Origin of the sequence: Aporhodopirellula aestuarii, from assembly GCF_023701485.1 — a bacterium.
Classification (GTDB): Bacteria; Planctomycetota; Planctomycetia; order Pirellulales; family Pirellulaceae; genus Rhodopirellula; species Rhodopirellula aestuarii.
On record NZ_JAMQBK010000007.1, the window covers coordinates 1 to 47,554 of the forward strand.

26 protein-coding genes are annotated in these 47,554 nt (G+C 56.7%); 20 read left to right on the forward strand and 6 right to left on the reverse strand.

All coding sequences use genetic code 11. From position 1 onward, the window contains the following. Positions 1 to 426 precede the first annotated feature (426 nt). Positions 427 to 924: a hypothetical protein gene (locus tag NB063_RS01425; RefSeq protein WP_250926948.1), complete on the forward strand. Its 498-nt coding sequence runs from the start codon at positions 427 to 429 to the stop codon at positions 922 to 924. 148 nt (positions 925 to 1,072) lie between these two features. Here NB063_RS01425 and NB063_RS01430 read toward each other — a convergent pair whose 3' ends face one another. Together NB063_RS01430 and NB063_RS01435 are read right to left on the reverse strand one after the other, a co-directional pair. Further along, positions 1,073 to 1,294: a hypothetical protein gene (locus tag NB063_RS01430; protein ID WP_250926949.1), complete on the reverse strand. Its 222-nt coding sequence runs from the start codon at positions 1,292 to 1,294 to the stop codon at positions 1,073 to 1,075. A gap of 246 nt (positions 1,295 to 1,540) precedes the next feature. Beyond that, positions 1,541 to 2,788 (reverse strand): DUF1559 domain-containing protein, encoded by a 1,248-nt coding sequence (locus tag NB063_RS01435; RefSeq protein ID WP_250926950.1) that lies wholly within the window; start codon positions 2,786 to 2,788, stop codon positions 1,541 to 1,543. A gap of 336 nt (positions 2,789 to 3,124) precedes the next feature. Here NB063_RS01435 and NB063_RS01440 point away from each other — a divergent pair, with 336 nt between their 5' ends. From NB063_RS01440 to NB063_RS01485, 10 genes are all read left to right on the forward strand, one after another. Continuing rightward, positions 3,125 to 3,661 (forward strand): sigma-70 family RNA polymerase sigma factor, encoded by a 537-nt coding sequence (locus tag NB063_RS01440; protein ID WP_250926951.1) that lies wholly within the window; start codon positions 3,125 to 3,127, stop codon positions 3,659 to 3,661. Beyond that, positions 3,661 to 5,400, forward strand: coding sequence for a FecR domain-containing protein (locus tag NB063_RS01445; protein ID WP_250926952.1), 1,740 nt, complete (start codon positions 3,661 to 3,663; stop codon positions 5,398 to 5,400). Before NB063_RS01440 ends, NB063_RS01445 begins: the two co-directional genes overlap by 1 nt. After that, on the forward strand, positions 5,397 to 8,606 hold the full coding sequence (locus NB063_RS01450; RefSeq protein WP_250926953.1) for a DUF1553 domain-containing protein: 3,210 nt from the start codon (positions 5,397 to 5,399) through the stop codon (positions 8,604 to 8,606). The genes NB063_RS01445 and NB063_RS01450 overlap by 4 nt, the downstream gene beginning before the upstream one ends. A 280-nt stretch (positions 8,607 to 8,886) precedes the next feature. Beyond that, complete coding sequence (locus NB063_RS01455) at positions 8,887 to 10,332, forward strand: DUF1501 domain-containing protein (RefSeq protein ID WP_250926954.1); 1,446 nt, start codon at positions 8,887 to 8,889, stop codon at positions 10,330 to 10,332. A gap of 2 nt (positions 10,333 to 10,334) precedes the next feature. Then, positions 10,335 to 14,030 (forward strand): DUF1553 domain-containing protein, encoded by a 3,696-nt coding sequence (locus NB063_RS01460; RefSeq protein WP_250926955.1) that lies wholly within the window; start codon positions 10,335 to 10,337, stop codon positions 14,028 to 14,030. Between the two features lie 89 nt (positions 14,031 to 14,119). Continuing rightward, on the forward strand, positions 14,120 to 15,394 hold the full coding sequence (locus NB063_RS01465) for a DUF1501 domain-containing protein (RefSeq protein ID WP_250926956.1): 1,275 nt from the start codon (positions 14,120 to 14,122) through the stop codon (positions 15,392 to 15,394). Between the two features lie 797 nt (positions 15,395 to 16,191). Further along, positions 16,192 to 17,472, forward strand: a complete 1,281-nt coding sequence (locus NB063_RS01470; protein WP_250926957.1) for a PQQ-binding-like beta-propeller repeat protein — start codon at positions 16,192 to 16,194, stop codon at positions 17,470 to 17,472. Between the two features lie 82 nt (positions 17,473 to 17,554). Beyond that, a complete protein-coding gene (locus NB063_RS01475) occupies positions 17,555 to 18,808 on the forward strand; it encodes a hypothetical protein (RefSeq protein WP_250926958.1) in 1,254 nt (417 codons plus the stop codon). Positions 18,809 to 19,109: 301 nt separating this feature from the next. Next, on the forward strand, positions 19,110 to 22,664 hold the full coding sequence (locus NB063_RS01480; RefSeq protein ID WP_250926959.1) for a PSD1 and planctomycete cytochrome C domain-containing protein: 3,555 nt from the start codon (positions 19,110 to 19,112) through the stop codon (positions 22,662 to 22,664). Positions 22,665 to 22,693: 29 nt separating this feature from the next. After that, positions 22,694 to 24,202, forward strand: coding sequence for a DUF1501 domain-containing protein (locus NB063_RS01485; RefSeq protein ID WP_407652522.1), 1,509 nt, complete (start codon positions 22,694 to 22,696; stop codon positions 24,200 to 24,202). A gap of 293 nt (positions 24,203 to 24,495) precedes the next feature. Here the strand turns inward: NB063_RS01485 and NB063_RS01490 are convergent, their stop codons facing one another. The 4 genes from NB063_RS01490 to NB063_RS01505 form a co-directional block, all read right to left on the reverse strand. Further along, complete coding sequence (locus NB063_RS01490; RefSeq protein WP_250926961.1) at positions 24,496 to 25,425, reverse strand: hypothetical protein; 930 nt, start codon at positions 25,423 to 25,425, stop codon at positions 24,496 to 24,498. A gap of 498 nt (positions 25,426 to 25,923) precedes the next feature. Continuing rightward, complete coding sequence (glgB, locus tag NB063_RS01495; RefSeq protein WP_250926962.1) at positions 25,924 to 28,128, reverse strand: 1,4-alpha-glucan branching protein GlgB; 2,205 nt, start codon at positions 28,126 to 28,128, stop codon at positions 25,924 to 25,926. Between the two features lie 79 nt (positions 28,129 to 28,207). Then, a complete protein-coding gene (locus NB063_RS01500) occupies positions 28,208 to 28,975 on the reverse strand; it encodes a ribonuclease H family protein (RefSeq protein WP_250926963.1) in 768 nt (255 codons plus the stop codon). Positions 28,976 to 29,258: 283 nt separating this feature from the next. Continuing rightward, positions 29,259 to 29,510: a hypothetical protein gene (locus tag NB063_RS01505; protein ID WP_250926964.1), complete on the reverse strand. Its 252-nt coding sequence runs from the start codon at positions 29,508 to 29,510 to the stop codon at positions 29,259 to 29,261. A gap of 21 nt (positions 29,511 to 29,531) precedes the next feature. On the opposite strand from NB063_RS01505, the gene NB063_RS01510 reads away from it, so the two are divergent. The 9 genes from NB063_RS01510 to NB063_RS01550 all read left to right on the forward strand — a co-directional run bounded on the left by NB063_RS01510 (position 29,532) and on the right by NB063_RS01550 (position 47,541). Next, complete coding sequence (locus tag NB063_RS01510) at positions 29,532 to 30,455, forward strand: AraC family transcriptional regulator (RefSeq protein ID WP_250926965.1); 924 nt, start codon at positions 29,532 to 29,534, stop codon at positions 30,453 to 30,455. A gap of 10 nt (positions 30,456 to 30,465) precedes the next feature. After that, the gene (locus NB063_RS01515; protein ID WP_250926966.1) at positions 30,466 to 30,888 is read left to right on the forward strand and encodes a hypothetical protein; all 423 of its coding nucleotides are present in this window, start codon (positions 30,466 to 30,468) and stop codon (positions 30,886 to 30,888) included. 48 nt (positions 30,889 to 30,936) lie between these two features. Continuing rightward, positions 30,937 to 34,125 carry a M20/M25/M40 family metallo-hydrolase gene (locus NB063_RS01520; RefSeq protein ID WP_250926967.1) on the forward strand — a complete coding sequence of 1,063 codons (3,189 nt, stop codon included), beginning with the start codon at positions 30,937 to 30,939 and terminating at the stop codon, positions 34,123 to 34,125. Between the two features lie 44 nt (positions 34,126 to 34,169). Beyond that, positions 34,170 to 34,970: a hypothetical protein gene (locus tag NB063_RS01525; RefSeq protein ID WP_250926968.1), complete on the forward strand. Its 801-nt coding sequence runs from the start codon at positions 34,170 to 34,172 to the stop codon at positions 34,968 to 34,970. A gap of 249 nt (positions 34,971 to 35,219) precedes the next feature. Then, a complete protein-coding gene (locus tag NB063_RS01530) occupies positions 35,220 to 38,264 on the forward strand; it encodes a secretin N-terminal domain-containing protein (protein ID WP_250926969.1) in 3,045 nt (1,014 codons plus the stop codon). After that, positions 38,261 to 39,952, forward strand: coding sequence for a GspE/PulE family protein (locus NB063_RS01535; protein ID WP_250926970.1), 1,692 nt, complete (start codon positions 38,261 to 38,263; stop codon positions 39,950 to 39,952). The genes NB063_RS01530 and NB063_RS01535 overlap by 4 nt, the downstream gene beginning before the upstream one ends. A gap of 93 nt (positions 39,953 to 40,045) precedes the next feature. Then, positions 40,046 to 41,257 carry a type II secretion system F family protein gene (locus tag NB063_RS01540; RefSeq protein WP_250926971.1) on the forward strand — a complete coding sequence of 404 codons (1,212 nt, stop codon included), beginning with the start codon at positions 40,046 to 40,048 and terminating at the stop codon, positions 41,255 to 41,257. A gap of 229 nt (positions 41,258 to 41,486) precedes the next feature. Further along, positions 41,487 to 45,269, forward strand: a complete 3,783-nt coding sequence (locus NB063_RS01545; RefSeq protein WP_407652521.1) for a DUF4347 domain-containing protein — start codon at positions 41,487 to 41,489, stop codon at positions 45,267 to 45,269. A 577-nt stretch (positions 45,270 to 45,846) separates the two neighbouring features. Beyond that, positions 45,847 to 47,541: a S41 family peptidase gene (locus tag NB063_RS01550; protein WP_250926972.1), complete on the forward strand. Its 1,695-nt coding sequence runs from the start codon at positions 45,847 to 45,849 to the stop codon at positions 47,539 to 47,541. Positions 47,542 to 47,554: the final 13 nt, after the last annotated feature.

A 47,554-nucleotide genomic window follows, 5' to 3' on the forward strand; every position in this document is an offset into this window, starting at 1 on the left:
CGCCATTCCTGTCGATGGTCGGCGATCTTGAATCACTTTGACGATGACCTCACCGCCGATCTCGAAGACTGTCGCTGCGACGTTTGCGAGCCAGATATTAATCGCAGCGTAGAAAAGGCGGTTGAGGCCGAAAAACGAGAAATCGCGGAAATCATTTCCTGATGTTGATTTAATTAACGCGGGACCGGACGGCTCGCGCCGTTCCGCTATGAAGAGCACTCAATCACTCAATGTCCCCGGAAGCCCCGGAAGTAGGTGACGCCCGCAATTCTCGGTCTCGGAGAGACGGAGCTACATGAAAAGGGACGCTGACCATGGGGGGGTGAATTGCAGTTGAGGGTTCGAGCGGAGACAATGAAACCCCGTTGTTTTGCGATTCAGCGGGAAGTCAACGCGTGGCAATGAATGTTCGAACAGGAGACCAATATGTTCCCGATCAAGCTGGCAGTTTTTTGGGTGTTGCTCGCGACTCTTGCGATCTCGCCGTCCTCCCTGCCGGCCGCAGACAACTTGAGCGAGATTTTGCGGAAGCACCAATGGGATGGAATCGTTGGGACATGGGTGGACGCTCAGACGAAAGGTGAGATTTCCAAAGTTACCTATGCGTGGAAAATTGAGGAGCGTGTCATCGAGGTCACAAGCGAGGGAAGCGGACTCGAGAGCGTTTCTTTGATGGGAGTCAACGCGAGGACTGGCGAGGTCTTCCATATGGGAGCCGACAGCGAAGGTGCGTCTTCACTCGGGAAATGGACCATCGATGAGAAGGGGGACGCCGTCTTGGGGCTGCTCTTCACCGCGGGTGACGGAGAACAGGGCGGATTGAGTATTCGCCATCACCGTGAGGATCAAGACACAATGATCGTTACCCTTGAACTTCCGGAACCCACTACCGTCAAAATGATTCGGGTCAAGCCAGCGCAATAAGACACCGCGGAGTCACCTGTTGGCGAAGGTGACTCCGTTTGACCGGCGTTCATGATTTTCCGTTTGCGAAGTGACGCTGTCCTGTTGCGCTGGTAGGCAGGAGATGGTGAATACACAATCAGCCCTGCGTACCCGCTGAGCCGCCAGTTCAGGGAGCCGCAACAAACTTTCGGGCGGTCGTCTCGTAGGCGACGATGGCCGCCTCGGAGTCGAGGTCCTTTTCGAGTTCGGGATGTGCGGCGAGGTATGCGGTCACCTCATCTTCACTGGCGACGGGGCCGCCACTGTCACCACAACCGCACATCAGCGATCCGAAGAGCACAAGGGCGGACAACTGCGTCAGCGAAGGAACGTTTGAGAAAGGTATCATGAGTTTATTTATTGGTGAGAGCGGATAGACAAAAGGACGTATCAGTAGAGAGCGAGGTCTCGCATTCGAATTGGTTGAACGTGTGTGGCGTTTCAAAGTCTTCGGAGGCGAGAGTGTTCAGTGGTCCTCTCGATTTTTGGGTTGGCAACGCCGGATAGGCTACCGGTCTTGAGCCTGTGCTCCTTGAAAGCGAATCGCATGCGGATTCGCTAAAAATCAAATCGAGAACCTGGATCTTGCGGACGTTTAGAATTGCGCTTCGATCGTTTCCTTCGATGCCGCAGTGCTTAGGGCACCCCAGAGACCGAACGGACTCTTTGAGCCAACGGCGAGCGGTCCGCCGTGGTAAACCTGGGCACTTGTTTCATCGCCAGCTTCAATCGAATCGGTGATAAATTTGACGGCTCCGTCGCCCATCAAGATGTGGCAGCCGCCTTGGTGTCGGCTTCCCGGAGGAGCAATCATTGCGTTGCCGTGGTAGTTGAGCCGCCCGCCGGTGCCTTTGGCGACGCAAATCTCTTTGTTGGGAGCGAGGATCGCGTTCATTTGGCCATACATCGGTCGTCCGGATGCCCACTTGTAGCCGCGTCGTTGTTCCGAGTCGCCCACGTTCGTGCCGCTCGCCCAGAACTGCGGGCGTTCCGGATCGATGAAAGTACGGCAGGACAAGGCTTCGCCAGCGTTTCGGATTCCTTGTCCGGTTCCGCGACCACTTGCGGCGCCGCCGATGTCTGCTTTGCCGTGAGTTCGTTTGTCTTGATCGCCCAAGTCGGTTGGGATTTCACCCATCGCGATTGTGTTGGAAAGACCATCCAAGACGTCACGGAAATAAGAGTCGGCACGTGCTTTGAACATGCCGCGGCACGACGCGCGAGCCAACTCCGCCAAATTCGAGGGATTCGAGCGGTCTCCGTTTTCGTCGGCGTACCCGTGATTGCAGATGTATGCCGAGTCTCCCGAACATGCGGCGTAGTTTGTGCGACCCGCCGAAGGGAGTCCTTTGCCTGGATCGCTTGGGCAGCGCAGGCTCGGGACTTCGGTTAGCCACGGTTCGTAGCGACTTATCTGATGGTGACTCAGGTTGGCCTGCGGATTACCGCCCATCGGTTGATGGATCTTTCCGTTCTGATCTTGGAGCGGGTTGGAGATTTGTTCCCACAATCCTTGCTGTTCCAGAAACGGCATCAAACCGACCAAGATGCTGAGTTCTTCACGGTTGTTGGATGACGGTGCGGTTGTGCCGCCATTGGGTGCACCAATGGCATTGGTGCCCCCTTGTAGTCGTGGCAACTGGTTGTACGCGGAATGGTAGTTATGAATCGCCAATCCGAGTTGCTTGAAATTATTACTGCAACTCATCCTGCGAGCTGCTTCCCGAGCCGCCTGCACCGCGGGTAACAGCAGGCCGACGAGTACGCCGATAATGGCGATAACGACCAAGAGTTCCACTAAGGTGAAACCTCGACGCGTGTGTGTCGTTGTGTGAAAACGCATCAAAAGCACTCCGTATAAGCGACGTGACGAAAAAACCGCAATGGGGCGCTTTGTCCCCGCATGAGTTGTTTCCGTGGTAGATTGTCGCAGTGCCACGAAAAGTTTCAAAATTCTCGGAAATCACGAATTGACTGAGAAATTGGTTCAAAAAGCCAGAATTCGTGGCACGGAGTTATGAAAGCGGCTAAGTAAGCATGACCACACGGCACTTCTATCCGTGCGCGTCGCATTCCTCCGCCCGCTTTGAACACCGCTTCGTCTCACGGAGATGAAGCCGGCGGCTCAATTGAGTTTCTCAATGACTCACCGAAACCAAAAGAAGCGAGAGAATTTGCTGTGACCCCTTTCGATTCCCCACATTCAAAAGCCGAAACGCTTGTTCAGTTGCTGTCGGAGCACCACGATCAGCTTTACCGGTATATCTATTCTCTCGTCGGAACATCGCACGATGCGCGAGACGTTCTGCAAGAGACCTCGTTCGCTCTCTACGAAAAATTTGAGCTTTTTGACTCGAGCAGACCGTTCCTGCCCTGGGCGTATAAGTTCGCCTATATCCACGTGCTCAAGTGGCGTGAAAGCCAATCGCGTCAGATGCCCCTGCTCAGTGGCGATGTCTTGGAGTTGTTGGCGCAAGAACGGCAAAGTCAAGAAGGTGCGTTGAGCGAACGGTTGACAATGCTCGGTGAGTGCATGAGCCAGTTGCCTGAGGATGACCTGGAGTTGGTCCGTTCACGTTATCTCGAAGGGCTTGCTCCCGATTTGATTGCCGAAAAGGTGAACGCGAGTCGTCGCACCCTATTTCGCGATCTCAAACGGATCCGGCATCTTTTGATGAACTGCATCGATAAAAAACTAGCGATGGATGAGTTTTGATGAACCAGAAAAACGATCCCCATGCGACCCGTCGACAATTGGAAGAGCTTGCATCCGCAATCATTGACGGAACGGTCGACCACGAGCAAATCGAAGAGCTGGATTTCCTGCTGCGTGATGCGCGAGAGAATCGAGTGTTCTTTTTGCAATACATGGATTTGCAGTCGGGAATGGTGAGCGTGCTTTCGAGCGACGCCGACGAGAAGCATGCTCTGACGGACTCCTCGTTCGATTGGGCGTCGACACTTGCGGAGTACGCTGCATCGCGACGATCGCCTGCCGCTACGCAAGGAAAGGTTTCTGCTCTGGGAAACGGGGCGGTTTCGCGGGTCCGCAGTAACGTGGCGCCGTGGATCGTTTCGGGCGTGTCGTTGGCCGCGTCGCTGATCTTTGCGATCGCGTTTTACACCACGCAAGCGGTGGATCAATCTCAACATCAGCCGACGATGGTGCAGCAGGTCGTCTCGCAAAATGCACAGCGTGATGTCGTTCGACTTGTCGACCTCGCTGGTGCAGAACTGTTCAACGAAGCGGTTCCCGCGAGAGGTAATTCACTCGAATATCAACGCGAATACGCACTCGTCAGCGGGATGATGTCGCTGAAGTTTCCCTGTGGAGCGGAGGTGATCTTGGAGGCGCCGAGCGTGATCGAGATCGCGGATCCGATGCAGCTATTGGTTAAAGCGGGAAAGTGCAGCGTGCACGCGCCGGATGGGGCGGAGGGTTTTCAAGTGATTACGCCGCAAACAGAGGTGACGGATTTGGGGACCCGGTTTTCAGTTTCAGTCGAAGAAGGCGGGAACACGGAAGTGCAGGTTATTGAAGGTGCCGCAGAAGTCCGTCAGCTCGATCAAGACGAATCGGAAAAAGTGCTTCTCAACGAAAAGCAAGCAACACGATTTGATGGCGGTGAGTCTTCGACGGTTGAGTTCACGCCGTCAATGTATCGCAGCCAGCTCCCTGATCGCGTGATCGGATTTGAGGTCAACAATGAAAGTGTTGCGACGGCAGGGAGGTTGGAAAGTGTGACGATTCAAAGCGCCGGTGTGCCGCACACGTATACCGTTGACCAGTTGATCGGGGTGGAGGTGATTCATTTTCGGGCAGGGTCGAACAGTAGCAATGTATCGATGCCTGTTGGCCAGAACCTAGGCGATGGGGACAGCCGACGGATTGTGATCGAGTCTGACGCGTATCTCCACACAGGCTTCCTTAACCCCGGCGGACGCATTGAGCCGTTGTCAAGTGATCCCATCATCAGCGGGGACGATGACGAGGGGCTCACGCAAGGGATTGCGGTTCGCTTTCGGGAACCGGTCGTTAATCGCCCCGGGCCCGACATGGTTTTTTTTGAATTGCAATCTGCGATGAATCCTGCTGCGGGCGATGCGTTCCATGTCAGCCCGCTCAAGTTCGAACCAGGTTTGCGAACACACACCGTGACGCGATACGACATCACGTTGAATTCGCCGGACGCCTGGCAGATTCCCGATTTTGAATTGATGCAGTTCACGTCGCGAGTGAAATCGGTCAATGATTTACTTTACGGAACATTCGAGGTGCGAAATCCAGGGATGGCGTTCTGGGCCATCGCAGTGAGCATCGACTTTAGCGATCTAGGTTACGCTGAGGATTCGGTCGTCGAAGGTGTCTTTTTTCAAGATGTGTTGGATGACGAACACTACGTCGATCCAGTCTTCATTGCTGGTCTTCCTCCCGTGAGCGAGGGAACCAAATGAAAGTGCTCAATCTGTTGACGCTGTCAATTGTGCTTTGCTCAGCAAGCGTTTCTCGCGGCCAAGAAGTATCACCGGAACATGCGAAGTTTTTCGAAAACGAAGTGCGTCCGTTGTTGGTCAAGCATTGCTATGAATGCCACAGCGATGGGGAATCCAGTGGTGAGCTGCGACTCGACACGTTCGCCGATTTGATGATCGGTGGCGAGTCGGGCGATCCGGCCATTGTCCCCGGCAAACCCGGTGAAAGTTTATTGATCGACGCGATCAATTATGAATCGGTGGAGATGCCACCTGACGGAAAACTCTCTGATCACGAAATCCAAACGTTGACCCGATGGGTTGCGATCGGGGCACCTTGGCCGGGAGCCGATCCGAACGCCCCGCTACGCAAACGCGAACAATTTGATGACGCGGATCGAGCGTGGTGGGCGATTCAGCCACTGCGGAAACCGCGAGTTCCGAACCCGCAAGGTAATCGATGGGCGTTCAATCCGATCGATCATTTTATTGCCGAACGAATGGTGTCGGAAGGTTTGTCGCCGGCCCCTGAAGCCACCAAAACGCAATTGGTTCGTCGGTTGTACCTCGATGTGACCGGATTGCCGCCAACGCCAGGGCAAGTCGACGCGTTCCTAAACGACAATTCGTCTGACGCGTACGAGTGTCTCGTTGACACGCTGTTGAATTCCAAGGAGTACGGGGAACATGCCGCGAGGCAGTGGCTCGACCTCGTCCGATATGCCGACAGCGACGGATACCGCGCCGACGGTTTTCGGCCGCAAGCGTGGCGTTACCGCGATTACGTCATCAAGTCGTTCAATAATGACAAACCGTATGACCGCTTTGTCCAGGAGCAGTTGGCGGGCGATGAGATGTTCCCCGATGACCTCGATGCTCAGATTGCACTGGGGTATCTGCGTCATTGGGTTTATGAATGGAACATCCGAGATGCTCCGACGCAGTGGAACACGATCATCGAGGATTTGACGGACACGACCGCCGACGTGTTCATGGCAATGGGATTGCAATGTGCCAAATGCCACAATCACAAGTTTGACCCGTTGCTGCAGAAGGACTATTTCCGCCTCCGTGCATTCTTTGCACCGATCATGCCTCGTGATATTCCGGTCGCGAGTGGGGAGGAGATCGCTCGCTATGATGCTGCGCTGGAACTTTGGGAAGTGAAAACGGCAACGATCCGCGATGAAATCGCCGAGATCGAACAGCCCTATCGCGACAAATACCGTGACGAAGCGATTGACCGTTTCCCGGGAGATATCCAAGCGATCGCGCGTACTCCGGAAGAACAGCGAACGGCGTATGAGGATCAAATGGCGTATCTCGTTCAGCGTCAGGTTCAAGCCGAATACAATCGACTCGACTCGGTGATCAAAGGTGAGAAGAAGGAACGATTGGTTGAGCTACGCCGGAAACTCAAGGCGTTTGATTCTCTCAAACCGAAATCCCTTCCGATCGCGATGGCGGTGACCGAGGTGCTTAAACCGGCACCACCGACGAGCATCCCGAAGTTTAAAGACAAGCTGATTGAACCGGGCGTGCCGACAATCATTGAAGCCTCGCCTCTGCCGATCGATCCGAATCCATCGTTGGCAACCAACGGTCGCCGTACGGCGTTGGCACGCTGGATCACGAATCCAGAAAATCCGCTGACCGCACGAGTCATTGCGAACCGAATTTGGCAAAGCCATTTCGGTCGAGGGCTGGCCGAAAACCCGAGCGACTTTGGCATTCTTGGTGGCCCGCCATCGCATCCCGAATTGCTCGACTGGCTGGCGACTCAGTTGATCGAAGAAGGTTGGAGCCTGAAGTCGCTTCACCGGACGATCCTGCTTTCGGCAACCTATCGGCAATCAACGCGGCATCCCGAGTTTGCCGCGTACCATCAAATCGATCCGACGAACGACTATTACTGGCGGCATGACACGTCGCGGCTGACTGCAGAACAAATTCGTGACTCACTGTTGGTCACCAGCGGCCGTATGAAGAGCCGCACCGGCGGACCCAGTGCTCATGGCGATTCACCTTACCGTTCGATTTACACACGGCAGATGCGGAACTCGCCCGATCAGTTGCTAAACAGTTTTGATCTTCCGCAGTTTTTTTCGAGTAACTCGTCGCGGAACACCACGACGACTCCGATTCAGTCGTTGTTGATGTTCAACAGCGATCAGATGCTGTCGTACGCGAGGTCATTGGCGGAGGTTGTGTCGCGTCAGTCGGGTGATTTGGAAACGCGGGTCGCGATTGCGTGGAAGCGGGCGTTCGGACGCGACGCCACGCCAAGTGAAGTTAAATCTTCGTTAGCTTTCATCGCCGCGCAAACCACGCACTTACGATCGATTGAAAAGAAACGAGCCGAGGGCGAGGGAGATCAGACGCTGATCGAAACGTCGAAATTGCCATATCGAGATGGCCAGGCGGTACGCTTTCAAATCGCCGATCCTTCGTTAGTGTTGTCAATTCCGCATTCCCCTGAGTTAACCGTCGGCGATTTTACGATCGAAGCCTTCTTTCAACTGCGGTCCATCGCGAACACGGGGCATGTTCGCTCGATCGTCAGTAAGTGGAATTCGCGGAAAAGTCCTGTCGGATGGAACTTCGGCGTTACCGGCAAGGGATCGCGACGCAAACCTCAGACACTCGTCATGCACATGTTCGGACCACTGCGAAGTGGCAAAGACGGTGAAGCGGCGATTTTCTCGGATCAACATATCGCGTTGGATACTCCGTACTACGCATCCGCAAGTGTTCGGTTGGCCAAAGATGGAGAGCCCGGCACGGTCACGTTCTTTTTGAAGGACTTGTCGAACGATGATGAACCGCTGCAAATCGCGGAGGTGAAACATGACATCAGCGAAAGCATCGCCAACGAGGCGCCGCTATCGATTGGTCGCCGCAGCGATTCAAACGGGACCTATTTTGACGGCTTGATCGACGATGTCCGGTTGGTTGGACGTGCGATCGGCGTCGATGAGATCTTGCATACGGTCGAACGTGACATCCCCGGCGTGGTCGGATACTGGCAGTTCGAAGTCGATCCGGGCGTACGGCGAAACAGCGCCGGTGAAAAGCATGGAATCAAGGCGACCGGCGAAGCGATCATCGACTACACGCCTGAAGAAGCAGCATTCGTCGATTTTTGTCACGCGTTACTTAATTCGAATGAGTTCTTGTATGTCGATTGATCAACGAGCGATTTACGGTACAGAACACTAAGCGATATTGCAGGTCACCGTCCCAGTTGGCGACTGTGATGGCTTAATCAATTCATTATCCCCACCCTTCTATCCAACGATCGACACTCAAATGAGAGCAGAGAATGTCTGCTTTCGTTTGGAAGATCGTAAGGGCATGTCACGCGCATGTTCCCAATAATCCTACGCGCGTTCCCGAGCAAATCGATTTCGCTTTGTTTGGGATCGAGAATGATTCCCGCCCCATCTCCCTCCCCCCTTCCAATCTGTCATGCACATCAAGATCCCTGAATCGAGACGTGAATTCCTTGCGCACAGCGGTGCCGGTTTTGGCGCAGTCGCATTGGCCGGTCTGATGTCCGGCGCGAACGCGGAGCCGATTCGCTCAAGCGATAGAGGTGTCAAAACGCCTTCGCTCAATCCGGTCGCTGCGAAACCTCCGCACCACAAACCGACCGCCAAACGAGTGATCTTCCTGTTTATGGAGGGTGGGCCGAGCCATTTGGATTTGTTCGATCCAAAACCTCTGCTCAATGAATTAGCGGGCCAAACTATCCCAGATAGCTTTGGTGAAGTGATCACGGCGATGGGTGAGATGAAGTCGCCGCTGCTCGCGAGCAAACGCAAGTGGAAGCGGCACGGTGAAGGAGGATTGTGGGTTTCCGACTGGTTGCCCCACATCGCCGAGTGTGCAGATGATCTCGCGGTGATTCGCTCGTGCGTCGCCGATGGGATCAACCATTCCGCAGGCGTTTGTCAGATGAATACGTGCTCGATCTTGAGCGGGCGTCCGTCGCTGGGCAGTTGGGTGACGTATGGGCTCGGCAGTGAAAATGAGAACCTGCCGGCGTTCGTCGTGATGCAGGACAACAACTCGCAAATTGTCAACGGGCCGCGAAACTGGGGTGGCGGGTTCATGCCGGCCGCGTACCAGGGCACGCGTCTAAGTGAGGGAAGTCAACCGATTCCTTACTTGAATACACCCGAAGGTGTGACGCAAACGCGGCAATTGTCAAAGCTTGACTTCCTCAACGATCTCAACCGCAATTACGCGGAGATGCATCCGGAGCAAACCGAGTTGGAAGCCCGCATCGCGAGTTATGAGTTGGCATTTCGCATGCAAGCGGAGGCTCCTGATGCGATTGATTTGAGCGACGAGACCGAAGAGACGCTCGAACTGTACGGCATCAATGACAAAGAGACGAGTGGATACGGTCGGCTGTGTTTGCTCGGTCGACGATTGGCTGAACGGGACGTTCGGTTTATTCAGTTGTATAGCGGTGCTGGGTCGAAGTGGGACTCGCACAGCAACATCGAAGGCAACCACTCCGGGTTGTGCCGTGGCGTCGACAAACCGATCGCGGGGCTGCTCAAAGACTTGAAACGCCGTGGAATGCTCGATGACACGCTCGTTGTCTGGGGCGGTGAGTTTGGCCGTACGCCGATGAGCGAAAAGGGCAATGGCCGCGATCATAACCCCAGCGGTTTCACGATGTGGATGGCCGGCGGAGGTGTGAAAGGCGGGCAGGCGATTGGTGAAACCGATGAGCTGGGATTGCACGCGACGGTGGACCGCCAGCACGTGCAGGACTTGCACACCAGCATCCTGCACTTGCTAGGTCTCGACAACATGGATTTGACCTACCTTCACAAAGGTCGTCCCGAACGCCCGACGATCAATGAAGGGAAATTCTGCGAACAACTGGTGACGGGGTAATGATGAATATTCAATCGATTTTTGCCGCGATCACACTCGCGATCCCTTGTTTGTCATCGGCCCAGGCCGCAGAAGCCAACATTGTCGCGAAGTGGACGTTCGATTCCGAAGAGGCCGCACCGCTCGACCTGAACGGAGAAGTCGAACGCGACCAAGCCGGTCCGAGGCCTCCTGAGTACCCCGAGTTCTCGGATGACAACACCGCATTGAAATTCAACGGTGGTGGCTACTTGGCTGTTCCCAAGGTCCTCAATGACGATCGGTTTCAATTTCGCAACGGTGACAAAATCACGATCGAGGCTTGGGTCAATCTCGATGCCGCTCGCGACGGACAACAGATGTACGTGATCGGCAAAGGGCGTACGGGTTCGCCGCAATTTCGTCCGGACAACCAGAATTGGGCGTTGCGAACCGTCTCACATGGCGGCACCGTGCGAGCGAGCTTTCTCTTTGCGACTAAGCTTTCGCGAAATGAATCGCATTGGCATCGCTGGACCACGGACGATGGATTTGAGTGTGCAACAGGCTGGCACCATATCGCCGTTGCGTATCATTTTGGCAACCCCGAATCAGTCCGCGGTTGGATTGATGGCCAACCAGCCAAAGGCCGTTGGGACATGGGTGGTCCGACCGAAGAGCCACCTGTTGTGGATGATGACGCGGTTTGGATCGGATCATCACGTGGTGGCGGTCGAGCCAACAGTTTTGTGGGGCATCTCGACAACGTTGCCATTCACCGAGACTTTCTCTCCGACGAAGTCATCGCGTCCCGATTCCATCGTGTCGGCGGTCCACGAGTCGCAGCAGCGAAACCCGTTCCCGAGCCGCTGCCCGAAGTTGCACCGGAGTTGAACGACGTCCCCGCGGGCAAGGTGCTGTTCACGTTTGCCGAGGGCTTGCCGAGTAACGCACGTTGGTTACTCGAAGGCGAATCATGGCCGGAGGAGATCACGCGTTGGACGAGCAATGCGTTTTTATTGCCTCGCGTTCCCGTTCGTTATGATTCTTGGGGCATTCGCGGACGCTGGAACTCACCGATGTTGGTCCGGGCGGCCAGTGATGTTTCGCTGCCACCGGGGAGGCATCGTGTCCTAGTCAGGGCGAGATCACTCAGTCGGCTTTGGATCGACGGAAAAGTTGTTGCTCGCACGCGTAAGAACTCCCACGGCGGCGGCAATCTGCAACCGATTGTTCCGATCGCCGATCCGCCCGCACCAGGCAATCGCGTGGTTCGCTTTCCTCAACAGGAGGTGTTTGGCGAGTATGTCGTCGAAGGCGGGCAAACGAAATCGGTACGTGTGATCTTTGAACTGGTCGTCGGTGGCAAGGGGCGTCGCACCGAGTCGGGAGAAGTTTGTATTGCCATCCAGCCCGAAGATAGCAACACGTTCGTCGTGCTCGGCCCGTCACTTTCGCTTCCGTTGACCGATGAGGCGGCGAAGGAGGAATTGGTGAAAATGGAAGAGTCGCTGACGAGACTTGATGACTTTACTCGCCGCGCGGCGTCGTCATCGCAAGATGGATTTTGGAATCACCGGCATGAGATTGCACGGGACGCAATGGAATTGCAGAATCATCGTCGTGGACGATTTGGCGATCATCTGATCGACGAGGCGATTGCCAACAAGATCGGTACGGCCGTTGCGAAGTCGAACCGGCACGATGAAAAGACGACGACGCATTTCTACGATCGTGTGCTGCCGATATTGCGTGACCAATGTTTCCGGTGTCACGGCGAGAAGGGCAAAGGCGGGTTGCGATTGAATTCGCACGAAGCCGTTCTCGCGAGCGGTGAGTCTGGTGAACCGGCAGTCGTGCCGGGCGATCCGGATAACAGCGAATTGATTGTTCAGATTCGCGATGGCAACATGCCGCCCACCGATACCGGGCTCACTCCCGAACAGATCGAAACGCTCGAACATTGGGTCGCATCCGGCGCCGTTTGGCCCGCCCAGCCAGTGGATCCGGTGGCGATCGCAGTCTCGCCTGTTATCAGAGATGAAGCGTTCTTGCGACGAGCGTATCTCGATGTGGTCGGCGTCCCACCGAGTGAAGACGAAGCCGGAGCATTTCTCAAACGCCCCAATCGAGATGCGTTAATCGACACGTTATTGGCTGACGAGCGATACGCCGATAATTGGGTCAGTTTGTGGATGGACTTGCTTGCCGAAAACCCGACGTTGTTGAACGTTTCGCTGGGCAGCACGGGACCGTTTCGTTGGTTCCTTTATGAATCGCTGCGTGATAACAAGCCGCTCGACCGCATGGTTACCGAGCTGATTTTGATGCGTGGCGACGCCCACTATGGTGGCAGTGCCGGGTTCGCAATCGCCGGTGAAAACGACTCCCCGATGGCGGCCAAGGCCCACGTGCTGGCGGCGGCGTTTTTGGGCATTGATTTGCAATGTGCACGTTGCCACGACTCACCCTATCACAGCACCACTCAGGAAGATTTGTTTTCGCTGGGCGCGATGCTGAGCCGGAAATCGATCACTCCGCCGAAGACCAGCCGGGTGCCGGATGAGTTCTTTGTCAGTCAAACGCGTGAGCCTTTGATTCAGGTGACGTTGAAGCTCGGTGAGGCTGTCAAGGCGAAGTGGCCGTTTGCCGATTTCACGGGAGCGGAGGATTCCCCACAACTCGACAGGTTGATGCACAATCCCAAGGATGCCCGAGAGCGTTTGGCAGCTTTGTTTACCGCACCGAGCAACGTTCGATTCCCGCGTGTGATGGTTAATCATCTGTGGAAACGTTTGATGGGGGCCGGCTTCGTCGAGCCAGTTCATGATTGGGAAGGCAGAACACCGAGCCACCCTGAATTGCTCGAAGAACTGGCAACCGAACTGGTGACGCACGACTATAACCTGAAACATGTCTTGCGGCTGATCATGACATCGGATGCCTACCAACGCGAAGCGACCGGACAGAATGAAGCCGCACCGGCTGAGCAGCGTTATTTTGCTGCTCCTGATCGCCGGCGTTTGACGGCGGAACAGGTTGTCGATTCGCTGTTTGTGGCCAGCGGTTGCGAGATGGATGTGGAGGAATTGACGTTCCTACATGATGGCACGCAATCGATGGACCGACGTGTCACCCTCGGCACGCCGACGCGAGCATGGATGTTTGCCGGACTGAATAACGAACGCGATCGGCCCAGCCTCTCGTTACCACGGGCGCAGGCAGTCGTCGACGTGCTCGAGGCGTTCGGTTGGACGGGGACACGGCAGCAGCCGATCATCGAGCGGGAGACGGATCCCAACGTGCTCCAACCAGGCATTTTGGCAAACGGGAATCTTTCCAAATCACTCACGCGAGCTGCCCACGAAAGCGAGTTGGCTGACTTGGCGGTGAAGGCGCGGTCATCAGAACAACTGGTTGAGTCGTTGTTCCTGCGTTTTCTTTCTCGGTATCCCAATGATCGTGAGCGAGAGTTGTTTGTCACAACGCTGGAGAATGGGTTTGCGAATCGGTTATTGCTATCTAGCGATGTCACTCCGCCGCCGGTCGATCCATTGTTACCGCAGTCGACGTGGACGAACCACCTGTTGCCAGAAGCGAACGAGATTCAGCAGGAATGGGAACGCAGGGTTAGACGTGGGCCGTATGCCGATCCGCGACTTCGCCCCGAGTGGAGAGAAGTGTATGAGGACGTGGTCTGGAGTCTCGTCAATCACGCCGAGTTCGTTTGGGTTCCTTAAAAATTTGGATGTGTGATGTTTGCGTGAACGGTAAGCAACGCCGGCACTCGATCACGCTTCGTTTTCTGGTCAGTAAAAGGTTTTGTTGAATGAATATCAATCGTCGCCAAGCTCTTGCGATCGCTGCATCCGGTGTCGTGCTGCCGCAGTTTGTGTCTGCCGAGGCAACGCCACCGCAAATCGTCGGCAAGGCGGATCACGTGATCTCGATTTGGCTCGGCGGTGGAATGGGGCAGATGGACACGTTCGATCCCAAACGCAAGGGCGATCCGAAAGCGAAGAAAGCTGGTTCTTACTACGACGCGATTGAAACAAGCGTTCCTGGTGTCCAGCTTTGTGAACACCTGCCAAGAATGGCTCGTCTGATGGAGCAGGTTACCGCGGTCCGCAGTACGCATCACGAAGTCATTGATGAACATGCCGCAGCCACCAATCGGATGCACACCGGACGTGACATTAGCGGCACGGTCACGTATCCATCGCTCGGATCCATCGTAACCCATGAACGCGGCGTCGTTCACGACGGTGCGCCCCCGTACGTGTTGATCGGGTATCCCAACGTCACACGTGGGCCGGGATTCCTGGGTGCCAAAGACAGCTATCTGTATCTGACCGACACCGGGCAAGGGCCCGCGGGACTTTCGCGTCCCGATGGCATCACGCCCGATCGCCAAGCACGTCGGGAGATGTTTTTGACCGCATTAAAACAGAGCGGCAAGGCCGTCGCCGATCAAAAGATGCGTGATTACGACGCGGCGATAGAGCAAAGCTTAAAGCTCAGCGGCCCTGAATTCGGTGACGTTTTCAAGCTCGAATCCGAAGCCGACAGTCTGCGAAATCTCTACGGCGGAGAGTTTGGGCAACGATGTTTGTTGAGCCGCCGGTTGGTGCAACGTGGTGTGCGATTTATCGAGGTTTCTCATAACCTGAACTTTCTCAACGGTGCGGGATGGGACGTTCACAACGCAGGGATTGTCGACCAACATAAGCTGATTCGTGAACTCGACAACGCGGTGGCGACCTTGATCACTGACTTGCAAAACCATCGGTTGCTGGACAAAACGCTGATTGTGATCACGACGGAGTTTGGTCGTCCACCTGAGTTTGACAGCGGCGGCGGGCGCGGGCATCAGGGCAGAGCTTTCTCGTCCGTGTTGGCAGGCGGCGGTCTGAAACACAGCGGCGCGTATGGCGTGACGGATGAGTTGTCGAAAACGATCGTGGAAAACCCTGTCAGCATCCCCGACTTTTTTGCGACCATCTGCGCGGCTCTCAATATCGATCCCGCCAAGAACCTTTATGACGGCGACCGCCCCGTCCCCATTACCGACCGCGGTCAACCGATACGAGCGTTGTTCGGCTAGTGCACTGTCAGCAATAAAGTTTGTTGTGGTACCGGACGGCTTACGCCGTTCCGCTAAGTTTTATAGCGGAGCGGCGCGAGCCGCCCGGTAATCCTCGACATCTTACTCAATGCAACCGGGCCGGCTTGCGCCGCACCGCTAACAAAGTAGATGGATTTGGTCGCGAGCCGCCCGGTTTAGGCAACCGTCAGGTTCAGGTTAGACGACGCACTCGCGATTTGTCAGCGATCTAGATTGACGTGTTTCTTCTTTAGTACTTCGTACGGGTTGCGTTTGGGGGGGATGAACCGAGCCTGACTCCTCATCGGATGTCGTTGGGGCATGCGACGGTTGCTTGGAAGCGGGTTTTTTTTGGCCGGCTTTTGTGAAAGATCAACGCCCACGATCAAACCGCCTTCTCGCCAGTCGGCTCGTTTGGTGGCGGATGGGTTAGGGGCGTTTTCGAGTGAGCCTTCGGGTGGCTGGTTTGCGGTTTGGGTTGGCGGAGGCGTGGCGCCGATTGCCGTGTCCTGGTATGGGTTTCGGTGATTGATTGCTTGGCAGATTCGAATACGCAAATCCTATTACAGCGGTGGCGACTGACAGTTGGCTGAATCGGTGTGAGGCGGCGTATCGTAGGCAGGAGTGAGTTCGGCAAATTTTGCGACCTGGAAAATGTCGCTCGGTGGTGAAATCGAGTATCTTGTTCGGCAGTCTCTTCAGAGATGGATCCCCGCCTCTTTCACGTTTTCCTGCAAACGCCCGCCATGAAGCCCCGCCAAATTCTCGCTCTGATCGCCGTTCTGTCTATTCATCCGATGATCTCCGCACGTGCAGCGGATTCTTGGCCCCAGTTTCGAGGGCCGACGGGCGACGGGATCGCCGCCGATCAGTCGCCACCGATTACGTTCGGAGAAGACGAGCACTTGGCCTGGAAGACACCGCTGCCGGGGAAGGCATGGTCTTCGCCGGTGATTGCCGATGGTGTCGTTTGGCTGACGACGGCGGTGGAACGAGTTCCGACGGAAGCCGAACGGGAAGCGTTGCTTCGCAATACGAAGAACGATGCCAAAAAATTCAAATCGCTGGCGATCGCAAAAGCCATTGAGTTAAAACTGCTGTCGGTTGATTTGGAGAGCGGGGCGCCACTCCAGACGATCGATCTCACGACGGTCGAGACACCTGATGCGATTCACGCGACGAACTCTTATGCCTCACCGACGCCGTTCGTGGAAGGCGAGCATGTGATCTGTCACTTCGGTACCTTTGGTACGTTTTGCGTCGATCGCCGTTCGGGTTCCATCCTTTGGCAACGTACCCTGCCTCTGGAGCACGGTGTTGGTCCGGGCAGTTCGCCGTTGGTGCATGATGGGCGTTTGATACTGATTCAAGATGGTATGGATCGTCAGTACGTCACGGCGCTGGACGCATCGACGGGCAAAACGTTGTGGACGACCGATCGGCCGCCGATGGAAGCTCCGACTGGCGATCAAAAGAAAGCCTATTGCACGCCGATCGTCGTGACGGATTCGAATGGCCGGGAACAGGTGTTGTGCATGGGGTCGCAGTGGATGGTCTCGTACAACGCTGAAACTGGTGAAGAGTTTTGGAGGCTTTACCACGGCAAGGGCTTTTCGGTCGTTCCGCGTCCGGTGTTACTCGGCGATGTGGTGTTCCTTGCGACCGGATTCGGAAAACCCGAATTGTGGGCGGCGAAAATTGACGGAACCGGCGACGTGACCGAGACGCATGTTGTTTGGACCCAGCCGAAAGGGATCCCATCGAAGTCGTCGCCGTTGCTGCACGACGGATTGATTTATCTCGTGGATGACAACGGGGTGGCATCGTGTTTTGACCCCGAAACCGGAGATTTGGTGTGGAAGAAACGTCTCGGAGGTAAGTTCTCAGCGTCGCCGTTGTTTGCGGGTGGGCACTTGTACTTCGGTAATCACGAGGGCGACGTGTTCGTGTTGACGACGGGTGAGGACGCGGAGGTGGTTCAGACCAATCATCTGCAGGGTCAAATCATGGCTTCTCCCGCCGCGATCGATAACGCATTGATCCTCCGCACCGACAAGGCGCTTTATCGATTCGAGTAACGCGTTACGATGTCGCACGACGTTTGTGTTTTTACTCGGCCGTGCGAGCGGCGTTCGATTGCGTTGGTAAAGAATTTCATTTATGTCTGCGACTCTGCCCGTTCTTTCGGAACCACCCGAGCAAGGATCCCCGAAGTCCCTGATCGAAATCGGCGTGGTTGTCGCGGGACCGCTCGATATGGTCGATTCTCGAGCAGCCCGGATGGCGGTGGAGCAAACTGAACAGCGTCTATCCGAACTGTTTGTAGAGTTCCGCTTTGATTTTTTCGAGATCAAGCGACCGGAGATGACTGGCAACAGCACATCCGGAAGCGGGCGAGTAGAACCGAGTGTGTTGTTGCAGCAAGCGGTTGACGAACGCGATTCTCGTCATTGGGATTTTGCGATCGTACTGACTGCGTCGGAGCTTGTCGGCAACTATTCGTCGTTTTGTTTTGCGGCGATCAGTCGTCCGCTCGACGCGGCGGTGTTGTCGTTGTCATTGATCGATCCGCTCGCGTTGGGGGTCGAAGCTAACCGGGAGGAACGTGTCGAACGGATCGCTCGGCGGTTGAGTCGGTTGATGTTGCACGGCATCGGTCACTTGTGTGGGTTGCCCAAAAGCGATCACCCCAACGACCTAATGTTTCATCCGCAGAACGCACAGGCGCTCGACTTGATGGCGGGAATGGACTCAGAAAGCATCGATCGTCAGCGGCGGGCGCTCGCCGAGATCGCTGACCAGCGGTTGGAAGAGGGAGCGGGCCGGACACTCGTTAGACCGTTGTTTGCCCTGAGTGCAGCATGGATTAATCACATCGAGATTTTGCAAGCGATTTGGGCCGCTCGGCCGTGGGAGTTTCCCAAGCGATTGAGTCGATTGACGATCGCGTCCTTCTCGACGCTCGCGATTTTGTTCATGACCGCGGAGGCGTGGGATTTGGCGCTCGCACAAAGTCACGTGCGCCTGCTCGCGTTGTTCGTCATGTCGATGATTGCGACGACGTTTTACGTGGTGCTCCGCCAGCAGTTGTTGGTCCGGCGAGGCACACGGCGAACGGAGCAATCGATTGTGACTTCGGCGTCAGCTCTCGGGATTGTTTTTGTCGGGATGGCAACCACGTGGACTGCGTTGTTTACCGTTGGTTTTTTGCTCGCGTACTTTTTGTTTCCGGGGCAATTGATCGCGGGATGGGCGGCTTCAACCACGAACGGACCGGAGGAATTGGTGTGGACCGATCGTCCTCAGATGGCGGTGTTTGCCGCGTCGTTGGGGTTGCTAATCGGCGCACTCGGTGCCAGTTTCGAATCGCAGCATTACTTTCGACATATCATTTTTGTTGACGAAGAAATCTAGGAATAGTCGTCTCCGGTTCATTGGTTGGCGTATGCATCAACGCCGTGCGGTGACGCATCGGGGACCGCGACGCATCGTCTTTTCCGGGGTCGCGATGGGTTTGACTTCTTGGCGGGGGGGAGGCGTTTTGGCGTTTTGCGGCAGGTCGATACGGTCGTAAGTCTATATCGCGACTGGAGATGCGTTGTTGTTCCGTTTGTCGTTGCGGCTGTTTATTCCGTTTCACAAATCGGGATCGTGGTCTATAATCAGACTCCCGCCTCGCGACTGCTCTGTCGCCAATCGACCGCCCCTGAATTCGATGGACTATTCGATGGTATTACGGTGTCTTGCAATCACCATCGTTCTGCTTTTGCTCAATACGGCAGTTTCCGACAACGGACTGGTGGCGAACGATAAGGCTCCGTCTTTCAAACGTGACATCAGGCCTCTGCTGTCGGACCACTGTTTTGCCTGTCACGGTCCCGACGAAAACAAGCGTGAGTCTGGCATTCGGTTTGATATCGCCGAAGGAGTCTCATCGGTGATTGATACCGATGATTGGGAAGAAAGTTCGATCATTGAGCGGATTCGGACCACCGACCCCGACATGATCATGCCGCCGCCGGAGTATCACAAACCGCTCAACGAGTCCGCCCGGAAGATGCTAGAGGATTGGGTCCGCGGTGGCGCAGAAATCCAAGCTCATTGGTCGTTCGTGCCCCCGGTGAAGATGACGCCGCCTGAGTTGGCGAGCGACCTCTCCGATGGCGGGTGGGATAACGCAGAAGTCGACAACATTGATCGATGGATCGACGCGGCGTTGGCAGAACGCTCCCTCGTCGCTAACGGTCCCGCGGATCGCACCACGCTGGCTCGCCGCGTGGCACTCGACTTGACCGGGTTGCCGCCGACGTGGGAGCAGGTGCAACGGTTTGTTAGCGATTCGTCACCCCATGCATATGAGAATTACGTTGACGAGCTTATCGCGACTCCCGCCTACGGCGAGCACATGGGACGCTATTGGCTCGATCTGGTTCGGTACGCTGACACTCACGGTTTGCATTTCGACAATTATCGTGAGATGTGGCCTTACCGAGATTGGGTGATCCATTCATTCAATCAAAACAAGCCGATGGATGTCTTCATCACCGAACAACTTGCCGGCGATCTTTTGCCGAACGCTACCATTGAGCAAAAAATTGCGTCGGGTTTTAACCGACTCAACCTCACCACGAACGAAGGCGGCTCGATTTATGACGAGGTGTTTACCCGCAACGTGATCGATCGAACGGACGCGTTTGGTACTGTGTTCATTGGACTGACGACCGGCTGTGCGGTCTGTCACGATCACAAGTTTGATCCGATCACGCAGCGTGACTTTTTTGCGTTGTCGGCGTTTTTTAATTCGCTCGATGGTCGGGCGATGGACGGGAACTCGAAGGACCACGCACCGGCGATTCGCATTCCCACAGAAGAGGACAGCAAAAAACTTGCAGAGATCGATGCCGAACTCGCGTTCCTCGCGGAGCAAATCCGCGGAGACCTTCCGGAGGTCGATGCGGCGCAAGCGGATTGGCTCGCATCATTGTCGTATACCTCAAACGATGAGCCGGCACCGATTTCGATCCGTTCTGCTTCGGCGAAGTCGGATACCGACGTAAGCATTGTCGATAACGCGATCGTGCATCTCGGCGAAAAGGTCGCCGACAAAGACACGATCGAAATCGAAGCCGAATTGCCTCCGGGAACTTGGCGGACGCTCGAGCTGGCCGCGTTGACGGACGAGAAGCATCCACGCGTCGGTACGGCGGAAAATGGCAACGCGGTGTTGAGCGAAATCGTTTTGCACGTACTTGATCAAGACAGCAAAGAATGGATGCCGGTCGCGATCGCGTCTGGGGTTGCTAGTCGCCAGCAGACAGGCGACAAGTTTGCGGTTGAACGCGCCTTTGACGGAAAAATTGACGCGACTCAAGGTTGGGCGGTTGGCGGGCACGAGAGCGAGGGCGATCGGTCTGCGTGGTTTCAATTGGCCGCCCCCATCGAGTCCACAGAGGCGGCGCCCACGACTCTTCGTGTCGAGCTGCATTATCAGTCCGTGCATGCTGCTCATGCCCTGCGAGACGTTCGCTTGACAGTGTACGAATCGGCGAGTGCGATCCCGGCGTCACAGAAAATCGCTGTTTCGGAAGTGCATGTGCTTGGGCCCATTTCGGTCGAGAAGGCCGCGAATGCCTACGACCGGGACTTTGCCGGTGAGAAAGCGGATGCGTTTGAGCCCGAAGCGGCCGTTACGATCGGAGAGGATGAGCTTCGTTGGCAACAAAGCGGTGAGGTTGTCGCGGTTGCGGTGAACGAATTACCGCACCGTGAGGACGGGCCGTCGGCAACGTTGCTGCATCAAACGCTGCATTCGCCTCGTGAAAGTACTTTCGAGTTGATGATCGGCAGCGACGATGGCTATGTCGTTTTCTTCAATGGCAAGAAGGTGACTCAGTCTCGTGGTGAACACGAGCTCGATTCCTTATCAGCAAAATATGAGTTGAAGCTTCGCAAGGGCGACAATCATCTGTTTATCAAACACGTTCATCATGATGGTTCGGCTAAATTGACGTATGCGTTTGCGTCGCGGATGGTCGAGTTGTCTGAGAGCTTGCGGCAGCGACTGGTTGCGATTGAGCCCAACAGCGAGGACGCGGAATCGCTGCGACGGTTTTACCGAGAGGTGTATTGTGACTCGCCACAGTGGCTCGCATTGCAAGACATGCGGCGAGGTATGGAAACGCTGCGCAAGGAAACCGAGGACAAAATTCCGTCGACGCTTGTTTGGAAGGAAACCAAGGCCCCACGGAAGGCTCACGTGTTGATGCGAGGCCAGTATGATGCTCTCGGTGACGTGGTCGAGCGAGACGTTCCCGCGTTCCTGCCGCCGCTGGCTGGGAACGAAAAGAGGGATCGTTTGGACCTCGCGAAGTGGTTGGTCGATCCGCAAAACCCGCTGACGGCGCGTGTGGCGGTGAACCGGTTTTGGCAACAGCTCTTTGGTACGGGGCTCGTGAAAACGAGTGAAGATTTTGGCAGTCAGGGAACGCCGCCATCGCATCCCGAATTGCTGGACGAGTTGGCGATCGACTTCCGTGAAAGCGGCTGGGATATCAAGGCGTTAATGAAACGATTGGTGATGACGCGGGCGTATCGGCGGGATGCAAGGGCGTCGAGCGAGATGCTGATAGCGGATCCGGAGAATCGGTTGCTTGCTCGCGGGCCGCGGTTCCGGCTGGATGCGGAAGTGATTCGCGATCAAACGCTGGCCTTGTCTGGATTGCTCGTTAACCGATTGGGCGGGCCGAGTGTGAAGCCGCCGCAACCTGCCGGTTTGTGGGCTGCGGTCGGATACACGGGTGCCAACACGGCAACGTTTGTGCCTGATGAAGGCGACAAAGTGTATCGGCGTGGCGTTTACACGTTCTGGAAACGCACGAGCGCGCCCGCGGTGATGGCGACGTTCGACGCACCGAGTCGCGAGTCATGCACGGCACGGCGAGAGCGTACGAACACTCCGCTGCAGGCGTTGTTGTTGCTCAATGAGCCGCAAACGCTTGAGGCGTCTCTGCATTTGGCGAAGCAGGTGGTCGCATCCGAAGAAACGAACTCGGACGCGAGAATGCGGGCATTGTTTGAACGGGTGGTGTTACGATCTCCGGCTCGGAATGAATTGGAATTGCTGACGACATTGCTTGCCGATTTAAAAATTTATTACGGCAATGATCTTGAGCAAGCGGCGGCCTTGGCGGGCACAACCGATGCGACATTGGCGGCGTGGTCCATCGTTGCGAGTACCCTATTGAATACAGATGAGGTGGTGTCCAAATGAGTCACTTATCCGACCAACGTATCGCCGAAATGCTGTCGGCATCGGAGACGCAAACTCGTCTTTCACAGATGACCCGGCGTTCGCTTTTTTCGGGTTCCGCCGCTGGGCTCGGTGCGGCAGCCTTGGCTTCGATTGAAGGGACGCGTGCGTTCGCCGCCGCTCCATCATCGGCGGTTCCGTCGGATGATGAAAAACCCGTCAACGCCGCGGCCTTTGGCGGTCGTCCTGATTTGCCACACCATCCGCCGGCGGCGAAGCGTGCGATCTACTTGTTCATGTCGGGAGCTCCGAGCCAGATGGACATGTGGGATCATAAACCGGCGATGGCGGATTGGTTTGACAAGGACCTTCCCGAGTCGATTCGGCAAGGCCAGCGTTTGACGACGATGACGAGCGGGCAGGCTCGTTTTCCGATCGCGCCGAGCATCTATGAGTTCACGCCGCACGGCCAAAACGGAACGATGGCGAGCGAGTTGATCCCGCACATGGCGAGCAAGGTCGATGAGATTGCACTGGTCAAATCGATGTACACCGAAGCGGTCAATCACGATCCCGCGATCACGTACATCTGTACCGGGAATCAGTTGCCCGGGAAGGCATCGTTGGGCGCGTGGTTGAGCTATGGTCTCGGTACCGAGAACGCTGATCTGCCGGCGTTCGTTGTGATGACCGCGTCCTGGTCGGGACGCAAGGAAGCTCAAGCGTTGTACAACCGGTTATGGGGCAGCGGTTTTTTGCCGAGCCGGTATCAGGGTGTCGCCCTGCGTAGTAGCGGTGATCCCGTCTTGTATTTGTCGAACCCGTCGGGGATCGACCGAAACGTTCGACGACGCATGCTCGACACGCTGGCAGATTTGAACGAAGAAACGCTGCGACGCATCGGCGATCCTGAAACCGACGCTCGGATCGCGCAGTATGAGATGGCGTTCCGGATGCAAACGAGTGTTCCGGATCTGACTGATTTGAGTGACGAGCCGCAGCACGTTCTCGATCTTTATGGACCGGATGTTTTGAAGCCAGGCACGTTCGCAAATTGTTGTTTAATGGCCCGTCGGATGGCCGAACGCGGCGTACGTTTTACTCAGATTTTCCATCGCGGATGGGACCAACATGGTGCGTTGCCGAAAGATCTTCCCAACCAATGCCGCGACACCGATCAACCTTCCGCAGGATTGTTAACAGATCTCAAACAACGCGGTTTGCTCGATGACACGTTGGTTGTCTGGGGCGGCGAGTTCGGGCGGACGATCTATTGTCAGGGCAAACTGACCAAAGATAATTATGGTCGTGACCATCACCCAAAATGTTTCACCGTATGGATGGCAGGGGCCGGTATCCGGAAGGGAGTCGTGCACGGCGAAACCGACGAGTTCAGCTACAACATCCTTCGCGATCCGGTTCACATCCGCGATCTGAATGCCACGATCTTGGATCAGCTCGGTATTGATCACGAGCGGTTCACGTACCCTTTCCAAGGGCTCGACCAGAAGCTCACCGGCGTGGAACAAAGCCGCGTCGTTCGCGAGTTGTTGGTATAGCGGTCAGTTGCGTGCCGGATCGGGCGTCGTGAATGTCTGGTGCTTCATTCAACCTGAACTTGGCGGGGCCTGAACCGGAGGGCTCATCCTCTGACGCTAAACGTCTTAGCGGAACGGCGCGAGCGGGCTGTTGATTTAGTGAGCCGTCGGCGCTAGCCGCGGGCCTTACGGCTACGATGCGCGCATTGGACGCCCGCAGCTAGCGCTGTCGGCTCACTCATGTTTGCGAAACGACTAACTCAACAGTCCGCGAGCCGTCCGGTTCCACGCCGAAATTTAACGCTGACAAAGTGTTAGTCGTCGATCGGCTTTTTGTAGAACTTGCTCAGGTCGAACTCTTGGCGTTGTTCTTGTTCCATCAGTTTGATGCGTGATTCGAGTCGTTCGATTCGCCGCAGCATGGCGGGGATGGTATCGCGATCGGTTTCTTCTTTGACATGTCGGGGAACGGGCGGGTATCCCAAATGACGTTGCATTGCGCCGAACAAGTAGATCGGATCTTTGCGTCGATTGGCGAGCGCGATGCGGCCTTCTTTTTCGCCGAATAGAAACGGGCCTTTGCCCTCGAGTTCGAGGCCTTCTTCGTTCAAGCGGCGGCGATACTCGTCGCTAGCGAGAAACAACAGATCGGCCATGTCGACCAAACCGACATTGGCTCGCAGGTCGACCAACCACTTCGACCATTGGGCATCGAAGACGGGGTCGAGGCTCATCGCTTTGAGTCCGGCGTCGTAGCCGAGCCGGTTGCGCGAGATGACTTCGAATTGGAAAAAGAAGAACGCGCTCCGGGCTCGCTGCGTCATCGATTCCGGTGTCATCGTTCTTCCGCCGCGCGGGATCGTCGTGAACGCCGCGCCGAGGTTTCCTTGCACATCGATCGACTCGAGTTGTGCGGTGTAGTTGGCACGCAACTGCGCGTCGGCGTGAAGCACTTGCAATGCAATGTGGATTGTGAACCGCCCTGTTTCACTTTCCGATTCACGGATCAGGAAAGTTTGAAAGGGGGAGAAGTAGTGCGTCAGCCTCGACATGGCGTCGCCCATCAAACCTGAGTGTCGCAGCTCGGTCAGCATGAAGTCGATCGCCATTGGCAACCGCGTCGTCGCGAGCAGTTCGTGGCGGAGTTGGTCGAGGAGTTCCTGCATCGGAGTCTGCTCGGCAATCCGTTCGCGCAACAACTCGAATAGATAGGCCTGTTCGACGTATTCAGCGTTGTCGAGCATGTGGATCGATTCTGGGGTGCGGTGCAGCGAGCTGTGTTAGCGGAAACCGTCAACGGGTCGTGGTTGATACACCCAAAACTTGCGAGGGGGAGCGTGTGTGCTTCCCTGCTCAAACTTCAGGTTTTGATCGGATCGTCAAATTACGAATGGCGATTGGATCAACAGCCCGTTGACTCTCGCGGCTCGGGAATGGGTTGCCGGATGTCTTGGTGACTCCCGCTACGATAGCGTCGTGGGAAGAGCAGTCGTTATACACGACTGTCGGCAGTTCCGGAGGGTGCGGCGTGGCTGGCTCGACGCGATCGCTTTCGGCCGGCGGCCCGCGCTCCGGCTGGATGGGGCCCTCGACCCTCCACTCGCTCGGTCCTTCTGAGACAGGGTGAAGGCGAGTGGAAACGCTGATGCAATTGAAAAAACGCTCGCCTCCGTCGCAGGGGAGGGGGAGGAGGCGAGCGTTTTAGGTCGTTGCGATCGAGTTTTCCGCGAACGCGGGCGGCGTTACTTTTCCAATCGGAAGATCGTCGTGCCCAACGGTGGCAGCGTTGCCGTGATGCTATCGGGACGCTCGTGATGGCCGATACCACGGGTGTGTTGTCCGGGATAGTTGCCGACGTTGCTACCGCCGTATGCTTCGCTATCGCTGTTGAACACTTCTTTCCAGAAGCCCGATTCGGGAACTCCGATCGGGTAGTTCTCTCGCACGACGGGCGTGAAGTTGCTGCAAACCAGCAACGGAGGTGAATCTGGCGTTGCCTTGCGGACGTAGATCAGCGTGCTGTCTTGAGCGTTTTGGCAATCGATCCACTCGAACCCTTCATGGCCGAAGTCAAAGTGGTGAAGTGCCGGGTTCTCGATCACGAGTTTGTTGAGGTCCGCGACGAGTTGTTGCACTCCTCGATGCGTTGCGAAGTCTAGCAGCAGCCATTGCGGCCCGTCGTCTTCGTTCCATTCGTTCCACTGAGCGAATTCACCGCCCATGAACAGCAGTTTCTTGCCCGGGTGCGTCCACATGTAAGTGTAGAGCAACCGCAAGTTCGCAAATTTCTGCCACATGTCGCCCGGCATTTGGCTGATCAGTGAGCCTTTGCCGTGAACGACTTCGTCATGCGATAGCGGCAGCATGAAGTTTTCGGTGAACGCGTAGATCAAACTGAACGTCAGTTCGTTTTGGTGGTATTGGCGATGGATGGGTTCGTTTCGCATGTATCGCAACGTGTCGTTCATCCAGCCCATGTTCCACTTGTAGGTGAAGCCGAGGCCACCGGAACTCGTCGGTTTGGAAACGCCTGGCCATGCCGTCGATTCTTCGGCAGCGGTGATGACACCGGGGTAGTTTTCATGCACGGCATCGTTGAATTCGCGAAGGAAGTCGATCGATTCGAGATTCTCGCGTCCGCCGTGGCGGTTAGGAATCCACTCGCCTTCTTCACGGCTGTAGTCGAGATACAGCATCGAGGCGACCGCGTCGACGCGAAGACCGTCGATGTGGTATTTGTCGAGCCAGAACAACGCATTGGCGATCAGGAAGTTTCTGACTTCGTTGCGACCGAAGTTGAAAATCATCGTTCCCCAATCGGGATGTTCGCCCTGACGCGGGTCGGCGTGCTCGTAAAGAGCTGTTCCGTCGAACCGGCGCAATCCATGGTCGTCTTTCGGGAAGTGGGCGGGGACCCAGTCGATCAAGACGCCGATGCCGTTTTGGTGAAGGTGATCGACGAAGAACATGAAGTCTTCGGGATTGCCGTGGCGGCTCGTCGGGGCGAAATAGCCGACGCTCTGATAGCCCCATGAGCCCGTGTAGGGGTGCTCGCTGATCGGCATCAGTTCGACATGGGTGAAATTCATCCGGTGGCAGTAATCAGCCAAACGGCGAGCGAGATCGCGATAGTCGAGCCAGCCGTGTTTTCGTCCGGGGCCTTTTTGCCAACTACCGAGGTGGACTTCGTACACGTTGATGGGAGCGTGCAGCGGATCGAATTCGGCACGGTCGTGCATCCAATCGCCATCGCTCCAGGCGTACGAGTTGATGTCGGTGATGATGTTCGCCGTCAGAGGTGGCAGTTCCGACGCGAACGCGAGCGGGTCGCACTTGTCTGCCCATTGGCCCTGCTGGCTCTGGATGCGGAATTTGTAGCGTTGGCCCGGATGGGCTCCTGGGATAAACAATTCCCAAATGCCCAGGTTCGGCAGACGGCGGGCGCCGTGTTGGCGACCATCCCATCCGTTGAAATCGCCGACGACCTGGAGCGCTTTCGCGTTCGGGGCCCACACGGAAAAGTTAACGCCTTCGACGCCGTTGACGGTTCGCAATTGAGCGCCGAGGCGTTCGTAGAGCCCGTGATGCCGGCCTTCGCCGATCAGATAGCGGTCAAAGTCGGTAAGCAGACTCGGGGTCGCATACGGGTCGCTCGTTTGGACAGTCTTACCTTGTTTGTCAATCATTTCGACCTTGTAATTGCTCTCTGGAGTTTCGTCAAAAATGGCTTCAAACACACCCTCGGGATGCAATCGACGCATCGGGCGTTTTGCCCCGGTGGTCGAATCCACCACCCAGATCGACTGGGCTTCAGGTTCGTACATGCGGATCGCGGTCGCTTTCGTTCCACGATAGTCGACCGTGTGCCGACCAAGCAAACTGCCGGGATCGGACACATTCCCGTCAAGAAGCGATTGGATGCTGGAGAGGGAGAGTTGCGTATTCATGCGGTGTCTGCAAGACGTTAAAAGGGGGCCGGAGCGTGTGAATGTGGAATAAATGAACAAAAAAGAGAATGATGAATCGTTATTGGGGGCGATCTTGACCGATCATTGCGATCCGGTGCGCCCGTTGGCTGGTGTCGACGGCTGACTGAAGGAGCCAATCGCGGAGCCGATTGCCGGTGTGCGGTGCCATGTGGGCCGGGTGTGCGGACTCGATCCTGGAAATCGGAGAGCGGCACGAGATCGAGGTCTGGCTCAGGCCGGACGACTGGTCTTGGATACGATGCTTGGCGGGCATGGTGATTCGGTTCGACGGGGTGGCCGCATCGGGACGGCTGACCATGCGGGCCGTCAACAAACAGGCCTGCACCTCATGAATCCCGAGCGCGTGATCGATCCGCCGCCACAGATCGGCATGTTGGACTTCGACCCGCCTGCCGAAGTGATCCCAAACGAAATCGCTACGCCGCCAACGTGGAAGCGAGTCCGTTAGTGAACGGATGAGATAGCGATTGTGGCTAAGTAATGTCACCCCAGATGGCCCGTCGATCGCTTCGAGCCCTCGTACGGCCGCCAGGAGCGTCAAACGGTTGAGATCCCCCCGTTCGCGGTCCTCGGCTTCAAGTATCGGATCGCCTCCTGCAGTCTCGATCGCGAACTGCCAACGTCCGTCGTCGAGCGTCGTGCTCTGAGCGGAGACGACGAGCAACAAAGATGCCAAGTTCGGCACCGGCGAGACATGGGGAACGTCCATCGAGGGATTGAGGGCCTCGGCGACCGCCCGCTCGGCGAATGCGAGTCGGTCCAGAGCGAGAGATTCCGGCGTCGTTGGGGTGGAGTCGTTTGTCATAGGAGGTTTTGGTCCGCCCGTCGGCGGATTGCATGCGAAAGGGAGGTCGATGCGAGGACAATTTTCGGGCGGCGGCCCGAGTCGCCCTGGTCGTGGGAAGAACCAGAGTCTCGGGCCGCCGCCGGCTTTGCGAGCGTTTGCGGCGGTGTGGGAGGGATGTCACGGCTGCGAACGCCTGTCGTCGAGGGGCTTTGCCCGGTCCGGCCAACAACTCGACAAGTGTTGGTTTCGTCAATCTCAGCGGCTTCACCCGAGCTGTCCTGATCCAAAACGTCTACGCAAATTAACATCGCGGTGGACAACCGGGATGACTCGCATAACCGGCATTTTTTAAGCCAGGAGGGACTGTGTCTTGAGCGAGTAGGCCAGCGGCCGGCGGACAACCGGCCCGCTCGAATCGGCGGATTCGCCGCAATTCGCACAACCGGCCAAGCCCCGCAGGCGGCGTCTGGCGAGCACGCGGGCGGCGTCGTTCGAGCGTCGTGCGAAGACGCAGGGAAACGGCACCGCGCATCCGGTGGGTTGTTTCCGGCATGAGGATTCTTAACATGGAAGAATGAAAGAATTTTCGCCGGAAACCTCCGCACCCGAGCCCGGGGCTGAACCCACATTCGTCTCGCAGCAGGTTTCCGGCGCACGCCGCTACTACCTCGATCTGAATCCCGCGCCCCAGTCGGCGTTGACGGTCGTCTGCGGGGGCGTCGAGCGGATGACACCCGAGTACATGGTGTCGCGGACGCAGTTCCCGTTTTACGGAATTGAAATGGTGACCGAGGGAGCGGGCAAACTCGAACTCGACGGGAACACCTTTTCACTCCAGCCGGGCGTGGTGTTTGCGTATGGACCACGTACCCATCATCGCATCTGGACCGATTCGGTTCACACGATGCGAAAGTACTACATCGACATCGCGGGGCGACAAACCAAACGACGGTTGACTGATGCCGGACTGCTCGATTCGAAACCACTTCGCGTGATCGCGCTGCACGAATTTGTTGAGATCTTTGAGAGTCTCGATCGCGAGGCACGGAGTGACAGCGAATGGACGCCCGACGTTTGTCGATCGCTCGCGGAATTGTTGATGTTGAAAATTCGCCAGCGACGCGTTGGCGAAGGACAAGCGATATCGCGAGCCTATGACACTTACCGCCGTGTCCGTGATGAAATCGAAGAAAACTACATGGAATTGCGAACCGCCGAAGATGTGGCGGCAAAATGTGATTTGTCGCCGATTCACGTGTCGCGTTTGTTCAAACGTTTTGGCGGGGTGGGGGCCTATCAGTTCTTGCTGCGCAAAAAAATGAATCACGCCGCGGAGCTTCTCATCGAAGAACGACTGTTAGTCAAAGAGGTTGCGGACCGGTTAGGGTTTTCAGACGCGTTTCAATTTTCCCGAGCGTTTAAACGCGTGTATGGCATTCCGCCGAAGGAGCTGACGAAGGTGCGTTCAGCGATGCGAGCATCTGTCTCGGACGATTGAGAAACTTGACATGAATTGGCTGCAACATCTCCGCAAAAAATGGGACGATTGGTGTGGTGACCGCGACATGGAGATGTCCATTCGAGGCCACCTCACCAGCAACGGTTATTTTGGTCACACCGCGAAGTTCGAGGCCGTACGATTGGTCGCCGTGCAACGTCCTGGTTGGTTACAGGTGTACCGATTCGAAGTCACCGCCCGCGTGAATCCTGATGCGAGCGCTGACGGCGTCGCATCGCCCGATGCCGACACCGACGCTCCCACACCCGATCCGCTTTACCACCGACTTTTTGGGCTCGTCCGCGAGGATCTGCGACAGAATCTTAGCAACGTGCGTGTTTTTGAAGCCGAATCGGAACGGAAAGAACTCTTTGACAGATGGAGCGAAGGGTTGATTTGTTTACGGGGAGCCAAAGGGCTGGCTAACTCGTAGACTATCGCATTGTTGTTACCCATTACCTCCTTAATCAGTCTCGACAAAATGCTGACATCCCGCTTTCCCTTCTCGGCAATCTATTCCGTAGCGTTGGCGACTGCCTTCGTCGCAAACGGGGGTCTTACGTTCGCGGAAGACAATCCGGCTCCGGCGGCGGATGATTCGGTGCAAAACGAAACGCTGCTGCTTTCCAACACGCGCAAATTGACTTTCGAAGGACGGCGTGCTGGCGAAGGATATTTCAGCGCAGATGGGTCGCAGATGGTTTTTCAAAGCGAACGCGATGCGGCGAATCCGTTTTATCAAATCTATCTGACGGATCTTGAAACGGGCGATATCCGCCGGGTCAGTCCGGGGATGGGAAAGACGACCTGCGCGTGGATTCATCCTGACGGCGACAAGGTGTTATTCGCCAGCACGCACGGCGACGGTCAATCGGAAGTCAAGCAGCAGGAAGAGATTGCCCTGCGGGAGTCGGGGAAACAACGCCGGTACAGTTGGGACTATGACCCGAGTTATGAACTCTATGCGGCCGACCTTGATCAAATCAAAGACGGCACGACCGACGGATTGACCCGTTTGACGAACGCCGAAGGATACGACGCCGAGGGGAGCTATAGCCCAAACGGCAAGCAGATTGTGTTCGCGTCGAATCGGGAAGCGTATTTACGTGAGTTAACCCCGCGTGAGAAGGAATTATTCGATCGCGACCCAGCGTTCATGATCGATCTGTATTTGATGAACGCGGACGGATCACCGCTGCCCGATGGTCGGTCGGTGCGGCGGTTGACCGACGAGCCGGGCTACGACGGCGGTCCGTTCTTCTCGCCCGATGGTCAACGAATTTGTTGGAGGCGATTTTCGCCCGATGGGGCGACCGCTGAAATCTTTACCATGAACGTTGACGGCAGCGACGTGAAACGGCTGACCAGTCTGAATGCGATGAGCTGGGCACCGTTTTTTCATCCCAGTGGTGATTACTTGATCTTCACCACCAACCGTCACGGGTTCGCAAACTTCGAGTTGTATCTCGTTCGTGCGGACGGCGAAGGTGAACCGGTTCGCGTGACGACGACGCCCGGGTTCGATGGATTGCCGGTCTTCTTGCCTAGCGGCGATCAATTGTCGTGGACGAGCAATCGGGTGCTCAATGCCGATGGTACGCTCGCGATGGAGGACGACGAACCGAAACAGGGAACGTCGCAAATTTATCTTGCGGATTTCGATGATGCGAAAGCCCGCGAGTTGCTCGGGTTAACCGACTCGGTCGACGATTCCGGGAGTCTGGATGCGGCGCTGGCACTGAAAAATGTGCAAGCGACTGCGCCGGAGTACCGGCCCAGTGATGTGATGCGGCATGTGGACTACCTCACTCGCGAGGAGTTGGCCGGTCGGATGACGGGTACCGAAGGCGAACGCCGGGCGACCGCGTACGTGGCGGCGTATCTCGAGAGCCTCGGTTTTCGAGGCGCGGGTGAGAACGGTTCGTTCTATCAGACGTTTGAGTTTCCGGCAGGCTCGTCGCTGGGCGAATCCAATCAAGCGGTGATGAAGATCGTCGCAGACGAAAAGGGAACGCACCCGTCGAGCGAAGCAACCTTGGAACTCGGAGAGGAGTGGACTCCGCTCTCTTTTTCTCAAACCGGGGAGATCGAGCCGGCTGAGGTGGTGTTCGCTGGTTACGGATTGCAAATCCAAGGTACCGAGAATCACGAACAGTATGACAGCTACGTGCACTTGGACGTGTTGGACAAGTGGGTGATGGTGCTGCGAGATGTGCCGCAAGACATCACGCCGGAGACGCGTCAGTGGATGGCACGCTACGGATCGCCGCGTCGCAAAGCCACGACGGCACGTGATCTCGGCGCCCGCGGGATTCTGTTTGTGTCGGGGCCGACCAGCAAGGTGAACCGGGAGTTGATCCGGTTTGATCGAACCGCTTCGCAGGCCGAAGTCAGCATTGCGGCGGTTTCGATTAACAATGAGGTCGCGTCGAAAATTATCAGCCGCTCAGGAGAAGACCTTGCCGAGTTGCAGAAGTCGATCGACGACGGATCATTGGCGATGGGGTTTGCGATCGAAGGGGTCACGCTCGGCGCGAATATTGAGATCGTTCGTCAAACGGGAACGGGACGAAATGTGATCGCCCGCTTGCCGGCTCAGAACGCGGTGTCGGAAGACGCAAGCAACGATGAGCCGACGTATCCATTCGTGATGGTCGGTGCTCATGTCGACCACCTCGGCCGTGGCGGCAGCAGTAACTCGTTGGCGCGTGATGACGAGGAAGGGCAAATTCACTACGGGGCCGATGACAACGCAAGCGGTGTGGCGGCGATGTTGGAGATCGCTCAATCAATCGCGTCCGAACGACGTTCAGGCAAATTGAAGATGAAACGCGACTTGGTGGTCGCGGCGTGGAGCGGCGAGGAGCTTGGGCTGTTCGGCTCACAGTACTTCGTCGAAAAATTTGCCGACTTATTTCCCGATGCACCCGAACCCGTGATCGACGAGCAAGCCGCTGCGATCGCGACGGCCCATGGGATGACCCCGGATGCGGCGGCGATCTCGCCCGCGATCGGCGTCTATTTGAACCTCGACATGGTCGGCCGGTTGGATAAGAAGCTGATCGTCCAAGGGATCGGATCGTCGCCAGGTTTCGAGGGCGAAGTCGGCCGGCGAAACGTGCCGGTTGGTTTGCCTTTGCAGCTCGACAAAGCGAGTACGGGGTTACCGACAGATGCCTCGGCGTTTGTCGCTCGAGGTGTGCCGATTTTGTCGGCGTTTACGGGAGCCCATGAAGATTACCACACGCCGCGTGACACGGCGGATAAACTCAACTACGACGCGGCCGCGAAAATTGCGAGACTATTCGGTTTGTTGACACGCGGGTTTTTGACCGCCGATCAGCCACCCGCGTTTGAACTCAACGAAGGCGACGCTCGCAAAGACCAACCTCGCGTGGCGCTACGTGCGTACCTGGGGACGATCCCCGACTACGCTGCGGGTGAGGTCAAAGGCCAACGGCTCAGCGGTGTGACGGCGGGGGCACCGGCGGCCGAAGCTGGGATGCGGGGCGGCGACATTGTTGTTCGAGTCGCCGGTCGCGTGGTCGAAGACATCAACGATTACACCTACGCGATCGAGGCTTTGAAGATTGGTGAGCCCGTCACGATCGAAGTCGTCCGCGATGGAGAGACCTTACAATTGCAAGTCACACCTGGATCAAGGGACTGAGGTGATTGATGCCAATCCGATTCGCTCGAGCTGGGGAATTACGCATGACGGCAGTTCAATACCTGGATGCCGTTGGCGTGTTCGTGGCTGTTGTGGTTGGACTACTCGGAGTGTTTTCGAATGAGTCGTATGCAGATGAAGGTCTCAATCGCCACGGACAACGTACGCTCTCGCTCGTCGATTTGCCAGAACCGCCGGCTGAGTTGAAACCGTTGCTCGCCAAAGGAAAGATCACTTTCCTGGTCGGCGGCGAACGGCCTTCGGTCGTCAATCCGAGTCGGTCAACGGGGGTGGGAGGACGAAAGTTCGATGCGGAGACGCAGTTTCGATTGAGCTATTCGTTCAAAACACGCTGTCGATGGGGATGGGATGGACCGCCAGCGTCTCAGCGGCTAGCGATTCAGGTGGGATACGATCGGTTGCGGCTCGACGTCAGCCATCAGGTTTGGCTGCTGAGGATGCCCGAACCTGAATCGTTTTGGGACGCCCCGCTGGTACGTCACGAATTTGACCATGTGCGATTGTCGTGCGACCCGCGGCTAACTGCCCAGTTCGTCAAGGCGGTCAACACGCATAGGCGAATTGTTCTGACGCGGGAGGAGAGTGAACCGTTGATCAGAGCGGCCCAGCGACGGATGCCATCGTCATGGTTAGGGAGCGGTTCGCCGCTGAAATATTTCAGCGGGGCGGACGCGCAGCCATGGCTCGAGGAAATCGTGAATGCCGAGTTTCAGCGGATCGTCGATTTGGTGGGCATTCGCTACCAAGAGCTCGATCGACAAACCAATCACGGGCGACTCGCGGTTCCAGAGTCCGGCGAGCTGAGCGAGTGGCTTCGGTATTAGGCGGGCGACGCCGGGGGCGGTGTTTGTGCGCAGAAGCGGGAGAACGCACGGCTTCTGTCGCACATTGTTAATGCACGGAACTTCGCCAGGGTGACGGGGTTGAAACCGTCGTAACCGGTTCAGAACATGCGTTTGGTTTGGGTTCGCCTCACTTTTTGCTGGGTGAATCTGCCAGATTAACTAGACTGATATGCTCCAGTCCGGCCGGCTGTCCCGCACCGCACTCCTTTTCTCAAAACCTGCCGCGAAATGCCACTCATCTCTTCTCCTCATGCTCGTCCGGTTCGTTTCGTTCTGATTGCGATCATGATCGCAACGGTCTGCGTCATGGGCATTTCCACGTCTAACGCACAGACATCCGAAGAATCGACCGCGAAGCCTGCCGAGGACACCGCGTCGGCGGAAACTGGGGTGGAGACGCCCGCGGCGGAATCGCCCGCAGAGGAACAACCTGCGGCGAGTGAGCCGGTTGCCGAAACGAAGCTGGAGGCGACCCCCGCACCATCGCCGGTTGCTCCCGCCCCCCCCGCAGACCAGACGCCTCCCGCCGCTGAGCCAGAGAAACCTGAGTTGCTGGCATCGGACGGAAAGAAGGGATTGCAATTCAATTTCGCCGGAGCCCGTTGGGCAGACGTGCTGCATTGGCTGGCCGACGAGGCCGATCTGTCGTTGCAGATCGATACGGCCCCCGCCGGAACGGTTAATTTTGCCGATCCGACCAAGGTCTACACCGTGTCTGAGGGATTGGACCTGATCAATCGCTTGCTGCTCGATCGTGGGTGGGCTGTTGTGCGTCGTGGCCGGATGCTGTTGCTCGTCGATTTGGAAGCCGACAATGCCGAGAAACTGATTTCCGAAATGGCTGAGCTCGTCACTCCCGAATCGTTTGACGAACGTGGCAATAGTGACATCGTGCGATGTGTTTTCCCGCTTGGATCGGTTTCGCCTGACCAAGCCCGAGAGGAATTGTCGCAAATTATCGGCCCCTGGGGACGTATCAACGTGCTCGCCGGAGCCCGCCAAGTCGTCGTGACCGAGACCGTTGGTAAATTGAAGGTGATCGACCAGGTGCTCCGCGCCGCAACCCAAGCTCAGTCGAGCGTGGTCGAAATTAATCTCAAACATCGTGCCGCCGAAGAGGTACTCGAGATCGCACGCCCGTTGCTCGGTTTGGAGCCTGGGACGAACGCGAGCGAAGACATTCGTTTGTCGGTTTCGCTTTACGGCGATCGCATCTTCGCGACTGGCAACCAATCCAAACTCGATCTGCTCGAGAGCGTGATCGAAAAAGCTGACCGGCCCTTCCCGGGCGAAGGCGAGGAAGTCGACACGGCTCAGGTGACGCCTGAACTTCGCACTCACCCGGTATCTTCGGCTGATTTGCAAACCGTTTATGACGTGCTGCAAACGCTGATCGCCGGCACTCCCGACGCACGGCTCGCGATCGACGCCAATCGTGGTGCGGTCATCGCATTTGGCCGTCCCGAAACGCAAGCAACGATCGCCAGGACGATTGCGGAACTCGAAGGCAGCGGCCGCGACTTCACGATCATCGACCTCAAGCGACTCGAACCCGCACAGGCATTGCTCACGATCAATAAATTCTTTGGCATCACCGAGGCTGGTGGCGGCAATGGACCTGTTGTCGATGGTGACCCGGTTACGGGGCGTTTGTGGGTGCGAGGAACCACGGACCAAATCAATTCAGTCAAACGACTGATCGCAGAGTTGGAAAACGATCCCTTGGCGGGAGGTCTCGGCGACAACGTGCGAATCCTGCCGTTAACGGGCTCGGCGGCGTCGGAAACGCTGCGGCAGATCGAAAGCCTCTGGCCACTGACCGGGCGAGGAAATCGGATTCGCGTGATCACGCCATCGGCCGCTCAAGATCGTCAGGAGTCACGCGACAACAATCCGCCCAACACCATCAACGTTCCGAACAATCAGTCCGAGTCATCGCAAATTGAGGACACGAGCGTTTCGTATGGCATCCGAGATCAAACGTTGGTGTGGCAATATCCCGCCACCGCAACATCTGATTCGGATGCATCGCAAGATTCCGACGCTGCCGCAGAGACGGTGGTTACGGCCGATGCTCAAGCCGAGGCGGACTACTCGGGCGACGACATCATCATTCAAATGACGTCTGCCGGAATCGTGATCGCGTCACGGGATCCGAACGCGTTGGATTTGATGGAACAACTTGTCACTTCGCTGAGTGCGGAATCGACCTTCGCCTCGGATTTGCCCACCATTTTCTGGCTTCGGTTTATCAAAGCGGACGTTGCTTCTGAATTGGTTGCGGGCGTGCTCGGCGGTGCCGATGCCAGCGGTTCGGCGGCCTCGCTTACGGAATCGATGATGGGTGGCATCGGCGGCGGAATGCTCGGTGGTCTGTTGGGAATGGGCGGCGGTGGTGGTGGCGAAACGTCCGAAACCCGTACGATTTTGACCAGCCGCGGCAGCGTGAATATTGTCCCTGACAACCGACTCAACGCTTTGATCGTCCAAGCTCCGCCTGCGGATCTCGATTTCATCCGCACGGTGTTGCAGGAAATTGATCGCGAAGAGAGCCCCGAAACGATTCAAACCATAGCCCGTCCGACGTTGATTCCGGTCGTGTACCAAGACGCCGCCGCGGTTGCAAAAATTGTGACGGCGGTGTTCGCCGACCTGATCAATGACACCAGTCAAAGCGGCAACGGCGGGCGGAACAACCAGCCGAACCCACAAGACCTGCTCGAGGCGTTGCGTGGCGGCGGACGGGGCGGTCGAGGAGGCGGTGGCAGCGCCCAAGCGACTCCGAAGAGCGAAGCGAGCAAGATTATTGTCGCCGTTGATGAACGCAGCAATTCGCTCGTTGTCACGGCAACGCCGCAAAATTTGCAATCCGTGCGTGAACTCGTCGAGACGCTCGACCAACAAGGACTCGAAAGCGAACAACGCGTCGAAGTCGTCGCGATGGGTGGTTCGGTGCGTCCCGAAATCATGTTGCAGGCACTCCAGTCGGTCACCGGCAAGCAGCCGACGACGGCATCGTCGACTTCGACGAGTTCCTCAGCGAACGGCCAGTCGTCAGGATCGTCGAGTTCTTCAACGGGGAGTTCGCCGGAGGAGATTCAGCGACGAATCGAATACTTCCGATCGCGATTCGGCGGCGGTGATACCGGACGCGGTGGAGGCGGTGATACCGGCCGTGGCGGAGGTGATACAGGTCGCGGCGGCGGTGGCGGATCAACCCGTGGCGGCGGTGGCGGCGGAAACACGGGCGGCCGAGGAGGACGCGGACGATGATCATGCACGCGGCGGAGATTTTACGTAGGCGAGGGTTGCTCTCGGCACAACAACTCGAACAGAGTCGGAGCGGCGATCCGGCGTCGATCGTCGACAATGCGGTCGCCCTCGGATACCTGTCTGCGCGCGAAGCACTCTCGGCGATTGCCGATGAAGTCGGGCTCGAGTTCATCGATCTCCGTACCGCTGAAATTGATCTGTCGGCTCTGCAAGGTTTCCCGCAAAAACTCATCTACCGTCATTCGCTGTTTCCGATCGGATGGGCCGACGGTGGGTTACGCGTCGCGACGCCGGATCCCTTCGATCTTTATCCGCTCGATGAAGCCTGTGCGGCGAGTGGTAAAACCGTCACTCCGGTGGTGGCCGAACGCGCTGAAATCAACCGGCTCGTTAAGAAACATTTAGGCGTCGGTAGCGAAACGATCGAAGGGCTCGTCGCCGCTGCGGGCGATGAAGAAATCGAACTGCTCGAAAGCATCGAGACGGACGGCAGTGAACTGAGCGAGATGGCTCAGGAAGCCTCGGTCGTGCGACTGGTCAATGAGATTTTGACCGAAGCGGTCGACTCACGGGCGAGCGATATTCACATCGAATCGCAATCCGACGGGTTGGTGATTCGGTATCGAATCGACGGAATCCTGCATCCGCAACCGGTGCCTCCCGAGATCAATCGTTTCCAAGCGGCGATCATTAGCCGTTTGAAGATCATGGCTCGACTGAACATCGCGGAAAAACGTTTGCCACAAGACGGCCGCATCCGTCTGCGGGTGCACGGCCGCGAAGTTGATATTCGTTTGAGCGTGATCCCGATGATTCACGGCGAAGGCCTCGTCATGCGGGTGCTCGATAAGTCGTCGATGGTCTTCGACCTCAAAGGGTTGGGGATGTCGGAGGAAATCTACAGTCGGTTCAAAAACTTGATCCGGATGCCACACGGAATTGTGTTGGTCACCGGGCCAACCGGTAGCGGTAAAACGACAACGCTGTACAGCAGCCTGCTCGAGATCAAGAGTCCCGAAAACAAAATCATTACGACGGAAGACCCGGTCGAGTACCAACTCGATGGCATCAACCAAATCCAGGTTCACGCCAAAATTGGGCTGACGTTCGCCGCTTCGTTGCGGAGTATTTTGCGTCACGACCCCGACATCGTGCTGGTGGGGGAAATTCGTGACTTGGAAACCGCCGAAAATGCGACGCAGGCGTCTCTAACGGGGCACTTGGTGTTTAGCACGCTGCACACCAATGACGCCGCGGGGGCTTTCACGCGGATGGTTGACATGGGCGTCGAGCCGTTCTTGGTTGCCGGAACCGTCGAAGCCGTCATGGCTCAACGTCTGCTGCGGCGACTCTGTCCGCATTGCAAAGAAGCCTACAAACCCGACCGAGCCGAGCTGCCGAAGGACTTCCCATTCGACGAATTGGCCGGCGGCCCGCTGTACCGCAGCGTTGGATGTCGGGAATGTCGAAACGTGGGATATTCAGGACGACTCGGTATCTACGAATTGCTCGTCTCGAGCGAACCGATCCGCGAATTGGCCCAAGCCCGAGCCAGCAGCTGGGATATCCGCCGCGCCGCGGTTGCCGAAGGGATGCGAACGCTTCGTATGGATGCGTGGGACAAAGCCGTCGCTGGCGTGACCAGCATTGACGAAGTGTTGCGTGTGACCAAAGGCGAAGCCCTTTAGGCGTGCCATGGCGGCAGCCCGCCGCTATGCTAGCGGTCACATCTGATCCACTCCAAGAATATTCACCTCTCCACTAAGCAACCCCACCGACCTTTGCCTTCCTTCAATTACTCCGCCCGCGATCTTTCCGGAAAAATGGTGACAGGCACCATTGTGGCTGGAACTGCGCGTGAGGCCACGGCGCTACTTTCCGGACAGGAATTGTTCCCGACCAAGATCGTTGAACAATCCGCGGGCGGAATGAGTTTGTTTCGTGGTGGCAAGAAGAAGGTCAAAGGGCAAACGATGGCTGTCGTCTACAGCCAACTCGCCTCGTTGCTCCGCAGCGGCGTGCCGATGATTCGGTCGCTCACCTTGCTGGGCAGTCAATCGACCGCGCCGGTGCTCGGTGAGGTCATGAACGAGATCAAGACACGCGTCGAAGATGGTGAGACGCTCGGTGATGCGATGGCTCGTTATCCGGGCGTGTTCAGCGACATGGCGATCAACATGGTGCGGGCGGGGACCGAGGGCGGTTTCCTCGAAGACGCTCTGGATCGCGTGAGCGTATTCACCGAATTGCAGGAAGACCTCAAGGGACGCACCGTCAGTGCGATGGCGTACCCGACGTTCCTATTCGCGGTCGGGACCGTCGTCGTTTCGGGGTTGTTGGTGTTCTTTGTTCCGAAGTTCGACAAGTTATTCGATCGGCTGCGGAAGAAAGATGAGATGCCCGCGATGACCGAATGGTTGCTCGTCCTAAGCCATTTCTTGCAGAACTGGGGCTGGCTGATCTTGATCGCAATGCTTGCCGGGATCGTCGCAATCCGCATGCACTTGCAAACCGAAGCCGGGAAAGAACGCGCGGATCGTTGGAAACTCAAAATCCCGGTTTTGGGCGATATTCTGATGAATCTTTCGGTCGCCAGATTTTGTCGCGTGCTCGGTACCCTACTCGGTAACGGTGTACCGATCCTGAAATCGCTCGACATCAGCCGCAGTGCGACGGGTAACCGACTGCTCAGCCAATCGATCGGCGACGCGACCGACAATATCCGCAGTGGTGAGAGCCTCGCCAAACCGCTCGGCGACTCGGGCTATTTCCCGATGGCGGTGGTCGAAATGATCCGCGTGGGTGAAGAGAGCAACTCGCTCGATCGCGTTCTGCCGGAAATTGCCGACTCGCTGGAAAAGCGAACGTTCCGGCGGCTCGATCTGTTCGTGCGTCTGCTCGAGCCGATCATGTTGCTGATCATGGCGATCATGGTTCTCGCCGTGGTGCTCGCGTTGCTCGTTCCGGTGCTCAAGAGCAGCACGACGCTGTAGTTGGTCATTCGGTGACCTGTTCACCGAATCAACGCGGATATGCACGCAAACTCCGAGAGCGCCGTTGGGCCTCCCACCGGGCCGCGATTGACCGCGTCAGAGGAGAGCAATAGTTCAAAATCGACAGAAAGCGTGGTTTGTGAGGCCTAGGTAGTTTGAATCGGTTCTGCGGGGGTTTAGTATACGTTGGATGCAACGTCCCCCCTTTTGGAATACGAGCGCCGCTGAAATGACCTTTAAGCCCTTCTCCCGCTCTCGTCGGTCCTCAAAACGAAACCTTCGCCAATCAGACATCCATCCGAGTTGGTCCGTCACTCAACTCGAACCACGGTGGATGCTCGCGGGGGACGCAGGTGCCGAGGTGGCGGTCGCGGTGGAATCGGCGGCAGAGCCGTCGGAACATGCCGCAGAGACGCACGTTGTTGATGCGGTGACTCGCGACAACTCGTCGACCGAAATCGCCTTCATCGATGCGGACGTCGACACTCATGGACAGCTCGCTTCGTTGGTCCGGTCAGGTGTGGAGGTCGTTCTCATCGAATCGGGCTCGGACCCGATTTCGCAAATGACATCGGTGATTCGCAACCGTTCGGACATCGCGGCCGTGCACATCGTTTCTCACGGTGATGCAGGTAAACTGCGACTCGGCGGGCAGACAATTGATGCCGAATCGATCAGCCGACATGCCGTCGACCTGAAATCCTGGAGCAGCCACATGGTCAGCAATGCTGACATCTTGTTGTACGGATGCGAGGTGGGAGCAGGGGGCGAAGGTGATCAGTTGCTGCGTGCGCTCGCTCGACAAACGGGAGCGGATATTGCGGCGTCCGACGATGCCACCGGTTTTGAGCAACTCGGCGGCGATTGGATGCTCGAGAAGACGACCGGCTTGATCGAATCGAGCCTGTTTGCCTCTTCGATGGATTTGCGTCACGTTCAAACCGTGTTGCCAATCACGGTCTTCGCAGCCGGAGCTACCGGTGAAGAGCAAATGAAGTTGGAAGTGGACGGGACGGTCGTTCAAACGTGGAATAACGTCGGCGGTGACGCTGATGCGGGAGTCTTTCAAGAGTTCACGTACACCGGTGCTGCGGATGCGACGGCAGACCAAGTGCGGATTTTCTTTACCAATGACGTTTACGAACCGTCGCAAAACTACGACCGAAATTTGCGGGTGGATCGAGTTGTCGTCAATGGCCGCACTGTGCAGTCTGAAGACCCGCTGGTGTATGGCACGGGAACATGGCTTCCCGCCGACGGAATCGTACCGGGATACCGTCAGAGCGAGTGGTTGCACGGGGACGGCTATTTCGAATACTTCGATAACTCCGAAGTACCGAGCCTCATTTCGATCTATGCCGCTGGAAACGAAAACAGCGAGCAGATGGAGTTATGGATCGACGGATCGCTCGCGCAATCTTGGAACAACATTGGTGGGGACGCGTACGGTCGCGATTTCGTGCGATACGACTACACACCGACGTCTCAGGTGAGCATCGATCAAGTTCAAATTCGGTTTACCAATGATCTTTACATCAATGATGGCGAGGTCGATCGGAACTTGCGTGTTGATCGCGTGGTCATCGACGGTGGGGTCTATGAGACCGAGGCACCCAATGTGTATTCAACCGGAACGTATCAAGACGGCGGGATCACTCCAGGTTACAAGCAAGACGAATCGCTTCACTCCAACGGTTACTTCCAATACGGCGCCGCGACCTCCGCGGGTGTGATATCGTTGCAGACCAGCAACATCACGATTGATGAATCAGCGGGGACGGTTAGCGTCGAGGTGATACGCACCGGCGGCAGCGACGGCGTCGTTACCGTGGATTATGAAACGCAGGACGGGACGGCGGTTGCGGGTAGTGACTATGAGGCCAGTCAAGGCACATTAACTTTCGCTGATGGGGAAACCACTCAATCGATTGTCATCCCGATCAGCGTCGACGATACGATCGAATCGAACGAGTCGTTTAACGTCACGATCGATAATGTGACCGGCGGGGCGACGCTGTTGGTTCCGCGTACGGCGACGGTGACGATCGTGGACGATGACACTGAACTTCCCAGCTACGCCGATTTCACCTCGGTCGCGGGGTTGGTGCTGACGGGTGATGCCCGTCGCACGGGTGCTTCTCTCGAATTGACAACGGATGATTTTGACCAGGCAGGCAGCGCTTTTTATAGTTCTCCGATCCAACTCGACCAGAACGCGTCTTTTCGGTCCGCATTTAGTTTTGAAATCACCGGCGGTGCCGAGGCCAACGGCGCCGACGGGCTGACGTTTACTATTCAAAATGACCCTCGCGGCGCCGCCGCGATCGGTGGCAGTGGTAGTCTTTTGGGATACGAGGGGATCACGAATTCGGTCGCGGTGGAGTTTGATACCTATTACAACGGTGATCACGAAGTAAACGGAAACCACATATCGATCATTTCCGGAACGGTTCTCAATAGTCTCAAATCGACGATTCCAGATTTTGACCTGAATGACGGGGAACGCTACTACGCCTGGGTCGACTACAATGGTGTCAGTAATAATCTTTCGGTTTATCTCTCTGCCACACCCGACAAGCCGGCGTTGGCATCGATGAAAGCGACGGTCGATTTGTCGGACGTCGTGGGCGACGCCGCTTACGTCGGCTTCACTGCCGCGACCGGTGGACTCGAGAACTCGCATCGAATCCGAAATTGGACGCTCGACCAGCAAGCTCCGGCGTTGGATCCGCCTGCCGAGCAGCCCGATACAGTCTATGCATTGGTCCTGGAGACGGAATTGAACCAACCGCTCGCGATCGATTGGTTGCCTGACGGTACCATGTTGATTGCAGAGAAGGGCGGTACGGTTCAAGCACGTGTCGGTGAGAGCATCGCGTCGACCCCATTTATCGATATCTCAGCAATGGTGAACAACACGCGTGACCGAGGATTGCTAGATATCGCCGTTCATCCCGATTTCGAAAACAACCCGTACGTTTATTTGTTGTTCACTTATGATCCTCCCGAGGTATACAACCAAGCTGCGGGGACGTTGGCGGGACCAGACGGGAATGGCAACCGTGCGGGCCGCTTGATCCGCGTCACCGCTGATGTGGAGAACGGCTATCTCACCGCGGTCCCGGGCAGTGAAGTGATTTTGTTGGGAACAAATAGTACGTGGGAAAATTTCAACGGATTCGCCAACAGCACCATTGATTTCACAGAACCGCCCGCGGGTGAAACGGAAGAGGGGGGATTCCTCGAAGACTTTATCCCGAGCGATAGCGAATCGCACACCGTCGGAGCGCTGGCGTTTGCCAATGATGGATCCCTGTTTGTTTCGATTGGCGACGGTGCGAGCTACAACCGCGTTGACGTGAGGGCGGATCGGGTGCAGGACGTCAACAGCCTTTCGGGCAAGGTGCTGCGAATCGATCCGATCACCGGGCAAGGATTGGCGGACAATCCATTTGCTGAAGCGGATTTGGACGCCAACCGCAGCAAGGTCTATCAGCTCGGGTTGCGAAACCCATTCCGAATGTCGGTCGATCCGTTAACCGGGCAGCTCTATGTGGGTGATGTGGGTTGGACGACGTGGGAAGAGATTAACGCGGGTGAAGCCGGGGCGAATTTCGGGTGGCCGTTCTACGAAGGCGGTAACGGAACGAGTGAAGTGAACACCGGGTACCGTGACACACCCGAAGGCCAAGCCTTCTTTGCACAAAGCGTGGCCGTGGACGCGTCCATCTATGCGCTCAATCATCAGACCGACGGGATCAATGCGATCGTGATGGGCGACGTTTATCGTGGCACTTACTATGGCGACGAATTCGACGGTGATTTGTTCTTTAACGATCTCGGCCAGGGCATTGTCCGCCACGCGTCGCTTGATGCGGAAGGTAACGTGATCGACGTTCAAACTTTCGTAACCGGTGCAAACGTTGTTGTTGCGATCAGCCAGGGACCAGACGATGTACTGTATTTCGTTAATCTGCATTACGGCCAAGTCGGTCGCTGGGAACTCATTTAGCCGTTTGTCTGGCAAATGAGGTCGTGACGGCGAATTTGGCGCGAGTTTTCGAGTCCCGTTTAGGTGCGTTTTCGGCGGGAATTGGCTTGCGAACGGAGTTGGCGATGTTCGATCGCGGTGTGTGATCCTTGCCCGCTGCGGTGACACTGTCTATTAATATCTCGACGCCAAAGAGACCTGGCAGGCTTACAATGATGTGAGTTTGGTGTTTCACGACGCAATTTGTGAAACACGTATGGATGCCGGTTTCTTTCTCAGCGCAGCGGAAGCGCTAGCACAGCCGAAAGATCTGCCCCTCTGTCGTTGCCCAACAAGGCTTCGCGAAACCGGGGGCGACTTCGCTCACCACTTTCTTGAGACAAGGTCACCGAGGTGTTCGTCTCTTGATCGTCCTAATCGACTCGATCGTACCCCCTCAGGTCGGTTGGTTCGGATTGGGGGAAATGGAGCGGTTTTTTTTCGGCGCGGTTTTTTGACCGGGCACCAATCGTGACCTAAGTTTGCTCAGCCGCGTCTTCTCGAGTGTCGATTACGCAGCGTTCCCCCCACCGCCCAGACACTCCAATGGATATTCCGCATGGATTTGTTGTCAAGCGTATCGTGTCGTTCTTCGCGTTGTCGTCGCGTAGGAATTGCGTTGGGATCGTTGGTTCTGTTGACCACGATTCAACTGTCGTTCGTGCAGCCCGCTGGTGCGGTGGATGCGGTCGCTAACGGCGGCAGCAGCATCACGCAAACGCTCGACACTCAAACGGCTCGAAACCGATCCCTTGAGGATGGCTTAGCCCTCGAGCGTGCGGGTCAGTGGGGCGACGCGATCGACCACTACGATGCGGCAACACGGGCTTATCCGGAAGATCGGGTTTTATATCAACGGTTGTTGATCAGCCGTCTGCACTTCGACGTCAAACGACGCTACGAAGACAAGACATATCTGGCGAGCATTCGTGAGATGACCACGTCCCAGACGCTGGACCTGTACAGCGAAATTCTTGCGAACCTGCAAACCCACTACGTCGAAACGATCGAGTGGTCACGCGTCTTGTTGCACGGCACCGCCGCGCTGGAGGTGGCATTGACCGAGCCGGCGTTTGTCGATCGGCTCGTCGGGAGCGATAAACGCGATCGCATCGAAGCGTTCCGCCAAGCCATCCATCACCGTATTGCGGAACGTTCGACTCAAAGTCGATTCGACTTGCGTTCGACGGTCAGTTTGGTGGCGAGCATGGCGCACGAGGAACTCGGCGTTGCCGGAACCGCCACGGTACTCGAATACGTCAGTGGCGCCGTGTCGACGCTCGATACTTACACACGTTTGCTTTCGCCTGGCCAGCTCGATGAGATGTTCTCGACGATCGAAGGTAACTTCGTCGGCCTCGGCGTGGAGCTCAAGGCAGCCGAAAAATCATTGTTGATTCTCTCGGTAATCCCGGGCGGCCCGGCAGCCGAAGCGGGAATCGTGGCGGGGGATCGGATCCTCGCCGTCGGTGCCAATCGTGCCGACGAACAAGACCCTGATTACATCGCGGACTTGCTGCGAGGTCCCGAGGGGACGGTCGCCAAATTGACGATTTTGAAGGCGGATCGTTCACAACAAGAACTCGTTGTCACGCGTCGACGTGTTGACGTGCCCTGTGTCGAGAATGTCCACATCGTCGATCGTGCCAAAGGCATCGGATACTTCCGACTCACGAACTTTCAGAAAACCACACCTCGCGAAGTCGAGCAAGCGTTGTGGGCATTGCACCGAGACGGAATGCGATCGCTCATCTTGGACTTGCGGGACAATCCTGGCGGGTTGTTGTCGGCCGCCGTCGAGGTTGCGGATCGATTCATGAGTGATGGACGGATTGTGACGACGCGAGGCCGCAACGCTCGCGAGAACTTCGACTATGCCGCCCATCGCCCCAACACATGGGATGTGCCGATGGTCGTCTTGATCGATCGTAACAGTGCGAGTGCCAGCGAGATTTTTTCAGGTGCGATTCACGACAGCGAGCGCGGAACGGTGATCGGGGAAACGAGCTATGGCAAAGGCAGCGTGCAGGGAATCTTCCGCATGCAGTCGGCGAAGTTCGGATTGTGTCTCACGACGGCGAAGTTCTACTCACCGAGCGGCAAAGCCATCAGCCGCAACGGAGTCGAGCCGAACATCGTTGTGCCGCCTACCTACATCGCCGCACGACCCGACGACCAAGGCCGTTTGACAACGGAGCTCGATGATTCGATCTTGCAAAAAGCCATCGAACACCTGAGTGCTTCGGGCTTCTAAGCTCGACTTTTTC

Coding starts and splice junctions, on each gene's coding strand:
- NB063_RS01535 (WP_250926970.1), top strand. CDS start 38,261: ATGATCATGCACGCGGCGGAGATTTTACGTAGGCGAGGGTTGCTCTCG.
- NB063_RS01545 (WP_407652521.1), top strand. CDS start 41,487: ATGACCTTTAAGCCCTTCTCCCGCTCTCGTCGGTCCTCAAAACGAAAC.
- NB063_RS01515 (WP_250926966.1), top strand. CDS start 30,466: ATGAATTGGCTGCAACATCTCCGCAAAAAATGGGACGATTGGTGTGGT.
- NB063_RS01525 (WP_250926968.1), top strand. CDS start 34,170: ATGACGGCAGTTCAATACCTGGATGCCGTTGGCGTGTTCGTGGCTGTT.
- NB063_RS01530 (WP_250926969.1), top strand. CDS start 35,220: ATGCCACTCATCTCTTCTCCTCATGCTCGTCCGGTTCGTTTCGTTCTG.
- NB063_RS01455 (WP_250926954.1), top strand. CDS start 8,887: ATGCACATCAAGATCCCTGAATCGAGACGTGAATTCCTTGCGCACAGC.
- NB063_RS01480 (WP_250926959.1), top strand. CDS start 19,110: ATGGACTATTCGATGGTATTACGGTGTCTTGCAATCACCATCGTTCTG.
- NB063_RS01435 (WP_250926950.1), bottom strand. CDS start 2,788: ATGCGTTTTCACACAACGACACACACGCGTCGAGGTTTCACCTTAGTG.
- NB063_RS01465 (WP_250926956.1), top strand. CDS start 14,120: ATGAATATCAATCGTCGCCAAGCTCTTGCGATCGCTGCATCCGGTGTC.
- NB063_RS01445 (WP_250926952.1), top strand. CDS start 3,661: ATGAACCAGAAAAACGATCCCCATGCGACCCGTCGACAATTGGAAGAG.
- NB063_RS01485 (WP_407652522.1), top strand. CDS start 22,694: ATGCTGTCGGCATCGGAGACGCAAACTCGTCTTTCACAGATGACCCGG.
- glgB (WP_250926962.1), bottom strand. CDS start 28,128: ATGAATACGCAACTCTCCCTCTCCAGCATCCAATCGCTTCTTGACGGG.
- NB063_RS01430 (WP_250926949.1), bottom strand. CDS start 1,294: ATGATACCTTTCTCAAACGTTCCTTCGCTGACGCAGTTGTCCGCCCTT.
- NB063_RS01520 (WP_250926967.1), top strand. CDS start 30,937: ATGCTGACATCCCGCTTTCCCTTCTCGGCAATCTATTCCGTAGCGTTG.
- NB063_RS01475 (WP_250926958.1), top strand. CDS start 17,555: ATGTCTGCGACTCTGCCCGTTCTTTCGGAACCACCCGAGCAAGGATCC.
- NB063_RS01505 (WP_250926964.1), bottom strand. CDS start 29,510: ATGCCGGAAACAACCCACCGGATGCGCGGTGCCGTTTCCCTGCGTCTT.
- NB063_RS01470 (WP_250926957.1), top strand. CDS start 16,192: ATGATCTCCGCACGTGCAGCGGATTCTTGGCCCCAGTTTCGAGGGCCG.
- NB063_RS01450 (WP_250926953.1), top strand. CDS start 5,397: ATGAAAGTGCTCAATCTGTTGACGCTGTCAATTGTGCTTTGCTCAGCA.
- NB063_RS01460 (WP_250926955.1), top strand. CDS start 10,335: ATGAATATTCAATCGATTTTTGCCGCGATCACACTCGCGATCCCTTGT.
- NB063_RS01425 (WP_250926948.1), top strand. CDS start 427: ATGTTCCCGATCAAGCTGGCAGTTTTTTGGGTGTTGCTCGCGACTCTT.
- NB063_RS01500 (WP_250926963.1), bottom strand. CDS start 28,975: ATGACAAACGACTCCACCCCAACGACGCCGGAATCTCTCGCTCTGGAC.
- NB063_RS01490 (WP_250926961.1), bottom strand. CDS start 25,425: ATGCTCGACAACGCTGAATACGTCGAACAGGCCTATCTATTCGAGTTG.
- NB063_RS01550 (WP_250926972.1), top strand. CDS start 45,847: ATGGATTTGTTGTCAAGCGTATCGTGTCGTTCTTCGCGTTGTCGTCGC.
- NB063_RS01510 (WP_250926965.1), top strand. CDS start 29,532: ATGAAAGAATTTTCGCCGGAAACCTCCGCACCCGAGCCCGGGGCTGAA.